General features: G+C 45.3%; 49 protein-coding genes and 2 pseudogenes (1 of these 51 only partly in view). 19 read left to right on the forward strand and 32 right to left on the reverse strand.

What is annotated here, in order from left to right; translation table 11 throughout:
* From acsC to DK846_RS12555, 8 genes are all read right to left on the reverse strand, one after another.
* Positions 1–623 carry the beginning of an acetyl-CoA decarbonylase/synthase complex subunit gamma gene (gene acsC / locus DK846_RS12520; protein ID WP_109969283.1) on the reverse strand. Its footprint begins 805 nt before the window's first position, so only the first 623 of its 1,428 coding nucleotides appear in the window; it begins with the start codon at positions 621–623; its stop codon lies beyond the left edge, outside the window.
* Between the two features lie 8 nt (positions 624–631).
* The gene (gene cdhD / locus DK846_RS12525) at positions 632–1,882 is read right to left on the reverse strand and encodes a CO dehydrogenase/acetyl-CoA synthase subunit delta (protein ID WP_109969284.1); all 1,251 of its coding nucleotides are present in this window, start codon (positions 1,880–1,882) and stop codon (positions 632–634) included.
* On the reverse strand, positions 1,875–3,299 hold the full coding sequence (gene cdhC, locus DK846_RS12530) for a CO dehydrogenase/CO-methylating acetyl-CoA synthase complex subunit beta (RefSeq protein ID WP_109969285.1): 1,425 nt from the start codon (positions 3,297–3,299) through the stop codon (positions 1,875–1,877). The genes cdhD and cdhC overlap by 8 nt, the downstream gene beginning before the upstream one ends.
* Positions 3,292–3,846, reverse strand: coding sequence for a carbon monoxide dehydrogenase beta subunit family protein (locus tag DK846_RS12535; protein ID WP_109969286.1), 555 nt, complete (start codon positions 3,844–3,846; stop codon positions 3,292–3,294). Before DK846_RS12535 ends, cdhC begins: the two co-directional genes overlap by 8 nt.
* 5 nt (positions 3,847–3,851) lie before the next feature.
* Positions 3,852–6,206, reverse strand: a complete 2,355-nt coding sequence (gene cdhA / locus DK846_RS12540; RefSeq protein WP_109969287.1) for a CO dehydrogenase/acetyl-CoA synthase complex subunit alpha — start codon at positions 6,204–6,206, stop codon at positions 3,852–3,854.
* 144 nt (positions 6,207–6,350) lie between these two features.
* Complete coding sequence (locus tag DK846_RS12545; protein WP_109969288.1) at positions 6,351–7,214, reverse strand: hypothetical protein; 864 nt, start codon at positions 7,212–7,214, stop codon at positions 6,351–6,353.
* A gap of 225 nt (positions 7,215–7,439) precedes the next feature.
* Positions 7,440–8,201: an ATP-binding protein gene (locus DK846_RS12550; protein WP_109969289.1), complete on the reverse strand. Its 762-nt coding sequence runs from the start codon at positions 8,199–8,201 to the stop codon at positions 7,440–7,442.
* A 14-nt stretch (positions 8,202–8,215) separates the two neighbouring features.
* Positions 8,216–9,001, reverse strand: coding sequence for an ATP-binding protein (locus tag DK846_RS12555; RefSeq protein ID WP_109969290.1), 786 nt, complete (start codon positions 8,999–9,001; stop codon positions 8,216–8,218).
* A gap of 149 nt (positions 9,002–9,150) precedes the next feature.
* Between DK846_RS12555 and DK846_RS12560 the strand changes: the two genes are divergently transcribed.
* Positions 9,151–9,999 (forward strand): cupin domain-containing protein, encoded by an 849-nt coding sequence (locus DK846_RS12560; RefSeq protein WP_109969291.1) that lies wholly within the window; start codon positions 9,151–9,153, stop codon positions 9,997–9,999.
* A 22-nt stretch (positions 10,000–10,021) separates the two neighbouring features.
* Here the strand turns inward: DK846_RS12560 and DK846_RS12565 are convergent, their stop codons facing one another.
* Complete coding sequence (locus DK846_RS12565; protein WP_109969292.1) at positions 10,022–11,032, reverse strand: NADH:flavin oxidoreductase; 1,011 nt, start codon at positions 11,030–11,032, stop codon at positions 10,022–10,024.
* Between the two features lie 524 nt (positions 11,033–11,556).
* Between DK846_RS12565 and DK846_RS12575 the strand changes: the two genes are divergently transcribed.
* Genes DK846_RS12575 through DK846_RS12600 form a run of 6 tightly spaced genes read left to right on the forward strand, consistent with a single transcriptional unit; the run spans position 11,557 to position 18,025 of the window.
* Positions 11,557–12,159, forward strand: coding sequence for a 4Fe-4S dicluster domain-containing protein (locus tag DK846_RS12575; RefSeq protein WP_109969294.1), 603 nt, complete (start codon positions 11,557–11,559; stop codon positions 12,157–12,159).
* A gap of 21 nt (positions 12,160–12,180) precedes the next feature.
* Positions 12,181–14,070 carry an anaerobic carbon-monoxide dehydrogenase catalytic subunit gene (gene cooS, locus DK846_RS12580; protein ID WP_109969295.1) on the forward strand — a complete coding sequence of 630 codons (1,890 nt, stop codon included), beginning with the start codon at positions 12,181–12,183 and terminating at the stop codon, positions 14,068–14,070.
* A 23-nt stretch (positions 14,071–14,093) separates the two neighbouring features.
* A complete protein-coding gene (locus DK846_RS12585; RefSeq protein WP_109969296.1) occupies positions 14,094–14,615 on the forward strand; it encodes an NADH-quinone oxidoreductase subunit NuoE family protein in 522 nt (173 codons plus the stop codon).
* Positions 14,612–16,312: a (2Fe-2S) ferredoxin domain-containing protein gene (locus tag DK846_RS12590; protein ID WP_109969297.1), complete on the forward strand. Its 1,701-nt coding sequence runs from the start codon at positions 14,612–14,614 to the stop codon at positions 16,310–16,312. The genes DK846_RS12585 and DK846_RS12590 overlap by 4 nt, the downstream gene beginning before the upstream one ends.
* Entirely contained in the window at positions 16,309–17,127 is an 819-nt protein-coding gene (locus DK846_RS12595) for a 2Fe-2S iron-sulfur cluster-binding protein (RefSeq protein WP_109969298.1), read from the forward strand. The genes DK846_RS12590 and DK846_RS12595 overlap by 4 nt, the downstream gene beginning before the upstream one ends.
* Positions 17,120–18,025 (forward strand): ATP-binding protein, encoded by a 906-nt coding sequence (locus tag DK846_RS12600; RefSeq protein ID WP_109969299.1) that lies wholly within the window; start codon positions 17,120–17,122, stop codon positions 18,023–18,025. Before DK846_RS12595 ends, DK846_RS12600 begins: the two co-directional genes overlap by 8 nt.
* An 82-nt stretch (positions 18,026–18,107) precedes the next feature.
* Here DK846_RS12600 and DK846_RS12605 read toward each other — a convergent pair whose 3' ends face one another.
* From DK846_RS12605 to DK846_RS12615, 3 genes are all read right to left on the reverse strand, one after another.
* Positions 18,108–18,470, reverse strand: coding sequence for a HepT-like ribonuclease domain-containing protein (locus DK846_RS12605; protein ID WP_109969300.1), 363 nt, complete (start codon positions 18,468–18,470; stop codon positions 18,108–18,110).
* On the reverse strand, positions 18,463–18,747 hold the full coding sequence (locus DK846_RS12610; RefSeq protein ID WP_109969356.1) for a nucleotidyltransferase family protein: 285 nt from the start codon (positions 18,745–18,747) through the stop codon (positions 18,463–18,465). The genes DK846_RS12605 and DK846_RS12610 overlap by 8 nt, the downstream gene beginning before the upstream one ends.
* 195 nt (positions 18,748–18,942) lie before the next feature.
* Positions 18,943–19,272 carry a winged helix-turn-helix transcriptional regulator gene (locus DK846_RS12615; RefSeq protein ID WP_109969301.1) on the reverse strand — a complete coding sequence of 110 codons (330 nt, stop codon included), beginning with the start codon at positions 19,270–19,272 and terminating at the stop codon, positions 18,943–18,945.
* A gap of 197 nt (positions 19,273–19,469) precedes the next feature.
* Here DK846_RS12615 and DK846_RS12620 point away from each other — a divergent pair, with 197 nt between their 5' ends.
* Positions 19,470–20,042: a DUF2178 domain-containing protein gene (locus tag DK846_RS12620; RefSeq protein WP_181391767.1), complete on the forward strand. Its 573-nt coding sequence runs from the start codon at positions 19,470–19,472 to the stop codon at positions 20,040–20,042.
* Positions 20,043–20,048: 6 nt separating this feature from the next.
* On the forward strand, positions 20,049–20,282 hold the full coding sequence (locus DK846_RS12625; protein ID WP_109969303.1) for a helix-turn-helix transcriptional regulator: 234 nt from the start codon (positions 20,049–20,051) through the stop codon (positions 20,280–20,282).
* A gap of 44 nt (positions 20,283–20,326) precedes the next feature.
* On the opposite strand, the gene DK846_RS12630 is transcribed toward DK846_RS12625, so the two are convergent.
* The 10 genes and pseudogenes from DK846_RS12630 to DK846_RS12680 all read right to left on the reverse strand — a co-directional run bounded on the left by DK846_RS12630 (position 20,327) and on the right by DK846_RS12680 (position 28,411).
* Positions 20,327–20,551 (reverse strand): helix-turn-helix transcriptional regulator, encoded by a 225-nt coding sequence (locus tag DK846_RS12630; protein ID WP_109969304.1) that lies wholly within the window; start codon positions 20,549–20,551, stop codon positions 20,327–20,329.
* Positions 20,552–20,564: 13 nt separating this feature from the next.
* Positions 20,565–21,143, reverse strand: a complete 579-nt coding sequence (locus DK846_RS12635) for a DUF2178 domain-containing protein (RefSeq protein ID WP_109969305.1) — start codon at positions 21,141–21,143, stop codon at positions 20,565–20,567.
* Positions 21,140–22,396: a hypothetical protein gene (locus DK846_RS12640; protein ID WP_109969306.1), complete on the reverse strand. Its 1,257-nt coding sequence runs from the start codon at positions 22,394–22,396 to the stop codon at positions 21,140–21,142. The genes DK846_RS12635 and DK846_RS12640 overlap by 4 nt, the downstream gene beginning before the upstream one ends.
* A gap of 203 nt (positions 22,397–22,599) precedes the next feature.
* Positions 22,600–23,385 (reverse strand): hypothetical protein, encoded by a 786-nt coding sequence (locus tag DK846_RS12645; protein ID WP_109969307.1) that lies wholly within the window; start codon positions 23,383–23,385, stop codon positions 22,600–22,602.
* A gap of 141 nt (positions 23,386–23,526) precedes the next feature.
* Positions 23,527–24,435 carry a hypothetical protein gene (locus DK846_RS12650; protein ID WP_181391768.1) on the reverse strand — a complete coding sequence of 303 codons (909 nt, stop codon included), beginning with the start codon at positions 24,433–24,435 and terminating at the stop codon, positions 23,527–23,529.
* Positions 24,436–24,533: 98 nt separating this feature from the next.
* Complete coding sequence (locus DK846_RS12655) at positions 24,534–24,950, reverse strand: DUF6159 family protein (RefSeq protein WP_146201219.1); 417 nt, start codon at positions 24,948–24,950, stop codon at positions 24,534–24,536.
* Between the two features lie 698 nt (positions 24,951–25,648).
* Complete coding sequence (locus tag DK846_RS12665; RefSeq protein WP_109969311.1) at positions 25,649–26,767, reverse strand: hypothetical protein; 1,119 nt, start codon at positions 26,765–26,767, stop codon at positions 25,649–25,651.
* A complete protein-coding gene (locus DK846_RS12670) occupies positions 26,764–27,213 on the reverse strand; it encodes a hypothetical protein (RefSeq protein WP_109969312.1) in 450 nt (149 codons plus the stop codon). The genes DK846_RS12665 and DK846_RS12670 overlap by 4 nt, the downstream gene beginning before the upstream one ends.
* Before the next feature lie 125 nt (positions 27,214–27,338).
* Positions 27,339–27,560 (reverse strand): annotated as a pseudogene (locus DK846_RS12675) (nucleotidyltransferase family protein); the annotation flags it as partial.
* Positions 27,561–27,685: 125 nt separating this feature from the next.
* Complete coding sequence (locus DK846_RS12680; RefSeq protein WP_109969314.1) at positions 27,686–28,411, reverse strand: SAM-dependent methyltransferase; 726 nt, start codon at positions 28,409–28,411, stop codon at positions 27,686–27,688.
* A 67-nt stretch (positions 28,412–28,478) separates the two neighbouring features.
* On the opposite strand from DK846_RS12680, the gene DK846_RS12685 reads away from it, so the two are divergent.
* A complete protein-coding gene (locus tag DK846_RS12685) occupies positions 28,479–29,294 on the forward strand; it encodes an ATP-binding protein (RefSeq protein ID WP_109969315.1) in 816 nt (271 codons plus the stop codon).
* Positions 29,295–29,392: 98 nt separating this feature from the next.
* On the opposite strand, the gene DK846_RS12690 is transcribed toward DK846_RS12685, so the two are convergent.
* The 4 genes from DK846_RS12690 to DK846_RS12705 form a co-directional block, all read right to left on the reverse strand.
* Positions 29,393–29,734 (reverse strand): HepT-like ribonuclease domain-containing protein, encoded by a 342-nt coding sequence (locus DK846_RS12690; RefSeq protein WP_109969316.1) that lies wholly within the window; start codon positions 29,732–29,734, stop codon positions 29,393–29,395.
* A complete protein-coding gene (locus DK846_RS12695) occupies positions 29,727–30,038 on the reverse strand; it encodes a nucleotidyltransferase family protein (RefSeq protein WP_109969317.1) in 312 nt (103 codons plus the stop codon). Before DK846_RS12695 ends, DK846_RS12690 begins: the two co-directional genes overlap by 8 nt.
* A gap of 72 nt (positions 30,039–30,110) precedes the next feature.
* Complete coding sequence (locus DK846_RS12700) at positions 30,111–30,395, reverse strand: nucleotidyltransferase family protein (protein WP_109969318.1); 285 nt, start codon at positions 30,393–30,395, stop codon at positions 30,111–30,113.
* Positions 30,396–30,639: 244 nt separating this feature from the next.
* On the reverse strand, positions 30,640–32,103 hold the full coding sequence (locus DK846_RS12705) for an MDR family MFS transporter (protein WP_109969319.1): 1,464 nt from the start codon (positions 32,101–32,103) through the stop codon (positions 30,640–30,642).
* 145 nt (positions 32,104–32,248) lie between these two features.
* Between DK846_RS12705 and DK846_RS12710 the strand changes: the two genes are divergently transcribed.
* Positions 32,249–32,905: a TetR/AcrR family transcriptional regulator gene (locus tag DK846_RS12710; RefSeq protein ID WP_109969357.1), complete on the forward strand. Its 657-nt coding sequence runs from the start codon at positions 32,249–32,251 to the stop codon at positions 32,903–32,905.
* A 198-nt stretch (positions 32,906–33,103) separates the two neighbouring features.
* Here the strand turns inward: DK846_RS12710 and DK846_RS12715 are convergent, their stop codons facing one another.
* The 3 genes from DK846_RS12715 to DK846_RS12725 form a co-directional block, all read right to left on the reverse strand.
* Entirely contained in the window at positions 33,104–33,385 is a 282-nt protein-coding gene (locus DK846_RS12715) for a type II toxin-antitoxin system PemK/MazF family toxin (protein WP_219970701.1), read from the reverse strand.
* Between the two features lie 57 nt (positions 33,386–33,442).
* Positions 33,443–33,697 carry a vWA domain-containing protein gene (locus DK846_RS12720; protein WP_109969320.1) on the reverse strand — a complete coding sequence of 85 codons (255 nt, stop codon included), beginning with the start codon at positions 33,695–33,697 and terminating at the stop codon, positions 33,443–33,445.
* 170 nt (positions 33,698–33,867) lie between these two features.
* Entirely contained in the window at positions 33,868–34,197 is a 330-nt protein-coding gene (locus DK846_RS12725; RefSeq protein WP_109969321.1) for a winged helix-turn-helix transcriptional regulator, read from the reverse strand.
* Positions 34,198–34,313: 116 nt separating this feature from the next.
* Here DK846_RS12725 and DK846_RS12730 point away from each other — a divergent pair, with 116 nt between their 5' ends.
* Positions 34,314–34,745 carry a nuclear transport factor 2 family protein gene (locus DK846_RS12730; protein ID WP_109969322.1) on the forward strand — a complete coding sequence of 144 codons (432 nt, stop codon included), beginning with the start codon at positions 34,314–34,316 and terminating at the stop codon, positions 34,743–34,745.
* Entirely contained in the window at positions 34,742–35,338 is a 597-nt protein-coding gene (locus DK846_RS12735; RefSeq protein ID WP_109969323.1) for a flavodoxin family protein, read from the forward strand. The genes DK846_RS12730 and DK846_RS12735 overlap by 4 nt, the downstream gene beginning before the upstream one ends.
* 776 nt (positions 35,339–36,114) lie before the next feature.
* Here the strand turns inward: DK846_RS12735 and DK846_RS12740 are convergent.
* Complete coding sequence (locus tag DK846_RS12740) at positions 36,115–36,561, reverse strand: winged helix-turn-helix transcriptional regulator (protein ID WP_109969324.1); 447 nt, start codon at positions 36,559–36,561, stop codon at positions 36,115–36,117.
* A 121-nt stretch (positions 36,562–36,682) separates the two neighbouring features.
* Here DK846_RS12740 and DK846_RS12745 point away from each other — a divergent pair, with 121 nt between their 5' ends.
* Complete coding sequence (locus DK846_RS12745; RefSeq protein WP_281269834.1) at positions 36,683–37,336, forward strand: MBL fold metallo-hydrolase; 654 nt, start codon at positions 36,683–36,685, stop codon at positions 37,334–37,336.
* A gap of 407 nt (positions 37,337–37,743) precedes the next feature.
* On the forward strand, positions 37,744–39,141 hold the full coding sequence (locus tag DK846_RS12750) for an MFS transporter (RefSeq protein WP_109969326.1): 1,398 nt from the start codon (positions 37,744–37,746) through the stop codon (positions 39,139–39,141).
* Between the two features lie 273 nt (positions 39,142–39,414).
* Here DK846_RS12750 and DK846_RS12755 read toward each other — a convergent pair whose 3' ends face one another.
* Positions 39,415–39,720, reverse strand: a complete 306-nt coding sequence (locus DK846_RS12755) for a hypothetical protein (RefSeq protein ID WP_109969327.1) — start codon at positions 39,718–39,720, stop codon at positions 39,415–39,417.
* A 332-nt stretch (positions 39,721–40,052) separates the two neighbouring features.
* Here DK846_RS12755 and DK846_RS12760 point away from each other — a divergent pair, with 332 nt between their 5' ends.
* From DK846_RS12760 to DK846_RS12775, 4 genes are all read left to right on the forward strand, one after another.
* Positions 40,053–40,253 carry a nuclear transport factor 2 family protein gene (locus DK846_RS12760; RefSeq protein WP_109969328.1) on the forward strand — a complete coding sequence of 67 codons (201 nt, stop codon included), beginning with the start codon at positions 40,053–40,055 and terminating at the stop codon, positions 40,251–40,253.
* An 89-nt stretch (positions 40,254–40,342) separates the two neighbouring features.
* Positions 40,343–40,654 (forward strand): flavodoxin family protein, encoded by a 312-nt coding sequence (locus tag DK846_RS12765; protein WP_109969329.1) that lies wholly within the window; start codon positions 40,343–40,345, stop codon positions 40,652–40,654.
* A gap of 177 nt (positions 40,655–40,831) precedes the next feature.
* Positions 40,832–41,890, forward strand: a complete 1,059-nt coding sequence (locus tag DK846_RS12770; protein WP_109969330.1) for a transposase — start codon at positions 40,832–40,834, stop codon at positions 41,888–41,890.
* A 1-nt stretch (position 41,891) separates the two neighbouring features.
* Positions 41,892–42,203: a hypothetical protein gene (locus DK846_RS12775; RefSeq protein ID WP_109969331.1), complete on the forward strand. Its 312-nt coding sequence runs from the start codon at positions 41,892–41,894 to the stop codon at positions 42,201–42,203.
* Positions 42,204–42,229: 26 nt separating this feature from the next.
* Here DK846_RS12775 and DK846_RS17905 read toward each other — a convergent pair.
* Positions 42,230–42,484 (reverse strand): annotated as a pseudogene (locus DK846_RS17905) (IS1634 family transposase); the annotation flags it as partial.

Raw genomic sequence — 42,484 nt, forward strand, 5'->3', positions numbered from 1 at the left:
GCGAGATCTGCCATTGCTCTCCAGTTCTTAGAGGTTGCAGCATAGATTAGGGGATGTCTGTTTCCAGCCACATCAAGTCCTGCCTTCATCACTCCGGGATCATGGGTACAGAGGATAAGGGGGAGATCAGAGCTTTCAACTACCACTTTCACTGCTGCTTTAAATCGGTCTACGTCACCGGTCACTGACCTTACTGCGATTGCATCCAGAGTAAGTGTCCTGCCAATATATCCGTATGAAAATCCGGCTATCTTGTGAACACGTGCATTTATCGCAGCAGCGTCCATGTCGTCAGATACATCAATTGCAATAGGTGGTGGGTACTGGTACGTAAACTCATGACGCTGGAGAACGTGTTTTCCCCCGACTGTAATTTTTCTGTCTGACCCTATTGTTATTGCCTTCACTGGCGGTGCAAGAAGTTCCTGCAGTTTTATAAAAGAGTCTTTGTACTGACTGTCATGAATCGGAGGACATCCCCCGGCCACTGCTTCACCATTGACTACCTTTGTAGCAAATGCCATACAGTTTGGGACACCACACTCACCACAATTTGTTCGTGGAAGGAGTTTGTACACGTCAATCGGGCTGATCTCTCGTATCCCTTTCTTCTTTTCTGACATGTTGCCCCCTAAATTCTGGCAGTCACCCATGACGCATCAGTTGCTCCTTTTGCTGCAGTTCCTGCGATCAACCTGGATGATACATCACGCATTGTTGAGACTGCAAGTGGATGCATCATCAGGAAGAGATCCACTCCTGCAAGAAGCAGTGTCAGGCTCCCTATTGTCTCCCAGATAGGGCCACGAAGATCTCCTGATCCATATTCTGGTCCTAGATCCATCCATGCCTCACGTGCTGACCAGGCGTTTGTCGCTGCTGAGATCGTTGGATGCTGTAACTCAACATCTCCCATGAGTCCTGCAGTTCGCGCCCGTTCATGGATCGTAAATGAGTATTCAAGACCATATCCAAGAGCAACTGTTGTCAGGTCGTTTAGGATACGATCTGCAGGGAAGAACTGGTACAGACGTCTGTTCAGTTCCTTGGCGCTGTTCAGATCAAGACCGGTAAAAGCAAGGATACAGTGGCCATGCTTATCTGCTGCTTTTGCCACCGGTTCCAGGGTTTTTACTTCAGCCATATCAGATGTCACTGAGTTGAGGAGGAGTCGTTCCCCTTCTGCCATCTCTGCTATCTCAACAAAAGTCTGTGCATCCTTCTTTGGATCACCACATCCGCCGATGATGATCGGTACATCCACAGCCTGAAGTACATCCTCTACTGTCTTTGCCGCTTCCCTCGGACTGGCATCAGAGATGAGAGGGTCGGTGCTGAGCAGATGAACAGTGACCATGTCTGCACCATATTTCTCAACATTCATTTGTGCCCAAGCTGCCGGATCGTTGATAACCTCCGTGAGATGGTTTTTGAGAGCACGTGGCATGGGAAACGATGTATCAAAGACATCCATGGCAATAACCGGTGGATGAGCTGGTGGCACTTTTGGATCAGTAAATGGCGGAGTTCGTGCACCACCCACCGTTATTGTCTTTCCCCTGCTCCCTCCTTCTCCTTTTGTTGCACCGAGTGTAACTTCCCGGATACGTGCAGGATATGACTCAGGTATTGGTGTGAATGGTTCAGTCAGAAGTTTTTCCGGCCATTTTGATCGATCAATGATGGAAACATCATGGGGAGGTATGGCACCAGGCATTGTAAGACCTGGAAGATAAACTGTTGATCCTCCAACCGGAATTGTCAGTTCCAGTTCTGCCAGATCCAGTTCAACATTCTCGAGAATTATCTCTCGTCCTGCCAGGAGTTCTGCAATTCCGGGTCCCAGAAGCCGGAGTAGTCCGGAGAGTTCTGACTCATCCATTACTGTTTCCTCCTTTCCTTTCAGGCTCTATCGGTCTTATGATCACCTTTTCAGCAAATATCTTTGCATTCTTTAAAATGATCTTTACTCCTCCGGCAGTAATTGGCAGTTCTCCTGCTACAAATACTGGTTTCTGCCCTCCCTGAACGAATGGGGATCCTTGATCCTCTGATCCAGGGGTATTGATATCTTCAATTTCCGACGATGCCCATTGAAGAGCCAGAGGATGAGACATTTTTATGAGAAACTCTTTGAGTGATGGAATATCTGTTGAATCTGTCTCTGTTGCTATTTTTTTGGAAATGTCTTCTGGGATAAACCCGGAGAGACTATCTTTGATCTCTTTGGGCATCCACACGATGGCGTTCCATCCCCCGTCAGCACAAAGGAATTTTCTGGATCTCATATACTCCAGTGAGATGCCATGAAAACCTTCCACCTGTCTTCCACCGGCGGTTGAATCTGCAAGAGTAGAAAAAGCCAGGCCATTTACGGTAGGTCCAGGGAACCTGCGATGCACGATCCCAAATCCTTCAACTTCAGGAATATAGAATGCGATGGCTTCAAAGCAGCCGCAGGAGGTATGCGGGTATCCGAATGCAGAATAGAGGTAAACCCTGTTTACCTCACCCATCGACCTTTTTTTAGCATGCTCGTTTATCCCTGAGTATTCCCCCTTGTCTGGATCAATGCAGGCATCTTTTGCAATAGGAAAAATCGGCCCTTCAGGATCCATACGGGCTGCGGCCCTTCCATCAAACCAACTGATAGCTCCGCAGTTTGCGTACCGTTCTGGTGTAATAACACAGATATGTGATGGTGCAAACGACTGGCAGAGGGCACATCCATAAAATGTGTCAACCTGCTCATCAGACAGACCCCGGGCACGTGCATCTCTTGATTCATACCGTTCACGTGCCATGGCATAGCAGGAGTTGAAATCCTCACCTGCGGTTATGAAGGTGATCTGGATCTTCTCAATAAGAGCCAGTTCGCTCCGGTAAAGCCTTTCAATTGCTTTACCAATGTAAACGAAACTATCAAGTCCTTTCGCATAGGATTTTTTCCCGATTCTAATCCAGATATCATATCGCTGGTTGAGATGCATGACACCCTGGATGTAGTTCATGTACTCGTGAATCCGGCGTTCAAGGACTCCTTCAAGATCCTCTTCAAGCTTCGATCCTGCTACCTCGACAAGGATACCAAACCTGGCATGAGATCCCGGAGGGATATCTTTGAGATCAGGCCCGATGACTGATATTTTACCGTCTTCGATTGCATCGGGGTTTCTGACCAGCACAATCTCAAACTTCTGGTCGACCTTTGGACCTCCAAGCTCGACCTGCATGTCCTCTTTTCTGATCCTCTCTCCTTCAAAGACCAGCCCAACTTCTACCGGAATGTCTTCAAACATGCTTTTCCCCATTTTCAAGTAAAACTGCGGCTGCCTGCAGTTGTTTTTTCCATGGATCTACTGCAATATTCCCAAATGACCAGGTTGCATGCGGTTGATATTTTCTATTCAGATTTATTGTATTTAGGTGTGGTGCCGAGTTTCGAAGTCCGGACAGAATTGTCCAGCAGAATGAATAGGGAATTGCAGCAAACAGCACAAGATCATACTGACCCAGATTATCAAACCCTTTCCACTCCGGGTCTCTGAGTCGATCGGCTATCTCCATCCCTCCCATAATAGCTTCTATACTGATTCCATGACTGATAAGTCCCTTTACTGCAGGAGATGTTCCCAGTACCGGGATGTGCCTGACACGTGAAACAGTACTTATAAATCCGGTTAATGATTCACAATCCGGACTTGTTGCTGCAATTTCGTGTCCGATGATGAATATTGGCCGTTTCACCCGATTTAGAAGTGCAACAATGACTTCGGGTTTCCCGATAACTGATGCATGGGATGTTCCTCCCATCTCTGCCCGTATCCAAGAATCATCCCCTGCCATTTTTGTTACTCCTTTGCATCCCGTATTTGTGATTTTAGCATGGTTGGATTTGGTATCGGTTGTTCGTTGTATCCTTTCTGCTCAAGGATGGGAAGGATCTGCTCTTTCATCGTGATTGGGATATCAGCCTGTGACCTGACAAAGAGGTTGAGGTCATCAGGCATCTGGTCATAAAGGCGCCTGTACAGATCAACGTAATTGGTAAGTTTCATTGATCTTCCCCGGGAAGTGTCATTTGGTCGCATGCAGAGTTTTGCAGCAAGCGTCATTGCCTCTTCCGGAGTTTCTGCAGCAATAAAGAGGTGTTCAGGTACAGGGCCTACCTGTACCTTCTCACCGGTCCGGGAATCATACACAAACCAGTCTTCTGGTTTATCCTTCCTCCCAAGAAGCATACGTCTGTACTTCGATCCATGAGGGCCTACGATGACCGGAATGCCAAGTCGCCAGAATCCAGCTGCAATTGCTGCTGCTTTCTGGGACATTGCTCCCCAGGCTATTCCAACAGCCCCGACACGGTTATACACGTAATCTGCAATCTCTTCGTAATTGCCCCGGAGACTCCGTTTTGCAAATATACTTGCAATCTTAATGGTTGCACCGGCAATATGAGCATTTGAGACACAGGATCCAACGTTCACGATTCCTCCGGCATCGAACCGGCCATGAAACTCTTCGTATGGTGTCTGTCCGTCTTCATTGCGGTACATCCCGATAGCCATTGCCGAGCAGCCTGAAGTGACAACGATATATCGCCGCCGGGCAAACTCCCGTGCCATATCAGCGACTTCTTTAGCCCCGTTCCCGTAATTTGCGCAACCGATAAAAGCCACAACGCCCGGGATCTCACCGAGAACTATCGGGCCTCCAACCTCCCTGATCTCGATATCCTGGATTGCACCACGGCCTGCCCTTACATTAAACCGTTCGGCACAAATCTGGGTTTCAGCAGCAGAGAGTATTGCACTATGGACCGGAATTTCCTTGGAACAGACATCTTCGCATTTCCCGCAACCGATACAGGAATCATAGAGAGAGGCTAGTGCAGATAAATCTCCATCTCCTGCCTGTTGAACTGCGATAGCAAGGGGCATCGAAGCCGGGCATACTCGTGAACACTCCTGGCATCCTTTACACCGTTTTGCCAGTTCAAAAAGATCTTCTATTGGTGGAATAGCCCTGAAATTTCTTCCTTTCTCTTTTACTGCTATAGCAGTCCGGACTGCCACTTCACCAACCTTTTCTGGATCAAGAATAAGAACCCCTGGTGTCTTACCGCTGAGAAGGTCTTCAATAATCGCCTCAGGTTCATCCCCTGTCCGGTCTGGAAGGCCAGAGCAGTTCATGGAACTGGTTGCGATGAGTGGTGCATAAATCTGTTGTGCTTCAATGAGCAGATCAGCCCTGACACATTGTTCATCTACTACAATCACATCCGGAACACCGCTTCTGATATAGCGGAGTTGCCATGATATCGGCCCGATGATCTTTGCGTTTGGATCATACCGGGTCAGGTCCACCGCAGTACAGCATATCCCGGTGATCTCAATTGTTCCGCTTAAATTCTGCTCTCTGGCATAGTCGATAATTTCGATTGCTGGAGGAACATTGTGCCCTACAACAAGGATAACCGGTTTTTCAGCGTCAACGGTTCCAAGTCCAAGTTCAATGAGTGATGCATCAGGGTCTGCTTTCGGGAATGAGAATGCTGATATCTGGGCAATATCTGCAACCTCGAGACCAACATGATCCATGGTCCCGGCATGGAAGACTTTGGACTCAAAGTCTATAGCATCACCTTCCTGGCCGGTATGTGCAGCTGCAAGGAGTTCGGTGGTCTGGCGTTCGCAGTAATCGAGAACGATCTCAAGATCTCCGAGTGTGGTTGGTTTGATTCCACAGACTAGCCTGATGATTGGTGCTTCAGTCTCGATAGAATTTCCACCAATATCAAGGAGATGGCGTCTGCCATATGTTTTGATAAGATGCGTTACGAGATGACGGGCATGACTAATATGGGTTGCAGCGCCAATACAGGCTGCAAGTAGTACGATTCTGGATTGTTGTGCTTCCATCCCAATACCGCAGGCACCCTTTTTTCCTCCTGACAGGTCGCACTTTCCGTATGTACAAAGGCAACATAGGTCACAGAATGGGAGATATAAGGGTTTATACCGGGAAAGAAGCATCCGATCCCAGTTCCTGAGATCAGTGTGCGAAGGCATTGGTGTTGGCCCTTCATCCTCATCCCACTGGTCACCACGCAATGATCCTATGGAAACCTTAAGGTTCTTTAGTGATGCAGCGCTGGACTTCAGGTCATCCAAGGTAAGTGTAACGTTTTTCCTGTTCACAGTCATCGGCTAGTATATTCTGACTGTACATTAGGAGGACAGGAGTTAATTAGCGTATACCCTCTTGGGAGGATATGGTAATTTCTGCTATGAGAAATGATCGGAAAACTTGTGAAAACTTCAAAAAAGGGATTATTAGGGTTTCAGAGTTTATACTCTGAATCCGGAGTTGTAGGTGAAGGCCTTCTGCAGGGTCTTGATTCCACCGGTTACTTCGGTGTTGTCTTTCCAGCTGTTGGTTGCAGAGGTCTTGTTCCAGGTTGCTGCACCATCTGATGTTGTTCCATCACGTGCATAGTTGCTGTCGCCACCGTCACGGGCTTCCATAATGCTGCCTGCGAAGACGGTCTTAACAGTACCCTCTGCAAAGCCGCTTCCTGAGTTTGCATCAGGGGTAACTGCAATCTGGTAGTTCAGGCCTGCTGGTACATCTGCGGTCTCAGCGACTGCACGGATCTGTCCCTTGGTTGAAACCTGAGCGCTGTTAACATTGACGAGGCTGCTCTTTGCAGAGACAATGTTACAGAATGCTGGCAGGATGCTTCCATTCAGGGTTGAGAAGACACAACGGATGTTGTTATCTGCATTTGCGTAGTTACCTGCAACTGAGAGAGTGTACTCTTCCTCACCAACAAGGTGTGCACCTTCGGTGCTGGCGTAGGTCAGAACCTTCTGTGACTCAATGTTGTAGAGACCAGATCCCTGGTTCTTTGAGTTGAAGTCGAAGTTCTTGTTCTCTGCGAGCTTACCACCATTGGTCAGGATTGCATCCTTGTAGGTAACATCAGAGATTGACTGACCTGCTCCCAGAATACCGGTTGGGATTTTTCCTGGATTTGCAATAACCCAGGACATGGTTGACTTATCATCAACTGCACCAGTGGCATCGATAACGGTGTCAATGGAGAAAATCTGGTTTTCAGGGGTTGCGTTTGGAAGGCGGTCTGCTGCTGCAAAACCGACGATTGCCACAAGGGCAACCAGTGCAATAGTTGCGATGTATCCGAATTTCATTACAGTACTCCTACAATTATGCTGATACTCTATGCATCAACTTGTATCAATTATTCATCAAAGAATAAATGCTTGCTGGGGTCAACAGGAAGGCCTCTTCCACCTATTATATATATCCTTTATGAATTTCATGACTATATGAATTCGAAAATACCAAAACGAATATTTTAGAATTGATTGGAATTTTATGAAACTGATGCATGGGGAGATTTCATCTTAAATTCATTAGTATCCTGCATTTTCCAGAATTTTTTTAACAGATAATGGTCCTGGAATATCTAAAGGCAACCCAATCAACGGAAGGCCTTCAATTACCCGGTTAGCGACTACTTCATCATATTCGATCTTTCCCAGGTATCGGATCTCACTGATCTCTTTTGCACGGGAACCAAGTTCTTGCGGAAACAGAAATCCTCCAATACTGGAAAAATTTTTCCAATGAATTCCCGACTCTTCTGCAACTCTTTTTGCCCGGATCAGGTGAGAGAATGATTTACTGGATGGGCCGATGACATCAAATATCTCATCCACATCGGCAGTAACCCGGCGGTTCAAATGTTCAAGGCCACCAGGAGCATCGATGAGGACATATTTGTACTGTTTGGTCAGTCTTGAAAGTGCATCCCGGAGCGCTGCATCGGGCATGCAATAGCACCCTTCTACCCATTTAGTTCCAAGAGCAAGGAAATCAAAGTTTTTCCCCTCGTAGAGTCCGTCTCTCCATATCCGGTGCTCGATTCTTTCTGAGGGAGCAACTCCTATGGTAGTTCCACCTTTGCCGATGAATGTATCTTCAAGAAGTTCGGCTACCGTCTTACGTCCTTCTGCTTCAAGATCCACTCCAATCATCTCCCCAAGATTCTGATCGGGATCAAGATCGACGAGCAAGAGTGGAGTGTCCCCTTTCCTGATGAAATAATCAGCCATCAGGCTTACAAAACTTGTTTTGCCGGTACCTCCCCGGCCCATTGTGACAATAATCTTCATGGTACTATCAAATGTTAGCCGGACAGAAAATTCTGTTCAAGGGACTCGGCAAGAGTTTGAACTGCTGTCACCGCTTTATATTCTGTTTCTGTTATCACTGGCTTTCCTATCATTCCTGATGCGAGAATATCCTGATCATATGGAATATATGCCAGGATCGAAACATTATGTTCTTTGGCTGATTCACGGATTCTGTTCTCCACGTCCGGGCCGGTCACTCTATTTGCTATATATGCAATGTTTGGTATTCCTGACGGCCTGGCAAGGTCTGCGATTCTCCCTGCAGTTATTAATGATGCCTGATGTGCGTCTGTTATGATTAAGAGGATATCAACATTCTTCGCAGTTCCTCTCCCCAGATGTTCCACTCCTGCCTCCATATCCATAATAAGGATTTCATTACGCTCGACAATGAGATGAGACATCAGTGTCCGGATGAGGTTATGAGCCGGACATGCACATCCTGATCCCATTGCCCTGACCATTCCCATAACAAGGAGTTGCACTCCGCATGGGGTAGAAGCAGCCTGAGATGATACAATGTCATCAACAGTATATGATAATTTAAAGACGCCCGGAAAATCAGTTTTTGTCTTCTCATCAATGAGGATTTGGTTTTCTGCTATCGGAAGAATCCGGGATGCCTCTTCTGGTGACATACCAAGCATAAGGGCAAGGTTTGGTGATGTGTCAGCATCTATTGCGATGGTTTTCAGGCCTTTTGCAGCATACATGCAGGCAAGTGTTCCGGCAATGAAAGTCTTTCCGACTCCACCTTTTCCTGCTATTGCTATCTTCATTGTTATTACCTATGGCTCGTATCTGTTTACCGTTCAATATGATGGTTATTCATAGAGTACCCCTGAAATTATGACCCCTGATAAAAACCTCTTCTTGGGGTCTGATTTTCATTTGAAAAGTTTATTATGTTGCAGTAAGAGTTATTCGTATGGATCCGAGTCGCATCGTTGTATACCTTATTATTTCTCTTGTAGTTTTTCTGTCTTCCCAGGGGTGTTATGCAGAATCTGACAATGGCAGCCAATTAGTCGGAAACGTTATTTCTGCTGATACTTTGAACCAAAATCTATCCCAGAATCCGGCAGGGGTAGACATCCTTCATCTACTGAACCAGTCAGGGTCAAGTGGAACACCTGCATCTGTCAGGATTATCCAGGTAAATCCCGGAGCTGTATATACTCCTGGTGCAGCCAATTCTGCTCCCGATACATTATATCTGATTTCTGGAACTGCCAGGGTATCAGCTGATACCTCATCTGTTAATGCAAAGTCCGGGGATGCAGTTGTTGTTCCAGAAGGATCTTTGTTCGACATAGAAAGCATCGGAAATGAGACTCTTACCTTTATATCTGCTCTTTCATCACCGGTTCAGGTTCAGGAAACAGAAAAACAAAGTATGTATGTAAAATCACCCGGTGAGGTTACTACAGTTATCCTTGGAAATGAGACTGATAACACTAGTTTTAATGTAAGCAGGATTCTTGACACAAATGGCGATGCTCTTCCGTTATCATATGATTTAGCTGTTGTTTCTGTACCGGCAGGGCATACAATCGGATCTCACTACCTGGATAGCGGAGAGATTGGATACATGCTTGAAGGATCAGGTGAAATAACGATCGGGTGTGCTGTGCATACTATTAAAAAAGGGGATGTTTTTTTCATTCCTTCAAAGGCTGTACAGAAACTGATTGCTTCAGCAGACCTGAAATACGTCCTTCTCACTGATCCCTTTTATAAACCCGGTGAAGATTTTCCAGTTTCATCATCCTGTTAAACCCGGATACCCTTTTTTCATTTTATCTGAATGGACAGACAATAGCATCCTGTTTTCGGCATGCATCACATGACGTACATGCTGCTTCAGAGTCAGGATGTTCCTTCCATGTCTGAACCAGGTTCGGCTCCCTGATGAATGGCCGGGACATGGAAAAGTAAGCAATATTTGTAGCATTAAGAATTTCATTCATGACAGCCGGATTCCTGTTCATTCCTACCATGATTACCGGAGTTTCTATCAATTTTGCAATCGTGGCTGCGTAATCTCTGAATACGGATTCTGAATATTTTCCCCTTGGTGGAAGAGGGAGTCCTTTCCCGGCTCCACCGGTGATCTCAATTCCATTAATTCCTCTGGCTGATAACTGGGTGCATGTATATTGGCAGGCTTCAAAAACCCCGTCATCTTCACCCTCAAAATCTCCACAGTTGATCTTGATAAAAATCCCAAACTCAGTACCAACCCTTGAACGAACCTCGTCATAGATCTCTAAAATAAACCTGCCCCGGTTTGCAACCGAACCTCCGTACATGTCAGTTCGTGTGTTCTTTTTTGAGCTTAAGAACTGGCTTAAAAAGTACCCATGCCCTGCGTGTATCTGTATTCCATCAAAGCCTGATTTTTTCGCTCGTATTGCTGCCTCACCATATGTCCGTGAGATCGCGTATAATTCATGAAGGGTGGACCCTCCGGGTGTCTGCCAGTCTCCACCTCTTCCAACAAAGGTAATCTGCATAACAACCGGAACGTCATGCTGATGAATCATTGAGGTCATCTCATGATACCCGGGAATAAGTGAGTCGTCAGCAATACTCATCATACCCGGAAGACCAGTGGGATCAGGAACTATGGTGGTTGCTCCGGTGATGATCAACCCTACCCCTCCCTGAGCGAGTTCATCATAGACTTTGATCAGGCGTTCGGTGGGCTGACCGGACAGATCAGCCATTGCTTCCCAGGTGGCTGATCTGACAAATCTGTTTTTCAGAGTTAGAGGACCGATTTTTGTTGTATCAAACAGGGTTCGCATGATTTATTCACCTATCATAGTTTGGGGAATATTCTGTTCCCTCTCTGTCGGATGGGTTATAATTGGTTGACCTCCTGTAATCACACCCACTCCTAGAATGCGTTCTATTACATCCAAGAAAGAAAATTGTGAGAGGTTTCTCATTACTATCTTTTTCATAGTGATGGTATTTGTATGGGTCAGATTCTTACTGGTTACCCTGGGAAGGCAGGGATACCCAGTTACTAGTCGGACAGTGAGATGATTTGCCGGATTTCCAGTTTCATGAAAACTAATCAGATCATTTTCTTTGTCATTACTTTTTGTTGGAACATGATCCACAGACTTCAATTCAGTAGCAGTTTCCGGTTTTTTGGAACCCGGTTAAATCATCCACTACATAAGGAAATTTTCTTCTGAATTATCGCCAGTCCGTAGATCACAATATAGATATGTACTGAATGTGAACACTCGGTCATTACTCTGTATTTTATTAGCAGGATTTTGTTCAGTTTAAAAAATGTAAGGAGAGGTGATGAGATTTTATGAAGACCGTCTTTGTACGGCAGGATAGGTGTGTCGGATGCAGGCATTGTGAAATTGCCTGTGCTGTCGAACACTCGGAGAGTAAGGACTTATTCCAGGTTTTTACCGAGGAAAAACCATCCCATCCGCGCATTCACGTCGAATCCGTGGATAATTATCTCTCGTTTCCCAACCGGTGCAGGCATTGTGACCCTGCTCCCTGTATGCAAGTCTGTCCGACACGTGCATTGAGCCGGGACGAGGCGACCGGTTCAGTTCTGGTATCATATACCCGGTGTATTCAGTGTAGTGTCTGTGCTATGGCATGTCCGTTCGGGATCATCACGTTTCAGCAGGTCAGGCAGCTGGAGAGTGATCGGGAGGTCAATGCAAAGTGCGACAATTGTATTGGACGGTTATCAGAAAACCGGATCCCGGCATGTGCAGAGGCATGTAAAACCGGAGCCCTTGAGTTTGGTGACGTGAACGATCTCATTAAAGAGACAAGGGCTGACCTGACCATGAGGCTCATCAGGTCACAGGGTTCGGACATACAGGGACCGGCAATGCCGGATAATATTCGGGCATATAAAGCAGTTATGGAGACTATTGCCAATCTTTGAGGATTTCAGGGAGAGAAGATTATGTTCAGTTCGTCAGATATTAAACAGGAAGCAGAGAAGCGGGCACTGGATACAACCGACCAGGAGATCATCGGAAAGGCAATAGAAGACGGCATTGAGACTGCATGGGAACGGTTCGCCCTCCAGCAGCCACAGTGTGGGTTCGGACAACTCGGTGTCTGCTGTAATAATTGTGCGATGGGGCCGTGTCGGATCGATCCATATGGAGGAAAACCATCACACGGAGTTTGTGGAGCGAATGTCGACACTATTGTCTCCAGAAACCTGCTCGATGATCTCTCGGTCGGTGCAGCTGCACACTCAGACCATGGCAGGGAAGTTGTTGAGGTTCTGCTTGAGACAGCAGAGGGGAAATCTGAAGGCTACCGGATCTGCGACGAAGAAAAACTGAAACGGGTCGCTGAAGAGTACGGAATCGGGACTGCCGGGAGATCAAAAGAGGATATTGCAAAAGATCTCGCCCTTGGAATGCTCGCAGAGTTTGGGAGTGTTAAGGGCTTTATTCAGATGGCAGAACGAGCTCCGGATAAGACAAAAGCGATCTGGACAGAGTTTGGCATTACTCCACGGGGAATTGACCGGGAGATCGTGGAAGCTATGCATCGTGTCCACATGGGGGTAGATGCAGACTTCATAAATATTCTCCTTCATGCAATGCGAACCGCCCTTGCAGATGGCTGGGGAGGATCGATGATTGCCACCGATTGTTCTGACATTCTCTTTGGCACTCCAAAGCCTCTGACCTCCTGGGCAAACCTTGGAACACTAAGCACAGACAAGGTGAATGTTGTCCTTCACGGTCACAATCCTCTCCTGTCAGAGATGATCGTTCAGGCAGTCGAGGACCCGGAACTGAAAAAGTATGCAATTGAGAAAGGAGCTAAAGGGATCAACCTCGTTGGAATGTGTTGTACCGGCAACGAACTTTTGATGCGTAGTGGAATCCCGATTGCAGGGAATGTTCTCGACCAGGAACTTGCGATTGCTACCGGAGCCGTCGAAGCGATGGTGGTTGATTACCAGTGTATCTTCCCCTCGATTCCGGCAACAGCGGGATGCTACCATACAAAAGTTGTTACCACCAGCAGGAAGGCAAAGATCCCGGGAACGCAGTATATGGAGTTCAGTGCAGAGACTGCTCTTTCAACTGCAAAGGAGATCATCAGGCTGGCCATCGATAACTATCCGAACCGGAACCTTGACCGCGTGAGAATCCCGGGAAAACCAATGAAAGTAATGGCCGGTTTCTCGGAAGAGGAGATCAGAAAAGCACTTGGCGGAACATACAAACCGCTGATTGATGCCATCGTTGCCGGCCAGATCAAAGGTGTTGTTGGTATTGTCGGATGTAATCATCCGAGGATCAAGCAGGATTATGGGCATGTAACCCTTGCAAAAGAACTGATTAAGCGTAATATCCTTGTTGTGGAGACCGGATGTGCAGCGATAGCCTGTGGGAAGGCAGGGCTTCTCCTGCCTGAAGCTGCAGATAATGCCGGTTCCAGACTCAAGGCTGTATGCAATCTTCTTGGTATTCCGCCGGTGCTCCACATGGGATCATGTGTTGACAACTCGCGGATCCTTGTCATGGCCTCGATGGTTGCAAAAGAACTCGGCGTTTCGATTGGTGATCTTCCACTTGGTGGAGCAGCACCCGAGTGGTACTCACAGAAGGCTCTGCCTATCGGGACGTACTTTGTTGCGTCAGGTGTATACACAGTTCTCGGGATTCCACCCAAGATCTTTGGGAGTAAGAATGTACTGAATCTCCTTGCTGAAGGCCTCAAGGGAATAACGAACTCAGCGTTTGCAGTCGAGCCCGATCCGGTGAAGGCTGCTGATCTTCTTGAAGAAGAGATCAACCGTAAGCGTGCAGCCCTTGGCATCTGATCTCATTCCTTTTTGGTCAGACCATGAATGACACAACATTTCATGAGATTATCTCACGGTATCATTCCCCTTCGGGAAGAACACTCGGGATACTGCGGGATATCCAGATACAGGAAGGCTATATTCCCCGGGAACTGCTCAACCGGGTTTCTGTTGAACTGAATGAACCTGTTTCACGACTGTACAGTCTGGTCACCTTTTATTCATTCTTCAGCCTGCACCCGGTTGGAGAACATATGATCACGGTCTGCATGGGAACCCCATGTCATGTCAGGGGAGCAGAGAAGATCCTTGAAACTCTGCAGTCGCTCCTTCAACTTTCAGGGGAGAGTAAGGACGGAAAATATTCGCAGACCACGCAGGATAATATGTTCACCGTTGAAATTGCCCGATGTTTTGGAGCCTGTAGTATGGCTCCGGTGCTCCATGTTGATGGCGATCTCTACGGATATGTAACACCCGAGAAGATCCCTGATATCCTTTCTCGTTACGGGTGGAAGGGAACCGGGATCAGCCAGTCGGAGAACAGGAGTGATGCGAGATGACCGGCTTTGTCGGACCGATAGAGACTCCCGAAGATCTCTCAAAGGTCAGGGAAATTGGGCTTTCAAAACTGCTAAACCGTCCGAGGATCGCAGTCGGTCTTTCCACGTGTGGGATTGCTGTAGGCGGTGAGAGACTTTTTGCACGGCTCAAGGAGATCATCTCATCAGGAGGCTATAATATTGCTCTTGTCCGGGTCGGATGCATCGGGTTCTGTAAGGAGGAACCGATTGTAAATATCACGATCCCGGGAAAACCGCTCGTAATCCTGCACCAGGTCTCCGAGAATGATGCAGAAGCGATTGTAAATGCCGTGCTCAAAGGGGGCGTTCCTGATGAGAAAGTACTCTGCAAGGTTTCATCATGGGATCATATCACCAGAACAATAATCTACGGAACCGGATTTGAACAGATTCCTGATTATCACGATATCCCGTTCTTTAGCAGACAGACAAAGGTGATCCTTCGCGATGCCGGGTTCATCAATCCTGAAGATATCGACGAGTACATCGCAGTCGGCGGGTACCAGGCCTTTGTCTCTGCAGTCTCTTCCCGGACCCCTGAAGAAGTTATTGATATCGTGAAACAGTCAGATCTCCGGGGCCGTGGTGGTGCAGGATTTCCCGCAGGTCTGAAATGGGAGATCACACGGGAAGCAAAAGGTCATCTCAAGTATATTGTCTGCAATGCAGACGAGGGTGATCCCGGTGCGTACATGAACCGGAACGAGATGGAAAGCGATCCTCACATGCTTATTGAGGGGCTGCTCATCGGTGCATATGCTATCGGGACATCTGATGCCCTTATCTATATCAGAGCCGAGTACCCGCTTGCCATCGAGAGGCTCAGGAAAGCAATAGATCAGGCACGTGAGTATGGACTTGTTGGCGAAAACATTCTCGGGACTGGGTTTTCGTGTGATATTCAGCTTGCAACCGGTGCCGGTGCATTTGTCTGCGGTGAATCAACCGCCCTTGCTGCCTCTATTGAGGGTAAGACCGGACGACCACGTCCACGTCCTCCCCGGCTCACTGATAAAGGAATCTGGGGGAGGCCGACCGATCTCAACAACGTGGAGACCTTTTGCAATGTTCCGGTGATTCTTACCCGTGGTGCAGAGTGGTACCGGGGAATCGGTGCGAAGGGCAACACCGGAACCAAGGTTTTCTCTCTTGTCGGCAAGGTAGAGAATGTCGGGATGGTCGAGGTTCCACTTGGGACAACGCTTGACACCATCGTGTCAGAGATCGGAAATGGTGGAGCCGGGGGAAAGTCGGTCAAGGCTGTGCAGACCGGTGGACCGTCAGGCGGATGTATCCCTGCCCGGCTCTTTGATACACCGGTTGACTTTGAGCACCTGAACGAGGCTGGGTCTATGATGGGTTCCGGTGGTATCGTTGTGATGGACGAGGATACCAACATGGTTGATATCGCCCGGTATTTCATCAATTTTGCCACCAGCGAGTCATGTGGGAAGTGTGTTCCCTGCCGTGAAGGGCTCAAACATACACTGCTGATCTTAAACAAGGTCATGGCAGGGAAGGGAACTGCTGCTGATCTTGAGATGCTGGAGTCTCTTTCTGATACCATACAGGCAACCTCACTTTGTGGTCTCGGGCAGACTGCACCAAATCCGGTTCTTACAACGTTGAAATACTTCAGAGAAGAGTATGAGGCCCTGATTTCGGAGGGGACATGACTGAAGGGCCAAAGATGGTGACGGTCACCATCAATAAAAGTCAGTACCGGGCAGAGGAAGGGGAGACGATGCTCTCGGTTGCGATGCGAAATGGCATTGATATTCCGCATCTCTGCTATGAAGAGTCACTCGATCCCTATGGTGCATGCCGGCTCTGCATGGTTGACCATGTCACATGCGGAAAGCGGACGATGATGACTGCCTGCACAATGCGGGCGAAAGAAGGGTTAGAGATCATGACCGACACGCCCGAGATCGTCAAATACCGGTCAACACTGTTTGAGCTTTACCTTTCACAAGCTCCAAAGTCTGATGTCATCAAAAAAATGGCTGCACGATATGGGGTCACAAAGACGCGTTTTCTCAAAAAGATTGTACATGACGATCCGCTCGGGGGAAAATGTATTCTCTGTGGATTGTGTGTCCGGGTCTGCGATGAGATCATGGGCGGGAGTGCTATCGGATTTATCAACCGGGGTCCTTCAACGGTTGTGAACACCCCGTTCTTTGATGAGAATCCTGCTTGTCTAGGCTGTGGAACCTGTGCAAAAGTCTGTCCCACTCATGCAATTGAGATCGAGGATCAGGGTGATACCAGGGTTATGAAATCATGGTCAGGAACAAGGATCAAACTTCAGGAATGCCCGGACTGTGGGCAGTATTTCGTACCAAAAGCAATGCTTGAAGAGATTCAGAGCATTCCCGATCCCGGGATCATCGATGAACTGAAAACTCTCTGCCCTGCTTGCAGGGCTAAAGAGATCGCAAAGAGTGTCTTCAAATCAACCTTCCAGGGATCAGTTTATCATGGATGATTCTGACCGGAAAACCCGGATTTATGAAACAGCAGGAGAACTGCAGCGAAAAGCCAGGTCTGGTGAGAATGGTTTTCGGGTTGTGATCACAGGGAAAGGAGGTGTAGGCAAGACTACGATAACTGCCATTCTTTCTCATCTTTTTGTGAAGCAGGGATTTTCAACGCTTGCTGTTGACGAGGATCCTCAGATGAATCTCCCCTATGCTCTTGGTGTTCCAACAAGTGAGGAAATTGTTCCGATTACCGGGAACCTGGATTACATTGAGGAGAAGACCGGAGCCCGGCCCGGCAGCGGCTGGGGTCTGATGATGTCACTCAATCCCGATGTCTCTGACGTTGTCGAGCGGTTTGGGATGAAAGGGCCCGGTGATATGAATATCCTGGTGATGGGAACGGTTGTCCAGGCAGCTGCAGGCTGTCTCTGCCCAGAGAATACTCTTCTTGACTCGGTAATCAGGTATATCAATCTCCGGGAAGGTGAAGTGATATTACTGGACACTCAGGCCGGGGTTGAGCATTTCGGAAGAGCCCTGGCCCGGGGATTCGGCCAGGCATTACTTGTGACAGATCCGACGTTTAATGCAGTGCAGGTCGTGAAAAAGGCGGTACAGCTTGCACAGGATCTTGATATCAAGAGAAGGTACCTTGTAATTAACCGGGTGAGATCTGAACGTGATATCAAAAAGGTGTATTCGATTCTTGGGGATACGGTAGATCTTTTTTCCGGGATGTTTTACCTGCCGTACGAGTCAGAGATGCTTGAGTGCGAGCCTGATGTCAGGGGAATCATCGGAACCGAGTCCGGGTTTGTTGCGGGAGTGGAGGAGATCAGGAGAGAACTTGAAGCGTGTTGTCAGGGATATGATGGGGTTGTTCCCGATGATTCTCCAGGATGAATGAATCTCTCTTTTCTGATGGATTTGAGTAAGATTAATTATTGATGACAGAGGTGTATTTCTTCTTGTTTACCACTAATCACTATGAACTCTCTTTCTTTTTATCACATTCTTGGGCGATGATTCTGGTTATCTCGTCCTGTAACTCCGGCACTTTATGAACGATAATATCCCATAGGATATCCATATCTATTCCAAAATATCCATGAATCAAAACATCCCGGAATCCTGACACCGCTTTCCAGTCTATTTTCGGGTAAGTCGTCTTGATATTATCACTCAGGTTTTTCACTGCTTCCCCGATAATCTCAAAATTACGTATTACAGCATCTATCCGCATCTGATCATCGGTAAATTCTTCAAATGTAAGGTTCTTGATATACAATTGAATATTTTTTATCGCATCTGCAATATCGGTGAGATAGAGTAACTGTGACCTAGACATAGATTACATCTTTCAGAATTGGATCACGGATGAGTGGTTTAAGGGCAGCATCGGTGACGAGATCAACCTTACGTTTAAAGAGATCTTCAAGATAGAATTTTGTCCCCATAAAATTATCAAATGTTTTTTTACCTTGCTGGAATGTAACCAGGACATCCACATCACTGTCCGGTTGCTCTTCCCCACGGGCAAATGAACCGAAGATGCCGATCTTCATAACACCGAATTTTTCCTGAAGATCCGGTTGCGACTGACGAAGAAGCATGAATGGGTCCATTTTGATCCTATACCTTTGAGGTTTTTGTTGTCTTGAAATTATTGCATCGATGAAGCACATATTTCTGTTCTGGTTACCTGGCTATTGAAGTTGAAACAGAGATGTAATTGGAATAAGATCACTTGGAGAACCGAAGGTAATAGTAGTGATCAATCGAAAAGGGTTTTGATTCTTATCTCTCCTCATAATTTCTAATCATATCTTTGGTCTGTGTTCAGATCCCCATGCAGCCATCATCTCCAGGATTGGGACCAAGGTTTTTCCTTTTTCTGTCAGAGTATATTCAACCCGTGGTGGTATTCCCGGGAATTCTTCACGATGAATTATATTTTCAATTTCCAGGGCATGTAATTGCTGACTTAAGATTTTATCAGATATTGTCGGAAGTCGTTTTTTTATCTGTCCATATCGCTGTACCTTTTGCTTTTGTAGTAACCAGAGTATTACCCACTGCCATTTTCCACCGACAATGGAAACCGTATACGACATGGGGCAGATCAAAAGATCAATAGGCCCGGCTTTCACGTAATCACTCTACTTCTGTCAAGAAAAACCCGGTACTACATTGAATGGGTTTTCATGACAAAATGAGGAGAGCCAGAAGGCAGGAACGGTGACTGACGAGACAACATAAGGATTTGCAGGATGAACTATGCTATCAAAAGTTACAATAAAGTTACATAATGAGAAACTATTTACTCCAAAAGAGTCATGTATGGTACATGAAACAGATCCGGAGAAGAGATTACAATCTAATCCTCACCGGGATCAGCGTTGCACTGATTCTGGTGCTTGGTTTTGGAATCGTATCAGGAAATCCACTGCTCATCACAATGATAGTTGTCTCTGCTATCCTGGCTGTATCCGTTGCATACCGTCAGATCGGGGAAGTGATGACCGACGCACTCTCAGATGAGATCAGTGGGAGGGCGGCAAGAACCTCTCTCGGATTGACGATCATCATCACGTCGGTTATTTTTGCAGCTGCCCTGACTTTTTACTTCTCCGGAGGATGGGGTACAGGGATGGGGACCAGAGACGATGGGATGATATCAATCGGGTTTTCCCAGTTCTATCCCCCAGGGAATGAGATATTCTCGGAGAAGGTGCAGATATCGGATCCCCAGAACATAACCAGTGATGAACTTTTTTCACTGGAACAGATGTTCATGAAAGGGGTACGGGTCAGGGAGGCACCCTTGTTCTTCGGGGTTGGCTGTGGTTCGGTCACTATTCTTCTTGCCGGATTTTTCGCCATTTTTTCCCGGCATTATGGCAGAAAATTCGAGGATTAACATTGAATGAAGAATAAGATCAGGATCTACCGGGCAATACATGCCCTTACCCAGGAAGAACTTGCCCGGTTGATCGGAGTAACCAGGAAGACTGTGAATACCATAGAGCGGGGGAAATATAATCCATCTGTCGATATTGCATACAGAATGGCAAAAATTTTCGGCATTACCATTGAAGAGCTCTTCTGTTTTGAAGAAGAAGGAGAGATGAAATCCCCGGAGGAGGAATGGGATTCCTGACCATTAGAATCGGCATTACGGCGTGGAAAAACGGACCGGAGCGGTTACTCCCCGTCGCCGGCAGGACCGTCCTTCTCCTCTTCGTAGGTAAAGACGTCTTCAATGCCTACCCCGAAAATCCGTGCGATACGAAACCCGATCTTCATCGAGGGACAGTACCTGTCTTTTTCAATAGAGATAATGGTGTTGCGGGTCACTCCTATCAACTGGGCAAGTGTTTCCTGTGTCATATCACGTTCAGCCCTGAGCACTTTTATCCTGTTTTTCATGTACGCCTGTTGTTCAGAATTTTCTGCTGTAATAGAGATTAAATACTCCGAAGAGGGCCAGCAGGGAGATGATTCCACAGGCGAGGGTAATTCCGACGAGACCCTTCCTCTCATTGTCAAGGAAACTCTCCCGTCTGAACCCGCAGTATTGAATTGCTTCGGTCTCATTCATCGCATCGATATTGGGTATTGTCGTTGAGCGTATGACATGTTCATGATTTCCCGGGAATCCGGGTTCATACATCGTAATTTCCATGGACCTCGTCCCATCACCGTTGGGATGATATCTCCCGTTGATCGTCGGAGAGAGGGGATCGCTGATGAGGAAGGAGTAGAGGATTACTGCACCGATAGCACCGAGAATGACAAAAATCTCCAGTGTCCTGAGTGCAGCAAGAGAACGGATCTCCCTCACCCGGTCGTCCCCGAGAACGATATCCACATGTTGCCGGCATGCAAATACGATGATGACTCCGAGGGGGATGGCGATAACCGGGATGATGAGATAACCGGTAGCCATCGACCATCCGATCAATGATGCCACCAGGCAGGCCACAGCCGCAGATATGATGAGAAATACCTGATACTTCATCCTGATCCCTCCCGGACCGTGAACTCTCCTGAACAGGAAGCGGTTCCCGGAATTTCCCTGAGTAATTCGTGGTCGAATCCTGAGTTGCTGACATGTACCTCATACCTTCCCGGAAGCAGCGAGTAAGTCTGCATATTGAATGCCCAAAGGTTCTCCTTTCCGTTGCCTTTTTCCACACCTATGCACCCTGCTTCTCCGGAGAGTATGCCCCCCTGTGTCTTTTCCTTTGGATTAAACGTAAAATTTAGGGTAAATTCCAGGTTGGGGGGAGAGATCTCAACGCAGAGAACCTCCCCCGGGGGAAGGCTGGTTGTGCCGGAGATCACATGCACCTCGTCAGTCCTCATCTCCGGTATGGCATCGATGGTCAGGAGATCAGATGTATTGTTCACGAACCCGGGAATCGTTTCTGTACGGGGGCCCGCCGCGATGCCATCGCCCGGAGAACCGGATTCCAGGCTTCCTGACACTTTTTCCATCTGGTCGTTCCTCGCTTTCCTTTCACCTGAAACCGTGATCCGGTACGGTCCTGTCCCGTTTACAGAAATTCCTGGCTGAAACATCCAGCGGTTCACTCCTTCTATCCCCGGGACCGTCGTGCAGTTTCCCTCGTACAGGACAGGAGAAGCATTATCCTTCCCCTTTCTTTCAGCCATTCTCCAGGCAAGGGGAGTACCGGGTGCAAGACTGGTGATCCCGGAAATTTCCATCTCTTTCTGGTTTTTGCGGACCGGGTTGATCCTGATATAAGGTACCTGTACCACCTCTTTTTTCCTGATGCAATCCCCGGTGCAAGAGTCATTACCGAGCGTGAACCTGAAGGTCGTAACCGGATCGCTTTCAACAAGTTTTTTATGCTCCACATCGAACCGGATTGTTTTGAACAGGATCCGGTATTCACCGGGTTCCAGCGGGGTGAGGTTAATTGTTCCTTTCCATATATCCCAGCCGTCAGAATCCCCGACGATCCATACATCGTTATTGGATATCGGTTTTTCAGTCCCGTTTTCCGGCGACAGAGAACCATGGACCGGATATACGTACGATTGGATGGTGGAAGTTCCTCCCAGGTTTGTCTTCCCGGTCATGACAAGATTATTGTTCCCATCCACGCTGCTATTCGTGATAGGATCAACGGTGATCACCGGGAAAAGGAACAGAAGAGGGGACTTGATAAAAAACACAGTGACAAACATGGCAACGAGGATAAATGCAGAGATTATCCCGGCACCGGTGAGGTAATTTTTTTTCATATCATCTCAAAGTATTTTTTTTGTGTCTGATGAAAGATTTTTTTTCAGATCTCGTTTCTGCAGTAGGGACCTTTAATGAAGACCGAAAAGGGTACACTCCCATTTTATTGGGGGGGAAAGACCCCATTATGCCACCAGGCTCGTCACCCGGATGTGATGATCGGTATTAATCCCTCCCGGTCTGAAAACGGGTAATAGGGTGATTATTTCAGGGTAAATATCACTCCCGAGCTGGAAACAGGGCCCTTGACCATGTCATCGGCATAAACCTCTCCCTTGAACGTCGATGCGGTCACATTGTACTCTCCCGGGAGGAGTTGAACCGTGTCAAGGGCATACGTTACGCGGTTATCATCGGGCCCTTTCGTCACCTGCGAGTTGGCCATGCTCCCGGTGGCAGGTCCGATCATCTCTTCCAGGTTGGCAGGATTTACCTCCCAGATGATATCGGTACCGACTGGGAGGTTCGTCTTCCCGGTAACCAGAAACTGATCCCCCCGGTTTTTCATGCTGACAGGATCCAAGTTAATGAAGGCATTTTCCGGGATTTCTGTCGTTACCGGAGTGTCTGATCCGAGATACGTCCCTGTCAGGAGAAGTTTCGTGGTGTTGGCGGTCTCACCCAGTACCAGTTTTGGACTATCCCCGGTTTGTTCTTTCCTCTCTGTCACCTTCACGATGTACTCACCTGGTTTGATACCAGAGGTATCGATCGGAACTGACCAGCGGTTGACGCCGCCTGCTCCCCTGATCACCTTCGCACCCGTGTTATACCCGCCATTCTGGATCTGGATTAAGAGATTGGTCTCCTCTGCCAGATTAGTTGTTCCTGAGAGGATCACGAGATCACCGACGGTTTTTTCCGGTACCGGATCCACGGTGAGGAACGATTTTCCTCCCGGGTTTCCGTTCACCAGACCGATGATGATGACACAGGCCACCATGCAGATCATGATGACACGGTTGATTCGAAGTCTGTTGATTTCCATAGTACCACACGATCAAATTGTTGCGCATTATGTATAAATTTTTTGGCATAATGCAAATTATTTCTTACTTCATTCAGGACCAGGTCGGTACCTGCCATATCTGCTGGATAGGAGCGATCATTACAGTTGTTCAGGATTTGTTTACCTTCTCAAATCACCGACCGTGAAAGGGATTATGGCAAATGTGTCATCGATTAAGGTGGGATCATTTGCCATGCCGTCGTGGAAAGCAGAGATGAGTGCGTTTGCTGCATTACTACCCTGCAGGCTTCCCGGACCGATGAGTTTGAAGAGAATTGTGCTATTGTTAAGTTTCAGGTTGTGGACATAATCACCACTGATAACGAGATCGAACTGGTTATCCGCCATCGGGTGTTGCACAATCAGATAATTTTGTCCTTTTGGAATTTTCTCTGATACCGTTGCATCGGCATTAAAGGTAAAGGAAGCATCAGGATTTACCGGAATCGTGGTATTAAACACGTAGTTATCACCTAAAATCCATATCTGGACCGCAGGGGGGATACCTATTGCAGTGCCGTTGACCGTAAAGAGCTGCCCATTTACTGACAAAGGAGAGATATCTGCCATGATGTAGGGTTTTTTGATGATCAAATTAATCTGGGAAGCTTCGGGGCCCAACTGATCTTTTGCGTTTGGCTGACTTTCGGCATAAATACTATACGATCCGGCATCAAATGGGAGATTCGCTGTATAAATGGAGTATTCCCAGGTTTTATCCGGTTTTGTTTTCACTTCTGTGAATGAGTCCGGGTTTCCGCTGACCACAGCGTTGTCGGGTGATGTGAGTTTAACCCCCTTATCCTGACGATTGGGGCCGGTTAGGAATAGGTATGTTGTGTTTGAATCAGTATTCTGACCTCTTAATACCACTTTTTCTCCCAAATAATAAGATTGATTACCGTCTGCTGAAATAGTAACTCCCGTGCCCGCAAAGGCGGGGGATATCAACAGAACTGCCGCTCCTGATAATAGGACCAGCAGGATCACATTACGAAACCTAAAAGGGTTGTTGCAGTGTGGTTTCATATGTAAATATGGTGATCTTTACAACATAAAACATTTTCCTTTATCCTTTGTGTGGATCATTTCACCAACATTTTTTCCAGGAGTGGACGGATAAAAAGTTATGAATGAGGTTCTGGTTCTGGGGATCCGGGCATCTGCACGCTCTTTGTAGATGTGTAGAGATCCAGCGTAGCGATCCCCCCTATTGTTGCCACGACAAAGGCAAAGGTTAAAAATGCGAGATCGTAAAGGAAACCAAGAGCAATCCAAATGTGAGTGGGATGAGTGACTGTCTCATATGGAGATACCATCCCGAATGCAGTCTGGATGAGCAAGTATGTAAGGAACACACCGAATACGAGAATTCCAAGAAAGATGACACAGGCAACTACCTCAGTCCAGATCTTTTTCATCATGCCAAACGATCTCACAACTGCCTCTATGAGGGTTTTTTGCTCGAGTACGATATGGGGCACGACAAACGGGGTCAGGATGAACAGAAACAGATTAATCACCGAAATAGATAGGGTATTCATGAACCCATATGGATATATCCATATCAACGGTGATCGTCCTTCATAACCCGGAACCTCGGTAAACATATTCCAATCGAGCGTCCAGTAGAAGGGGAACTGGGTAATCGTGCTGGTAATGAAAGAATAAGACCTTAATATATTGAGGAACTGAAGATTCGGCGGCAAAAAAAAAACTAAATGTAAAATAATAGCATACCTGTGGGTGCCAGAATTAGGGACCATAATAAGATGGTGTTCTGGATTTTTTTCACCTGTTTAAGCTCTTCATAGAACGATGTTTTACCCTCTTTCTTTGATGAGGTGCTCAAGACAAGGCCCCCCCCTGCAAGTATACCCGGCAGAACAGAGTCATAAACACAAGTAAAAAGTCTTGGGTATGCGATACGAATATATCCAGTTGCATGATCCTGTCAAGGAAGTAAAACACCCCCTCGCCGATGGTGTTTCCCGTTAGTACTAGCCCAGAAAGGAAGGTAAACCAGAGGAGCTGCCGGTTCTGGTTCAAAGTTTTCATCCCTGAAAGGGCAGATCCGATTCCCTAGCGGATAGATCCCGATCTGCTGCTACCTCCCTCAGACTGCCCTGCACAGGCAGGTTCCGGCAGGATATCGCTACCTGCCTGCATAGAATGAACTATCGGTGGTTTCCGGCACAATCCCAACCATAGATTGGCGATTCTGGAAATGAGGAACATCAGATCACAACCCCTGCTGGTTAGCTGATTCAATGGCAATTTCTCTGATTTTTGCCGATTTGTAGAGATCCAGAGAGGCAATCTCCCCAACTGTTGCCATTACAATCACAAAACAGAACAGTGCAATATCATACACGAGAGCAAGAGCAATCCATACATTTTCCTGACAAATCATGCCAAACTCATCTGGTATGACTAATGTGGATGCAACTTGAACGAGTGGATACGTAAGGAACACACCAAATGTTACGACTCCAAGGAAGACGGTACAGGCTACTGCCTCATCCCAGGTTTTTTTCATCACGGCAAAGGATCCTACAACTGCTTCCCTGATGGTCTTCTGCTCTAGAACGATAAATGGGATAACAAAGGGAGTCAGGATAAACAGGAGCAGATTGATCTCTGAAAAGATCGCGGCCTGCATGATCCCGGATGGATATATCAAGGATACCAGAGAGAGCCCCCCATAACGTGAGGAGTCGAAAAGTATGTATGGGGTGAAAATCGGGTTAAAGGGGAATTCAATAAGAAGGTTAAGGATGGATCCAAAAAGGGTTCCTAGGATATTGGGAAATAGGTGATTACGCGGCAACCAGTCGGGAGCGTAAAAGTAAATATTGAAGAGCAGCATGCCTGCGATTGTCAGGACAAGCGACCACGACAAGATTGCTTTCCAGTATTTTTTTGCCCTAGTAAATCCCTCAAAGAATGATGCATGATCTTTTTTATACGAAATGCTCAAGACAAGGCTAGTCAGCAGGAATACCAGACAGAACAATGTTGCGAGTTCGATTATAGAGTTCAGGATAACCCATTCGGTTTCATTTGGTAGCATGATCCAGGTGGTGTAGCTAAGTACCCCCTGGCCTATAATATTTCCCATCAATACAAGCCCGGAAAGGAAGGTAAACCAGAGAAGCTGCCGGTTCTGGCCCAAAGTCTTCATCCCTGAGAGGGCTAGTCCGAGCCCCCGAATTGTTCTCGATCCATCGCCACCGCTACGCGGTGGTCCCACATGGGTAGAATCCGGCCGAATATCGATACCTCTCTGCAGGGTATGTTCTGCTGGTGATTTCCGGCAAAAGCCAAACCAATGTTCAACAGTTTCGGATATACCGGTCATCCTTGATCCTCCCAGACCTTTACGAGCAGTTCCTCCGCCATCTTTGTCGGGTCCTGTGTCTTTTCAAGTTTTATTCCAAGTTCTGCTGCGAAATCCCAGATGAACTCAATGCATTTTGTGAACTCGTCGCAGGAAATACAATCACCGTCATGCTCGTACCATACCTGCATGCCGTGCTTTTCTGATATCAAGATGAAAGCACCCGTCTGGAACGGGATGGATCTTCCGAACAGGATCCCCCGCTTCACATCGATCTTTTCAACCTGAATTCGATTAGCATGGGCCATCTCACGTAACGATGCATCGATCTTTTCATCCATTATGAGGAGGGCCTGTGAAACACCCTGCCTGGTTATCCCAATGAGGTTTGCGATGGAGATGTTCGACATACCACTGCGGCGCATCTTCCAGAAACTGAACTGTTTATCGTTCATTGGAAGGAACATGCGTAAATACTTTGATGTTTACCATTATAATTATTTGTTTATATGCGATGTCGACAGAGCATTAAAGTTCTCTTTCTGATCCACCTCCATGTATCATCCCAGGAGATATCGACAGGCTCGCGTTCTTAAACAACGTCATTCAAGATAGAATCACGGATGAGTGATTTGAGTGCAACATCGATGACGAGGTCAACCTTACGCTTGAAAAGGGCTTTAAGATAGAATTTAGTCCCCATAAAATTATCAAATGTCTTTTTTCCTTGTTGGAATATGATTAAAACATCTACATCGCTGTCAGGTTGTTCCTCCACATGAGCGAATGAACCGAAGATACCAATCTTCATAACCCCGAATTTCTCCTATAATTCTGGTAGGGACTTACGAAGAAGCTTAAATGGGTTCATTTTGTTCATGTACCGTTGAGGTTTTTGTTGACCATCAAGTGTCGTGATTCCTATTATGAGGTTACCGTTCAAATGACTTTGGCAATCAGCTGAATGAGATTAAAGTATTTTCCGCCTTCCGCCTCCATCATTTTGACATCCTCAGCCACAACAGGATGATAACCGGTCAGCCATTCTTTCCACGCCAGGTTACAACAGGCCATTTCACGGCTGTTCACAATCTCAATGCCTTCAACCCTCTCCCACAAATCTTTCCACCAGTCAAGAGAGTGCAGGGTTCTTTCCATCTCGCAATTCCAAAATGGCTGCATATCATCCGGAACATTATTCCCGAATTCGTATTTTAAGCCGGGAATAGCCACGGCAATATAGCCGTCCTTTTTCACAAAAGGCATGAGTGATGGGAGCATTTCAGCAGTATCGCCGAAATAATGGTATGCGTCCACTGAAAACAACAGATCAAAATATCTGTTTGCGAAGGGCAGTCCTTTCGTCGCATCTACTGAAATCGGAACGGCTTTTTCATCAATCTTGATAGATTTGAACCGCTCATAGTTTTCAGTCGGTGAAATCCACAAGTCAGCGGCGAAAGTTTTTGCACCGAACTTTTGTGTCAGGAAGAGCGTGGAAAGACCACATCCACAACCAAGGTCAAGGATGCACATATTCTCCCTGACGGGTAGGGATGAGGCTAACTCCTCTGCTACTCGCATAGCATTAGGGCCCATCATATTAGCTTTCAAAAATTCCAGGTTTTTCTGACTGGAAATAAATTGGTTTGTGAAGGTGTACATGTTTTTTCTCTGTTAATCCTCTATCTCGCTGCTATAAATCAATTATAGAGAATTGTGATTCAGGGTTGTGATCACAGGGAAAGGAGGTGTAGGCAAGACTACGATAACTGCCATTCTTTCTCATCTTTTTGTGAAGCAGGGATTTTCAACGCTTGCTGTTGACGAGGATCCCCAGATGAATCTCCCGTATGCTCTCGGTGTTCCTGTAAGTGAGGAAATTGTTCCGATCACCGGCAATCTGGATTACATTGAGGAGAAGACCGGAGCCAGACCCGGCAGTGGCTGGGGTCTGATGATGTCACTCAATCCCGATGTCTCTGACGTTGTCGAGCGGTTTGGGATGAAAGGGCCCGGTGATATGAATATCCTGGTGATGGGAACGGTTGTCCAGGCAGCTGCAGGCTGTCTCTGCCCAGAGAATACTCTTCTTGACTCGGTGATCAGGTATATCAATCTCCGGGAAGGTGAAGTGATATTACTGGACACCCAGGCCGGTGTTGAGCATTTCGGAAGAGCCCTGGCCCGGGGATTCGGCCAGGCATTACTTGTGACAGATCCGACGTTTAATGCAGTGCAGGTCGTGAAAAAGGCGGTACAACTTGCACAGGATCTTGATATCAAGAGAAGGTACCTTGTAATTAACCGGGTGAGATCTGAACGTGATATCAAAAAGGTGTATTCGATTCTTGGGGACACGGTAGATCTTTTTTCCGGGATGTTTTACCTGCCGTACGAGTCAGAAATGCTTGAGTGCGAGCCTGATGTCAGGGGAATCATCGAAACCGAGTCCGGGTTTGTTGCGGGAGTGGAGGAGATCAGGAGAGAACTTGAAGCGTGTTGTCAGGGATATGATGGGGTTGTTCCCGACGATTCTCCGGGATGAGTGAGTAGGCACTTCTCTTCTTTTTTACCCGGTGGAAGACGACCTTGTTATTGGTTTTTTCTGATTCAAAATTGCCCGGATAAAATTACTTTGAGCGCTTAGTGAAATCCGTGCCTGTAAAATTGTTCTTTGAGATTTTGGATATCGTGATGGCAGGTCTCCCAAACAATCTGCCAATCAGTTTTGAAATACTGATGACAGAGGAAGTTTCTCATTCCAATCATTCCACTCCAGTCAATATCTGGCATTTTTTGCTGTGTTTCTGGATCAATCCTTCTGGACGCTTCCCCGATGATCTCTAAATTTCTAAGTACTGCATCCTGAGTTTTTTGGTCTTTTAAAAAATCCTCATATGAATCATAGGAGAGATATGACTCAATTTTCTCTATGGCTTTAAGGATGTCATTGATGTACATTTCGCCTGTGCGGGGTTTAGACATATACGAGATCCTGCATAATGGAACTACGAAGCAGGGGATGAAGAGCCCCGGGTGTTGTGAGATCTACATTCCTTCCCAGCATTGTACGTAATTCATCCTGTAAATGGACCAGATTGAAAAAACCTATAGCCTTATTGAATTCTACGAGAATGTCAATATCACTCTGTTCATTGAGTGTATTATTTGCAGCAGAGCCGAAAATAGCGATTTTTGAGATATGATATTTCTCCTGAAGTGAAGGTCGATGAAGATTGATAATTTCTTTCACTTCCTCCAGGGTATCAACCCGGTGCATATTACTCATTCAACGTTCCGGGTTATCAGGGTATTTAGGAACATTACGGTGAACCGAATCTATTTTTAGAGTAACTGTGACCTAGACATAGATTACATCTTTCAGGATAGGATCGCGTATGAGTGGTTTAAGTGCAGCATCGGTTACAAGGTCAACCTTACGCTTGAAAAGGTCTTCAAGATAGAATTTTGTCCCCATGAAATTATCGAATGTCTTTTTTCCCTGCTGGAATGTCACAAGGACGTCCACATCGCTGCCTGGCTGTTCTTCACCACGGGCAAATGAACCGAAGATGCCGATCTTCATAACACCGAATTTTTCCTGAAGATCCGGTTGGGACTGACGAAGAAGCATGAATGGGTCCATTTTGATCCTATACCTTTGAGGTTTTTGTTGTCTTGAAATTATTGCATCGATTATGTGAGGATATACCTCTTTGATACTAAAGCTGGCATCCCATACCGTTCACCGTCAATAAGATGCCCAATCCGGATCTTATTCTCCAATTTCCAACAATTTTAAAATCGTTCAGATTTTTTCTGGCTGAAAAATATGGAGGAAATTGGCGTCCATACTTGTGTTAGGGTTTCTGTTTTTATCATAACTTTTTTCAATGTGCCAGCCCTATTTCGCCAGACAGGTTTGGGCTCTCCTCTGCTATCAGGGGGAGAGTGAAAGATGAGAGAATTGCTATCATAGCCACACCCGTCAGCCACCAGAATGCACCGGAATATGCTTTCGTAATCTCGGAAATCCCGGATGTCCCATGGATTAGAAGTTGTTGCTGGATAACAACCGCTATTACAGCAGAACCGAAGGCTCCTCCGATCAACTGGAAAATACGTGTTGCACTGCTTGCATGTGGTATTTGTTCCATGGAAAGACCACGAAACGAAGATACCATTACAGGGATTAACACTCCACCAAGTCCGATTCCATCGACAAACAATGCCAGTGCAATGAAGAGAGGATTTGTATCAGGACCGGCAAATGAGAATGGTACTGTCCCGATTATGATAACAACCAAACTGGCCTGGACAAGTATCCGTGAATTTATACGATCTGTCAGCCTTCCGATCCAACTCCGTGTCAGCAACATTCCGAGCCCTTCCGGGATAAGCCAGAGTCCGGCATAGAGGACATCTGCTCCCCTGACCTGCTGGAAATACAATGGTAAAATAAACATCATTCCGGCAGATATGGCTCCTACAGCGAATAGCAAAATACACGAGGCTGAAAAGGTATGAGACTTGAACAAACTGATATCCAGTAACGATCCCTCTTTTTTCATAGCAATGTGGATGATGAATCCTCCCAGAAGAATCAGGCTGGCAGTTAATGGAATGAGGATTATCTCATCAAATAGGTTTACTCTGGAACTTACCCGGGAAATCGCATACACAAGAAGTGCAAGAGCTGGAGAAAGCAGAAGAATTCCCATTATATCGAGAGTCTGATGACTGTCTGAAATCTCATCCTCGGGTAGTTCCCGCCAGGCAAAAACAATTGCTGCTATGCAAATTGGGATATTGATAAAAAAAATCCAGTGCCAGTTCAGAATATGAATAATAATCCCACCCAGTACTGGTCCAAAGATCGGGGCAAACAAGGCTGGCAGGCCCATAAGTGACATGATCTGACCAAGGTTATGTCCCCCGGCTGCTTGTGCGGTCAGTGTCATGAGAATGGGAACAATCAGACCGGCACCTATTCCCTGGAGAATTCTAAACATGATCAGGCTGGTAACATCCCAGGATAATGCTGACAATATTGATCCAGCCAGGAATACCCCAAGCGAAAACAGCCACATCCGTTTGCCGCCAAAGTTACTCACTGCCCAGCCTGATACCGGGATAGTCATACTCATTGCAAGCATGTACCCGGTGATCATCCACTGAATATCAGCCACCGTCGTGTGTAAGCTTGCAGTTAATGTATTGATGGCAACGTTTACCATTGTTGTATCAAATAGTGGAGCCAGGCCGCCAACCAGGAGGATAACTGCGATTTTCAGTACCGCTGGATCGATTTTTTCTTTGGACTTTGTTGCAATTTTTTTTAGTTCTGTATTCATGTTTTTTACGCCTCAATATAAGAAACGCAAAGTACCTTATTATAAGAAACGATTAGTTCCTTAATTATAAATACATTTTCAGAAAAACAGGAATATGCAAAATGTTCAGATATTTCAATCGTTCAATTTAGGGCAGACAATCTCAATGGGTAAAGAAAAAAAAGGGCTATCTTCAGAGCATCCTCCTGCGGATGATAATGCGGAGGTCCAAAGAGGAACCCGGCGCCGGGGGACAGTTCTAGAAGATGCGATACTTCTGGCTGCCTGGGAAGAACTTTTCACAGTGGGATATGGGCACCTGACGATGGAAGGGATTGCCACCAGGGTACAAACAAACAAGGCGGTATTGTACCGCCGCTGGCCAAATAAAGGCAGACTCATCATGGCTGCAATGAAAAAGTTTCTCCCTGAGTCTCATAAAGAGGTTCCTGATTCCGGCGATCTTCGTACTGATGTTTTGATTCTTCTCAGAAGCGTTGCAGAGCCCCTGCAGATAATCGGTGCTGAAACCATTCATGGGCTACTCGTTGATTTATTAGACAAAGAGAAGATTTCATCGATTCCCTCGATGTTACAAACAAGAGGGAATAGCAGAATAAACATAGCAATGAAGATTATATTGCAACATGCACAAGACCGGGGAGATATTCACCTTGAAAAAATTACACCCCGTATTATTTCTTTGCCTATGGATCTCATGATATTAGAGGTTTTCACCCGTCATGAACCCCTATCTGAAGCGACCCTCAATGAGATAGTAGATGAGATCTTCCTGCCACTTGTCACTGGAGGTAGGGGTTAGATCTGGTTTAATTCACGGCTTTCTTCGTACCTTCTTGTTCGTTTTTAGCCAGTATTCAGATCTTTGGTGACCCTCATTTCCTGAATAGAGTCCGGGGTTAAGTGTTTGTTCAGGTTCTCGTCCAGGCGTTTAGTCAACCAGTAATTTTGATAGGTCAAATATTTAACGACGTGTTTGTGGTGAACAGAACCAAAACGGTTAGTTTGAGTTTTCGAGTTCAAACAATTTAAAGAGTCGCTCATGAACCTTCCGGACCAATTCCGGAGATAAAACACCGAGTTCACGCAGAAGCATGGATTTTGAAATAGTCATCAACCGGTGTAATTGAAGAGTGGATGATACCCTTATACCAGCAAGACGAAATGCCGGATCAATTGATTCAATGATTATATCTGTTTCAAGAAGAGTGTCTGGAATCCTGCTGGTAATAAATGCAAGTATGACATGTTCGTATGGACCGATCTCATTTGTCAGACACACTGCCGGCTGACTTTTTTACCTGAAAGATCATCAAAGGGAAATGGGACCAGCACAACTTTATTTTTTATTATTTATTGGCTTCCCGTCATGAACTGAATATATGTCTTCTTCAGGATCATGAAGGTAATCAAAAGCCGGGTTCTGTGCTCCGGCCTGGAGCCATTCATGTTCGTCGCACTCATTATCTGATGAATAAAGGACAATTACACGTACTCTTTTTGGACCTGAAATAGGAATAATGTCATCCAGTTGTAACTGGTGTCTTTCATTAACTGTTCCACGTAATTCTATTGCGGTAAGAGTTGTACCCATATATTATACCGTTACTTGGTTTCCTGAATATGATTGGGTATGTTCAATTCCCATTTTGATAATCTTGGTTTATGAGTATATCTGTTTTTGTTTTCAGGTAGGTTTTTACCTCTCGTCACGGAAGTAAGAGTTAGATCTGGTTTAGTTCTTATTTCCGATGACACTTCTGATCATATCTTTGGTCTGTGTTCAGATCCCCATGCAGCCATCATCTCCAGGATTGGGACCAGAGTCATTCCTTTTTCTGTCAGAGTATATTCGACCCGTGGTGGAATTCCCGGGAATTCTTCACGATGAATGAGATCCTCACTTTCCAGGGCATGTAACTGCTGACTTAAGATTTTATCAGATATTGTCGGAAGTCGTTTTTTTATCTGTCCATATCGCTGTACTTTTTCGTTTTGTAATAACCAGAGTATTACCCACTGCCATTTTCCCCCGACTATGGAAACTGTATACGACATGGGGCAGATCAAAGGATCAATAGGCCCGTCTTTCACATAATCACTCTCCTTTTTGTTAGTATCTTTCCTGATTGTTCGTCTGTACTTTAACTAAAAATATCTTCTTATTCTATTCTGTACATGCCACGTTTTCAAAAAGGAGCGTTTCTTATATGGAAAACAATCAGTCACTTGTAATACTTGCTGCACAGAAGTACTTGTCTGTAGTAAAAGGCGGATCAATCGATACATGGATGGATATCTGGGCCGATGATGCCGTGGTGGAATTTCCGTATTCCCCGGATCCGTTTCCCCGGCGACTGGAAGGCAAAGATGCTATTTATGCATATTACAAAAATATTGCACCTTTATTTGAACTACGTGAGGAAAACCCCTTTGTAACTTATCTGTCCTCTGATCCTCTGGTTGGGGTAGTTGAGATCTCTCTTCGGTTCTTTATCTCGTCTACAAAAAAAGAGTACAACCAGGATTATATCTGTATTATTAAGGTCAGGGATGATGGGAGAATTATCTTCTTCCGTGAATACTCTGATCCGGTCCGGGGGCAAAAAGCATTACTTCCTGATGAGGTGCCAGCCTCATGAAGGTTTTGGGAATCCTGGGCAGTCCACGCCCGCAAGGCAATACTGCAACACTGTTACATCATGTTCTACAAGGAGCCGCTGCACATGGTGCTGAAACAACTATCATCTGTGCATCTGACCTGGAAGTTCGTGCCTGCACAAACTGCGATGTATGTAAACAAACCGGACAGTGTATAAAAGACGATGATATGCAGGGGATATATGATCTTATCGCCGGGTCTGATGTTATTGTTTTTGCATCTCCAAATTACATGGGCGGAATTTCCGGTCATCTTAAGCCCATCATCGACCGTTTATACCTGTATTCAACGGTATCTGCTGAAGGGACGTTGCAGACTATAATTGAGCACCGGAAAAAAGCTGCTTTACTTATTACCCAGAATGCTCCACTGGAATATTCACATTATATTGAAGCGTTTACGCCATTGAGGGGGATATTAAACCTTATTTTCCAGGGTGAGTTTGATCCGGTTCATGAATCGGTTATGATCCCATTGCTTGTTGCAGCAGGTATGACCGGGCCAAAAAGTGTGGCAAAAAATCTGGGTTTGATAGAGGAAGCGTATACTTTTGGTAAAAATTTGGTGGGGTAGAATGGGTACTATCTATGGCTCACATTTTTTAGAAAGGTGATCCGTGAATTTCGGTTCTGGTTTCTTGAATGGTTTGATGTAAATATATAGTATAATCGGGATATTTGATCGCTCTCTGAAAAGGTGAGTCCACGTTGGTAATTATCGGGAAAGTGGGTATTGGAAAGACCTCATCCTTTCCATTATTTCCCACCTTTTTGTGAACCAGAGGTTTCAACGCTCGCTGTTTAAGAGGACTATCTGACAAATCTCCTGTATGCTTTAGTTTTTACGACACTCAATATGGTAATACCAATCACCAGAAACCCGTATTATATTGAGAAGAAGGCCGGTGGACATCTCGACGATGGTTGGGGGCTGATAATGTTTCTGGTGTTGTGGAATATTATGGAAAACCCCCAACCTCGTGATTCAACTGGGGTCTTGCTTGTGATCCAAGTTTGCCATTTACAAAAAAGTATTTTTTATTGATTTTGGATTGGCCCAAAAATTAGTTCACTACTGCTACTATAATTAAACCAGAGATTAGTCCAAATAGTTCTACATGATCTGGATGAGAGCTCTATTCCAGGTTTTTCCCTTGTAACCGTGTGGGCAACTGTGTTTTTTCTGAATTTTCTTATGGGATTTCAAAATCTGTTATTGCCTAGGCCTTTATTGCTTAATCTCTAAGGAGTTCAAGTGCTCAAATCCGGCATATGTATTTTTCTAGTTTACTTTCTTGTAGTGATATTTCAAATTAGGATAACAGAAACGAGTGATTAACGAGAGGCTCCTTAAACAGGATCTTCTTTTCGGTTGAGTTTAGTGTGGACATCTTTTAGAATACCATCGATATCTTCGATCAGTTGATTAAGTTTAGTAGAATCTACTTCCACTGGCCCGGACAAATCCTCACCAATAACTTCAGATCCAAGGTAGATTAGACTCCATAAACCGAGAATTTTCAAAACCGGAATCAGCTTTTCACCTGACTGTGTAAGCGAATATTCAACCTTTGCCGGAACAACCGGGTAGACAGTCCTTATAATAATACCATCGTGCTCCATTTCACGGAGCTGTTTTACGAGCATCCTCTCGCTGATTTCCGGAAACTTATGTGAGATATCGCTATACCGTTGAGTTCCATCCTTTAGTGCAATAACGATAAGCAGTTTCCACTTTCCTCCGATAACATTAAGTGCAGACTCTATCCGTCGCCAAAAATCCTTGTTCTTCGTCATAAGAGTAACTATATTTTTTGTTAGCACCTGCTAAAATTGTTAGTATCTGCTATAAATTGACATATATTTGATCTTTATAGAGAAAAAAAGGAGTTGAGGGAATATAGAGATAATACCTGGAATTCACCAAGTCGATGGCGTAAATGGTAATTGTTTTATCATTGTCCGGGATGAACTAACACTTATCGATACTGGAATGCCAAAAAACAGCGCTAAAATAGTTACATATATTCAAGACACTCTGAATCGAAAACCTTCAGATCTCAAAACTATCATCCTGACACACTTTCATATTGATCATGTGGGCGACGCTGATGATATCAAAAAATTGAGCGGTGCGAAGGTAGCTATTCATGAAGCAGATGCAGATTACGTTGCCGGTAGAAAAATTCAGCCTGTACCAAAAGGTGTTATGGGATGGATCTTTAAGTTACTCATCCCCTTATTTTTCGGATCAAGGCCTGTTGAACCGGAGATAAAACTCAAAGATGGTGACACCATCGCTGGTCTCATTTCCATTCATACACCCGGACACACACCCGGGAGTATTTGTCTTTTTGATCCGGCATCAAAAATTCTGTTTGCGGGTGACGTACTGAGGTTTAACGGCAATAAAATCAGAATTGGGCCCTCATCATTAGACCTAAATGAGATAAAACAATCAATCAATAAAATTGCTGCGATCGATTTTGATATCATGTTATCAGGACATGGAATACCTCTTAGGCCCGATGCTTCCGTAAAGGTTCGAGAATTTGCAAAGAGAAATACTTGAAAAATTGATTTCCGGGAGTATAAAAAAAAGTCTATAATGATATGTAAGAATGTCTTGGAAATAAAATGGGCATCGTTCCATGTTTGCCGTTATACACAAGAAATAACAGATAATGGGTTTTAGCAATCTATGGCTATGTAAAACATTTCATTTGAGAGCACTTCTGATAATCGTTGGACTTCTCAAGTTAAATGAAAAATAGAAGATGGAAGCGATTGTTGATGAATTGAAAGAGTAATGCATATCCCATATTGAGCAAATAGACCGGGAAGTAACACCATTAGCCTTCAGAATACCTAACTCCATGTCAGTATTATGGTAACAATGTTGAACAAAAAATATAAATTAATAGATTTCTTCGCAATTAAAAGACCAATGCTTTATTTACTGAGGTCTGGGGATGAAGAATGAATATATCCAACTCTCCGCAACCCACCGAAAGTAAAGATGCATTTGATTGGCATTTTGTGACCCCTTTATACATCGGCTCCGCATTAAATCCTGTCAACACTACATTCATTGCCACTGCATTGGTGCCAATTGCTGCGGCTATTAATGTTCCGGTTGGACAAACTGCTGTTCTGGTCGCAGCACTTTATATGGCATGTATCGTTGCCCAGCCGGCAGCCGGAAAATTATCTGAGGCCTTTGGTCCACGGCGGGTGTTCCTTGCAGGTATTTTCGCTGTACTGGCTGGAGGAGTGCTGGGTGGTTTAGGTCAAGACCTTGTAACGTTGCTTGTATCACGGATCCTGATTGGGGTGGGTACCTCGACCGGATATCCTTCAGCAATGCTGCTGATCCGACAGCGGGCCGAATCAGCCCGGTTGACAGAGCCCCCGGGAGGAGTTCTTGGCGGCCTTGTGATAGCGGGAATGGCAACTGCGGTTATAGGCCTGCCTATTGGCGGATTCCTCGTCGCCGCCTGGGGCTGGCGGAGTGTGTTTTTTATTAACATCCCGCTGGCTCTCGTGGCGCTTATTATGGCTTTTTCCTGGATCCCGCGAGACACCCAATGCAGAAGTGAGAAGACGCTTCGTACCTTGGTCCGCATTGATCTGGCCGGCATCATGGTCTTCAGTGTCACGATGATTGGCCTCCTGGTCTTTCTCATGTCACTGCCAGATCCGAACTGGATTGTATTAGGTGTAACTGTTCTGCTTGGTTTGGCCTTTGTCTGGTGGGAAGGAAAGGTAAGCCAGCCTTTTATTGACCTCCGTCTGTTGGCAGCGAACCAGCCATTGATACTCACCTATGTACGCTTTGCCCTTGCAATGGTGTGCGTCTACACCGTAATGTATGGTGTCACGCAATGGCTTCAGATCGTCAAAAATATTTCATCCGCTGATGTAGGCTTCATTATTTTACCCATGAGTCTCGTATCCATTTTGCTTACGTGGCTGGTCTCGCGACGAAACCTCGTACGAACTCCCCTTATCGCGTCTGCTGTTGCCTGTCTGATAGGGTCTGTAGGTGTATTTTTAGTCACCACGACAACCCCAATAATCTGGATAGTGGTAATCACAGCGGTCTTCGGGATTACTATGGGGATGGGTGCAAGTGCAAACCAGACAACCTTTTACACCCAGGTCACTGCTGATCAGATTGGAACCGCTTCAGGCCTGTTCCGTACCTTTGGGTATATCGGTTCGATTACATCATCGGCCCTTATCGCGATATTTTTTAATCCAAATGTCAGTGACCAGAACTTGCATTTAATTGCTGCAGTAATGGTTGTCCTCAGCGTTGTGGGGTTAATCATTATCATTGCGGACAGGAAAATTATGATGTTAGTTAAAGCATAGTGTGATTCTTCCAGAAGGTATTATAGAGGTTATCTAGGAGATGATTCACACTGGACAAGATGCTTCTATCCTAAACAGCGTCAAAAGGATCACTAGGCATACCTGACCCTTTCCCCAGTCCTTTCATACCTATCTTGTCCAACACCTTTTCTGCCTTCTTTTGCAGTCCGATATACCATCTCTGCATTTCTTCCTCTAGATCATATGCAATAATTTCCGGATTTTGAATCGGAAGAGGCTATAGGGTCCGCCATCGTTGATAGAGTTCAGCCTCTATCGATGGAATGTGACTTTGTATACGCTGTGTCTTCTGGGCTGGGAGCAGATTGAATCGAGTGACTTGAGATTTACATCTTTTGTGAAATCAGGAACATCCATCCCAGCAAGGTCTGGGAGGACAGTGGACTGGATCCAATCATCTAGTTGTGTGGCACTTCCGGGATCAATGAGACGATTGATTGCCCAGGTTACTAGATATTTACCCGGAGAGAGCCCTTCAATGGTTTCAAATCGAGTGGTATATCGGTCAATGATATTGACAACATTGAGGGATTGTGCAATCTTCCACAGGAGTATCACATCGCCAACACCACGACTCTTCAGCGGGAAAATATTTTCAGGAAGAAATCGTTTTGTTTTGGGTTTCGGTACTCTTTCTTATTCCCCTTCTACGCCGAAATTCTGAATTATTTTTTGTTTCACCCGCCATTTTCCCAGACTGACGTAACCTCATAAAGATAGATCCGGTTTCCCCTTTAGATTCGTTGAATCCAACTCATAGTGATCAACTGATTCACCAAGCATAATTAAAAATACGGTTTACTTTCAGAATTAATTTGTTAAAAAATAAGTGAGGTGAAGGATAGAAGATTTTTGAATCACGAGATAGTGATTAAAATCTCTCGGATAGGATGGAATATGATCAGTCACCAGTAATTCTTGCTGCTCAGAAGTACTTGTCTGTAGTAAAAGGCGGATCAATCGATACATGGATGGATATCTGGGCTGATGATGCCGTGGTGGAATTTCCGTATTCCCCGGATCCGTTTCCCCTGCGACTGGAAGGCAAAGATGCTATTTATGCATATTACAAAAATATTGCACCTTTATAATTACGCGAGGAAAACCCCTTTGTAGCTTATCTGTCCTCTGATCCGCTTCGGGGGCAAAAAGCATTCCTTCCTGATGAGGTGTCAGCATCATGAAGGTTCTGGGAATCCTGGGCAGTCCACGCCCGGAAGGCAATACTGCAACACTGTTGCATCATGTTCTACAAGGAGCCGCTGCACATGGTGCTGCAACAACTATCATCTGTGCATCTGACCTGGAAGTTCGTGCCTGTACAAACTGCGATGCATGTAAACAAACCGGGCAGTGTATACAGGACGATGATATGCAGGAGATGTATGATCTCATTGCCGAGTCTGATGGTATTGTTTTTGCATCTCCAAATTACATGGGCGGAATTTCCGGTCATCTTAAGCCCATTATTGACCGGTTATATCTGTATTAGCCCCCTCCTAAAAAGACTAAAAATCAGGGGGTAAATCTAACCCAATTCATCAGGTTCTCTGAAAATTTCACCGGATCTCAAAAAGTGCATTCAAATATTCCTTTATTTTAATAAAAGAAGAAGTTCAAATCGAAAGATCTAAGGTACAAGAAGGAGATTTATTATTTGGTTAAAACAATGAAATCTCCACTCATAGTTGATCCTAAAGATCATAAATGGTTATTGCTCGAAACAGTCATTCGAAATTTCGATAAGCGTAGGGTCGGACAAGAAATCTCTAAAGCTGGAATAAATCCTGTTCCGCTTGCTCGAATCTACCTATCAATCATTTTTGTTGCGATGTTTTTCTCTTTAGATATCACATATGTTATAAGTGAAATTAAGAAACGTCCTCAATTACGTAAATTTCTAAATATTAGGACGGTTCCATCAGCGGATTGGATTTACCGGTTTTCGAGTCAATTTTCAGATGAACAATTCGTTGCATTAACCAATGGAATATTAACCGCAATAAAACCGAAAAAAAGAGTTAAAGAGCCACAAACAATCATAATTGATGGTTCTGCATTATCTATTGATTTGAATTGGTTCCGAAGGAAATACTCAAAATCAAAACTTGATTCATTACCTTATTCCTGGGGGTATTCGCCTTCAAAAGGATATTATATCGGATATAAACTAACCTTGGCAATTAATTCAAAATCATTATTGCCACTGGCTTTTTTGTTGCATTCAGGTTCTCCAAATGATTCTAAAATATTTCCTGAAATCATTGCTGAATTGGTAAGAAGACGAATTTTAAAAGAGAATGATTGTGTAATCCTTGACAGAGGATACTACGCATATGAAAATTATGCTGAACCACTTTTAAATCATAGGATTTTACCGCTTATCATACCAAAAAAGAATCTCAATATCAGAAAACTAAAAAATTTGTTTAATTCATCAATTATTTGGTTTAATTCAATTAGAGCGCTTGAAAACATTGAAAAAATTCAAAATTTACTCCGAAAATTATTTGAATTTCTTAATGACCCTACGGAATGGATTTCTTTACGTTCAAAAATTGAGGATTTATTCAAATTTGGCAAAAAGGCTCTTTCATGGGAATCTTTACATTGTTATACCAAAAAGTCAGTTCAAAAAACCGTAGCATTGAATGCACTTTTATTGGGACTCTTATTATTAACTGATTCAGACATAAAGAAGAGAATTAAACAGGCAGCTGAGTGGTGAGTTGAGGAGGGGGCTATATCTGTATACAACGGTATCTGCTGAAGGAGCATTGCAGACCCGGATTGAGGACCGGAAAAAAGCTGCCCTGCTTGTCACCCAGAATGCTCCACTGGAATATTCACATTATATTGAAGCGTTTACGCCATTGAGGGGGATATTACATCTTATTTTCCAGGGTGAGTTTGATCCGGTTCATGAATCGGTTATGATCCCATTGCTTGTTGCAGCAGGTATGACCGGGCCAAAGAGTGTAGCAGAAAATCCGGGTTTGATAGAGGAAGCGTATACATTTGGATGGAATTTGGTGGTGTAAAAAAAAATCCCAGATTCCGCAGTCCTTTAATAAAAATAATATTTTTCATACTCCGGGCCCAATTGTTTGACAATTTTCCGAATCGTCTCATCCAAATTAAGGACTTTCGTTACGACCTTTCCTTCAATCTTCAAAGATAATTCCCTTACTCTCCTGAACAAAAAGAATACCCATCTCATTGTTGGGTTTTGAGTTGGTTTCCCTGTCTGACTTGGCACACTCTCATTTGACTCTTTCAAACCTTTTCGGAGTTTATATTCAGATACTGCATACACGTACAA

Source organism: Methanospirillum lacunae, from assembly GCF_003173355.1.
Taxonomy (GTDB): domain Archaea; phylum Halobacteriota; class Methanomicrobia; order Methanomicrobiales; family Methanospirillaceae; genus Methanospirillum; species Methanospirillum lacunae.

What these genes read in the sequence shown, in the direction of transcription:
- cdhD (WP_109969284.1), bottom strand. Translation starts at nt 1,882, where the DNA reads ATGGATGAGTCAGAACTCTCCGGACTACTCCGGCTTCTGGGACCCGGA.
- cdhC (WP_109969285.1), bottom strand. Translation starts at nt 3,299, where the DNA reads ATGTTTGAAGACATTCCGGTAGAAGTTGGGCTGGTCTTTGAAGGAGAG.
- DK846_RS12535 (WP_109969286.1), bottom strand. Translation starts at nt 3,846, where the DNA reads ATGGCAGGGGATGATTCTTGGATACGGGCAGAGATGGGAGGAACATCC.
- cdhA (WP_109969287.1), bottom strand. Translation starts at nt 6,206, where the DNA reads ATGACTGTGAACAGGAAAAACGTTACACTTACCTTGGATGACCTGAAG.
- DK846_RS12545 (WP_109969288.1), bottom strand. Translation starts at nt 7,214, where the DNA reads ATGAAATTCGGATACATCGCAACTATTGCACTGGTTGCCCTTGTGGCA.
- DK846_RS12550 (WP_109969289.1), bottom strand. Translation starts at nt 8,201, where the DNA reads ATGAAGATTATTGTCACAATGGGCCGGGGAGGTACCGGCAAAACAAGT.
- DK846_RS12555 (WP_109969290.1), bottom strand. Translation starts at nt 9,001, where the DNA reads ATGAAGATAGCAATAGCAGGAAAAGGTGGAGTCGGAAAGACTTTCATT.
- DK846_RS12560 (WP_109969291.1), top strand. Translation starts at nt 9,151, where the DNA reads ATGGATCCGAGTCGCATCGTTGTATACCTTATTATTTCTCTTGTAGTT.
- DK846_RS12565 (WP_109969292.1), bottom strand. Translation starts at nt 11,032, where the DNA reads ATGCGAACCCTGTTTGATACAACAAAAATCGGTCCTCTAACTCTGAAA.
- DK846_RS12575 (WP_109969294.1), top strand. Translation starts at nt 11,557, where the DNA reads ATGAAGACCGTCTTTGTACGGCAGGATAGGTGTGTCGGATGCAGGCAT.
- cooS (WP_109969295.1), top strand. Translation starts at nt 12,181, where the DNA reads ATGTTCAGTTCGTCAGATATTAAACAGGAAGCAGAGAAGCGGGCACTG.
- DK846_RS12585 (WP_109969296.1), top strand. Translation starts at nt 14,094, where the DNA reads ATGAATGACACAACATTTCATGAGATTATCTCACGGTATCATTCCCCT.
- DK846_RS12590 (WP_109969297.1), top strand. Translation starts at nt 14,612, where the DNA reads ATGACCGGCTTTGTCGGACCGATAGAGACTCCCGAAGATCTCTCAAAG.
- DK846_RS12595 (WP_109969298.1), top strand. Translation starts at nt 16,309, where the DNA reads ATGACTGAAGGGCCAAAGATGGTGACGGTCACCATCAATAAAAGTCAG.
- DK846_RS12600 (WP_109969299.1), top strand. Translation starts at nt 17,120, where the DNA reads ATGGATGATTCTGACCGGAAAACCCGGATTTATGAAACAGCAGGAGAA.
- DK846_RS12605 (WP_109969300.1), bottom strand. Translation starts at nt 18,470, where the DNA reads ATGTCTAGGTCACAGTTACTCTATCTCACCGATATTGCAGATGCGATA.
- DK846_RS12610 (WP_109969356.1), bottom strand. Translation starts at nt 18,747, where the DNA reads ATGGACCCATTCATGCTTCTTCGTCAGTCGCAACCGGATCTTCAGGAA.
- DK846_RS12620 (WP_181391767.1), top strand. Translation starts at nt 19,470, where the DNA reads ATGAAACAGATCCGGAGAAGAGATTACAATCTAATCCTCACCGGGATC.
- DK846_RS12625 (WP_109969303.1), top strand. Translation starts at nt 20,049, where the DNA reads ATGAAGAATAAGATCAGGATCTACCGGGCAATACATGCCCTTACCCAG.
- DK846_RS12630 (WP_109969304.1), bottom strand. Translation starts at nt 20,551, where the DNA reads ATGAAAAACAGGATAAAAGTGCTCAGGGCTGAACGTGATATGACACAG.
- DK846_RS12635 (WP_109969305.1), bottom strand. Translation starts at nt 21,143, where the DNA reads ATGAAGTATCAGGTATTTCTCATCATATCTGCGGCTGTGGCCTGCCTG.
- DK846_RS12640 (WP_109969306.1), bottom strand. Translation starts at nt 22,396, where the DNA reads ATGAAAAAAAATTACCTCACCGGTGCCGGGATAATCTCTGCATTTATC.
- DK846_RS12645 (WP_109969307.1), bottom strand. Translation starts at nt 23,385, where the DNA reads ATGGAAATCAACAGACTTCGAATCAACCGTGTCATCATGATCTGCATG.
- DK846_RS12650 (WP_181391768.1), bottom strand. Translation starts at nt 24,435, where the DNA reads ATGAAACCACACTGCAACAACCCTTTTAGGTTTCGTAATGTGATCCTG.
- DK846_RS12655 (WP_146201219.1), bottom strand. Translation starts at nt 24,950, where the DNA reads ATGAATACCCTATCTATTTCGGTGATTAATCTGTTTCTGTTCATCCTG.
- DK846_RS12665 (WP_109969311.1), bottom strand. Translation starts at nt 26,767, where the DNA reads ATGACCGGTATATCCGAAACTGTTGAACATTGGTTTGGCTTTTGCCGG.
- DK846_RS12670 (WP_109969312.1), bottom strand. Translation starts at nt 27,213, where the DNA reads ATGTTCCTTCCAATGAACGATAAACAGTTCAGTTTCTGGAAGATGCGC.
- DK846_RS12680 (WP_109969314.1), bottom strand. Translation starts at nt 28,411, where the DNA reads ATGTACACCTTCACAAACCAATTTATTTCCAGTCAGAAAAACCTGGAA.
- DK846_RS12690 (WP_109969316.1), bottom strand. Translation starts at nt 29,734, where the DNA reads ATGTCTAAACCCCGCACAGGCGAAATGTACATCAATGACATCCTTAAA.
- DK846_RS12695 (WP_109969317.1), bottom strand. Translation starts at nt 30,038, where the DNA reads ATGAGTAATATGCACCGGGTTGATACCCTGGAGGAAGTGAAAGAAATT.
- DK846_RS12700 (WP_109969318.1), bottom strand. Translation starts at nt 30,395, where the DNA reads ATGGACCCATTCATGCTTCTTCGTCAGTCCCAACCGGATCTTCAGGAA.
- DK846_RS12705 (WP_109969319.1), bottom strand. Translation starts at nt 32,103, where the DNA reads ATGAATACAGAACTAAAAAAAATTGCAACAAAGTCCAAAGAAAAAATC.
- DK846_RS12710 (WP_109969357.1), top strand. Translation starts at nt 32,249, where the DNA reads ATGGGTAAAGAAAAAAAAGGGCTATCTTCAGAGCATCCTCCTGCGGAT.
- DK846_RS12720 (WP_109969320.1), bottom strand. Translation starts at nt 33,697, where the DNA reads ATGGGTACAACTCTTACCGCAATAGAATTACGTGGAACAGTTAATGAA.
- DK846_RS12730 (WP_109969322.1), top strand. Translation starts at nt 34,314, where the DNA reads ATGGAAAACAATCAGTCACTTGTAATACTTGCTGCACAGAAGTACTTG.
- DK846_RS12735 (WP_109969323.1), top strand. Translation starts at nt 34,742, where the DNA reads ATGAAGGTTTTGGGAATCCTGGGCAGTCCACGCCCGCAAGGCAATACT.
- DK846_RS12740 (WP_109969324.1), bottom strand. Translation starts at nt 36,561, where the DNA reads ATGACGAAGAACAAGGATTTTTGGCGACGGATAGAGTCTGCACTTAAT.
- DK846_RS12750 (WP_109969326.1), top strand. Translation starts at nt 37,744, where the DNA reads ATGAATATATCCAACTCTCCGCAACCCACCGAAAGTAAAGATGCATTT.
- DK846_RS12760 (WP_109969328.1), top strand. Translation starts at nt 40,053, where the DNA reads ATGGAATATGATCAGTCACCAGTAATTCTTGCTGCTCAGAAGTACTTG.
- DK846_RS12765 (WP_109969329.1), top strand. Translation starts at nt 40,343, where the DNA reads ATGAAGGTTCTGGGAATCCTGGGCAGTCCACGCCCGGAAGGCAATACT.
- DK846_RS12770 (WP_109969330.1), top strand. Translation starts at nt 40,832, where the DNA reads ATGAAATCTCCACTCATAGTTGATCCTAAAGATCATAAATGGTTATTG.